Annotated in this window: 49 protein-coding genes, 1 tRNA gene, 1 other RNA gene and 1 pseudogene (1 of these 52 running past the window's edge); 28 read left to right on the top strand and 24 right to left on the bottom strand. The window is 38.3% G+C overall.

The genetic code is table 11. The features are described 5' to 3' along the window. Both P4L16_03935 and P4L16_03930 read right to left on the bottom strand, forming a co-directional pair. Positions 1-460: the 5' portion of an SDR family NAD(P)-dependent oxidoreductase gene (locus P4L16_03935; protein ID MDR3624274.1), read on the bottom strand. 317 nt of this gene lie to the left of the window's left edge; only the first 460 of its 777 coding nucleotides appear in the window; it begins with the start codon at positions 458-460; the stop codon falls past the left edge of the window. Then, positions 453-2,612: an HDIG domain-containing protein gene (locus P4L16_03930; GenBank protein MDR3624273.1), complete on the bottom strand. Its 2,160-nt coding sequence runs from the start codon at positions 2,610-2,612 to the stop codon at positions 453-455. The genes P4L16_03935 and P4L16_03930 overlap by 8 nt, the downstream gene beginning before the upstream one ends. Before the next feature lie 151 nt (positions 2,613-2,763). Here P4L16_03930 and P4L16_03925 point away from each other — a divergent pair, with 151 nt between their 5' ends. Then, on the top strand, positions 2,764-4,254 hold the full coding sequence (locus P4L16_03925; protein MDR3624272.1) for a hypothetical protein: 1,491 nt from the start codon (positions 2,764-2,766) through the stop codon (positions 4,252-4,254). A 14-nt stretch (positions 4,255-4,268) separates the two neighbouring features. Here P4L16_03925 and P4L16_03920 read toward each other — a convergent pair whose 3' ends face one another. Continuing rightward, on the bottom strand, positions 4,269-4,691 hold the full coding sequence (locus tag P4L16_03920) for a hypothetical protein (GenBank protein MDR3624271.1): 423 nt from the start codon (positions 4,689-4,691) through the stop codon (positions 4,269-4,271). A 226-nt stretch (positions 4,692-4,917) separates the two neighbouring features. Between P4L16_03920 and dnaX the strand changes: the two genes are divergently transcribed. Both dnaX and P4L16_03910 read left to right on the top strand, forming a co-directional pair. Next, positions 4,918-6,300, top strand: a complete 1,383-nt coding sequence (gene dnaX / locus P4L16_03915) for a DNA polymerase III subunit gamma/tau (protein MDR3624270.1) — start codon at positions 4,918-4,920, stop codon at positions 6,298-6,300. A gap of 13 nt (positions 6,301-6,313) precedes the next feature. Next, positions 6,314-6,631 carry a YbaB/EbfC family nucleoid-associated protein gene (locus P4L16_03910; GenBank protein MDR3624269.1) on the top strand — a complete coding sequence of 106 codons (318 nt, stop codon included), beginning with the start codon at positions 6,314-6,316 and terminating at the stop codon, positions 6,629-6,631. On the opposite strand, the gene ptsP is transcribed toward P4L16_03910, so the two are convergent. From ptsP to hprK, 3 genes are read right to left on the bottom strand one after another with little or no spacing between them, the layout of a single operon-like run. After that, the gene (gene ptsP / locus P4L16_03905) at positions 6,582-8,396 is read right to left on the bottom strand and encodes a phosphoenolpyruvate--protein phosphotransferase (protein MDR3624268.1); all 1,815 of its coding nucleotides are present in this window, start codon (positions 8,394-8,396) and stop codon (positions 6,582-6,584) included. The two genes, P4L16_03910 and ptsP, sit on opposite strands and share 50 nt — an antisense overlap. A gap of 5 nt (positions 8,397-8,401) precedes the next feature. Continuing rightward, positions 8,402-8,668 carry an HPr family phosphocarrier protein gene (locus tag P4L16_03900; protein MDR3624267.1) on the bottom strand — a complete coding sequence of 89 codons (267 nt, stop codon included), beginning with the start codon at positions 8,666-8,668 and terminating at the stop codon, positions 8,402-8,404. Next, positions 8,669-9,610 (bottom strand): HPr(Ser) kinase/phosphatase, encoded by a 942-nt coding sequence (gene hprK / locus P4L16_03895; GenBank protein MDR3624266.1) that lies wholly within the window; start codon positions 9,608-9,610, stop codon positions 8,669-8,671. Positions 9,611-9,718: 108 nt separating this feature from the next. Between hprK and P4L16_03890 the strand changes: the two genes are divergently transcribed. The 4 genes from P4L16_03890 (at position 9,719) to P4L16_03875 (ending at position 13,033) form a co-directional block, all read left to right on the top strand. Beyond that, complete coding sequence (locus P4L16_03890) at positions 9,719-11,011, top strand: NAD(P)/FAD-dependent oxidoreductase (GenBank protein ID MDR3624265.1); 1,293 nt, start codon at positions 9,719-9,721, stop codon at positions 11,009-11,011. Continuing rightward, positions 11,002-12,519, top strand: coding sequence for a ComEC/Rec2 family competence protein (locus P4L16_03885; GenBank protein MDR3624264.1), 1,518 nt, complete (start codon positions 11,002-11,004; stop codon positions 12,517-12,519). The genes P4L16_03890 and P4L16_03885 overlap by 10 nt, the downstream gene beginning before the upstream one ends. Positions 12,520-12,566: 47 nt before the next feature. Then, positions 12,567-12,639: transfer RNA gene (locus tag P4L16_03880), tRNA-His, on the top strand. Between the two features lie 55 nt (positions 12,640-12,694). Next, positions 12,695-13,033, top strand: a complete 339-nt coding sequence (locus tag P4L16_03875; GenBank protein MDR3624263.1) for a hypothetical protein — start codon at positions 12,695-12,697, stop codon at positions 13,031-13,033. Here P4L16_03875 and P4L16_03870 read toward each other — a convergent pair. After that, complete coding sequence (locus tag P4L16_03870) at positions 13,021-14,049, bottom strand: hypothetical protein (protein MDR3624262.1); 1,029 nt, start codon at positions 14,047-14,049, stop codon at positions 13,021-13,023. The genes P4L16_03875 and P4L16_03870 overlap by 13 nt on opposite strands. Before the next feature lie 195 nt (positions 14,050-14,244). On the opposite strand from P4L16_03870, the gene P4L16_03865 reads away from it, so the two are divergent. Both P4L16_03865 and P4L16_03860 read left to right on the top strand, forming a co-directional pair. Then, positions 14,245-15,504, top strand: a complete 1,260-nt coding sequence (locus P4L16_03865) for an ATP-binding protein (GenBank protein MDR3624261.1) — start codon at positions 14,245-14,247, stop codon at positions 15,502-15,504. A 140-nt stretch (positions 15,505-15,644) separates the two neighbouring features. Continuing rightward, positions 15,645-16,802: an ATP-binding protein gene (locus tag P4L16_03860; GenBank protein MDR3624260.1), complete on the top strand. Its 1,158-nt coding sequence runs from the start codon at positions 15,645-15,647 to the stop codon at positions 16,800-16,802. Positions 16,803-16,839: 37 nt separating this feature from the next. On the opposite strand, the gene P4L16_03855 is transcribed toward P4L16_03860, so the two are convergent. The 3 genes from P4L16_03855 to P4L16_03845 form a co-directional block, all read right to left on the bottom strand. Next, positions 16,840-18,330, bottom strand: a complete 1,491-nt coding sequence (locus P4L16_03855) for a hypothetical protein (GenBank protein ID MDR3624259.1) — start codon at positions 18,328-18,330, stop codon at positions 16,840-16,842. Positions 18,331-18,520: 190 nt separating this feature from the next. Further along, entirely contained in the window at positions 18,521-21,124 is a 2,604-nt protein-coding gene (locus P4L16_03850) for a hypothetical protein (GenBank protein ID MDR3624258.1), read from the bottom strand. Positions 21,125-21,276: 152 nt separating this feature from the next. After that, positions 21,277-21,807, bottom strand: coding sequence for a hypothetical protein (locus tag P4L16_03845; protein ID MDR3624257.1), 531 nt, complete (start codon positions 21,805-21,807; stop codon positions 21,277-21,279). Between the two features lie 400 nt (positions 21,808-22,207). Between P4L16_03845 and P4L16_03840 the strand changes: the two genes are divergently transcribed. From P4L16_03840 to P4L16_03820, 5 genes are all read left to right on the top strand, one after another. After that, a complete protein-coding gene (locus tag P4L16_03840) occupies positions 22,208-23,002 on the top strand; it encodes an undecaprenyl-diphosphate phosphatase (GenBank protein MDR3624256.1) in 795 nt (264 codons plus the stop codon). Between the two features lies 1 nt (position 23,003). Continuing rightward, on the top strand, positions 23,004-25,436 hold the full coding sequence (locus P4L16_03835) for a DNA translocase FtsK 4TM domain-containing protein (GenBank protein ID MDR3624255.1): 2,433 nt from the start codon (positions 23,004-23,006) through the stop codon (positions 25,434-25,436). 62 nt (positions 25,437-25,498) lie between these two features. Continuing rightward, a complete protein-coding gene (locus tag P4L16_03830) occupies positions 25,499-26,914 on the top strand; it encodes a response regulator (protein ID MDR3624254.1) in 1,416 nt (471 codons plus the stop codon). A 14-nt stretch (positions 26,915-26,928) separates the two neighbouring features. Beyond that, complete coding sequence (locus P4L16_03825; GenBank protein MDR3624253.1) at positions 26,929-27,636, top strand: pyridoxal 5'-phosphate synthase; 708 nt, start codon at positions 26,929-26,931, stop codon at positions 27,634-27,636. Positions 27,637-27,679: 43 nt separating this feature from the next. Then, on the top strand, positions 27,680-28,450 hold the full coding sequence (locus tag P4L16_03820; protein ID MDR3624252.1) for an MBL fold metallo-hydrolase: 771 nt from the start codon (positions 27,680-27,682) through the stop codon (positions 28,448-28,450). Here P4L16_03820 and P4L16_03815 read toward each other — a convergent pair. From P4L16_03815 to P4L16_03770, 10 genes are all read right to left on the bottom strand, one after another. After that, complete coding sequence (locus tag P4L16_03815; protein ID MDR3624251.1) at positions 28,447-29,196, bottom strand: hypothetical protein; 750 nt, start codon at positions 29,194-29,196, stop codon at positions 28,447-28,449. The two genes, P4L16_03820 and P4L16_03815, sit on opposite strands and share 4 nt — an antisense overlap. Positions 29,197-29,278: 82 nt before the next feature. Continuing rightward, positions 29,279-31,297 (bottom strand): thiamine pyrophosphate-dependent enzyme, encoded by a 2,019-nt coding sequence (locus P4L16_03810; protein MDR3624250.1) that lies wholly within the window; start codon positions 31,295-31,297, stop codon positions 29,279-29,281. A 22-nt stretch (positions 31,298-31,319) separates the two neighbouring features. Then, a complete protein-coding gene (dnaJ, locus tag P4L16_03805) occupies positions 31,320-32,492 on the bottom strand; it encodes a molecular chaperone DnaJ (GenBank protein ID MDR3624249.1) in 1,173 nt (390 codons plus the stop codon). 61 nt (positions 32,493-32,553) lie between these two features. Next, positions 32,554-32,859: a hypothetical protein gene (locus tag P4L16_03800; GenBank protein MDR3624248.1), complete on the bottom strand. Its 306-nt coding sequence runs from the start codon at positions 32,857-32,859 to the stop codon at positions 32,554-32,556. Between the two features lie 152 nt (positions 32,860-33,011). Next, positions 33,012-33,185, bottom strand: a complete 174-nt coding sequence (gene rpsU, locus P4L16_03795; protein MDR3624247.1) for a 30S ribosomal protein S21 — start codon at positions 33,183-33,185, stop codon at positions 33,012-33,014. Positions 33,186-33,305: 120 nt separating this feature from the next. Continuing rightward, complete coding sequence (locus P4L16_03790; GenBank protein ID MDR3624246.1) at positions 33,306-34,274, bottom strand: hypothetical protein; 969 nt, start codon at positions 34,272-34,274, stop codon at positions 33,306-33,308. A 16-nt stretch (positions 34,275-34,290) separates the two neighbouring features. Next, on the bottom strand, positions 34,291-35,292 hold the full coding sequence (locus tag P4L16_03785) for a hypothetical protein (protein MDR3624245.1): 1,002 nt from the start codon (positions 35,290-35,292) through the stop codon (positions 34,291-34,293). 232 nt (positions 35,293-35,524) lie between these two features. Continuing rightward, positions 35,525-37,114, bottom strand: a complete 1,590-nt coding sequence (locus P4L16_03780; protein MDR3624244.1) for a DUF687 family protein — start codon at positions 37,112-37,114, stop codon at positions 35,525-35,527. A 119-nt stretch (positions 37,115-37,233) separates the two neighbouring features. Then, complete coding sequence (gene tsaB, locus P4L16_03775) at positions 37,234-37,887, bottom strand: tRNA (adenosine(37)-N6)-threonylcarbamoyltransferase complex dimerization subunit type 1 TsaB (protein ID MDR3624243.1); 654 nt, start codon at positions 37,885-37,887, stop codon at positions 37,234-37,236. Further along, complete coding sequence (locus P4L16_03770) at positions 37,887-39,035, bottom strand: HD domain-containing protein (protein ID MDR3624242.1); 1,149 nt, start codon at positions 39,033-39,035, stop codon at positions 37,887-37,889. The genes tsaB and P4L16_03770 overlap by 1 nt, the downstream gene beginning before the upstream one ends. Before the next feature lie 128 nt (positions 39,036-39,163). Here P4L16_03770 and lon point away from each other — a divergent pair, with 128 nt between their 5' ends. From lon to P4L16_03745, 5 genes are all read left to right on the top strand, one after another. Next, the gene (lon, locus tag P4L16_03765; GenBank protein MDR3624241.1) at positions 39,164-41,608 is read left to right on the top strand and encodes an endopeptidase La; all 2,445 of its coding nucleotides are present in this window, start codon (positions 39,164-39,166) and stop codon (positions 41,606-41,608) included. After that, the gene (locus P4L16_03760; protein MDR3624240.1) at positions 41,605-42,129 is read left to right on the top strand and encodes an adenylyltransferase/cytidyltransferase family protein; all 525 of its coding nucleotides are present in this window, start codon (positions 41,605-41,607) and stop codon (positions 42,127-42,129) included. The genes lon and P4L16_03760 overlap by 4 nt, the downstream gene beginning before the upstream one ends. Next, on the top strand, positions 42,120-43,256 hold the full coding sequence (locus P4L16_03755) for a rhomboid family intramembrane serine protease (protein MDR3624239.1): 1,137 nt from the start codon (positions 42,120-42,122) through the stop codon (positions 43,254-43,256). The genes P4L16_03760 and P4L16_03755 overlap by 10 nt, the downstream gene beginning before the upstream one ends. Before the next feature lie 66 nt (positions 43,257-43,322). Continuing rightward, positions 43,323-44,249, top strand: a complete 927-nt coding sequence (locus tag P4L16_03750; protein MDR3624238.1) for a hypothetical protein — start codon at positions 43,323-43,325, stop codon at positions 44,247-44,249. Between the two features lie 145 nt (positions 44,250-44,394). Further along, positions 44,395-45,303, top strand: a complete 909-nt coding sequence (locus tag P4L16_03745; GenBank protein MDR3624237.1) for a ribonuclease Z — start codon at positions 44,395-44,397, stop codon at positions 45,301-45,303. 9 nt (positions 45,304-45,312) lie between these two features. Here the strand turns inward: P4L16_03745 and P4L16_03740 are convergent, their stop codons facing one another. Then, positions 45,313-46,278 carry a tyrosine recombinase XerC gene (locus tag P4L16_03740; protein MDR3624236.1) on the bottom strand — a complete coding sequence of 322 codons (966 nt, stop codon included), beginning with the start codon at positions 46,276-46,278 and terminating at the stop codon, positions 45,313-45,315. A 66-nt stretch (positions 46,279-46,344) separates the two neighbouring features. Here P4L16_03740 and P4L16_03735 point away from each other — a divergent pair, with 66 nt between their 5' ends. Next, positions 46,345-47,922 carry an ABC-F family ATP-binding cassette domain-containing protein gene (locus P4L16_03735; protein MDR3624235.1) on the top strand — a complete coding sequence of 526 codons (1,578 nt, stop codon included), beginning with the start codon at positions 46,345-46,347 and terminating at the stop codon, positions 47,920-47,922. 59 nt (positions 47,923-47,981) lie between these two features. Continuing rightward, positions 47,982-48,332 (top strand): hypothetical protein, encoded by a 351-nt coding sequence (locus tag P4L16_03730; protein ID MDR3624234.1) that lies wholly within the window; start codon positions 47,982-47,984, stop codon positions 48,330-48,332. A gap of 74 nt (positions 48,333-48,406) precedes the next feature. Here the strand turns inward: P4L16_03730 and rnpB are convergent. Both rnpB and P4L16_03720 read right to left on the bottom strand, forming a co-directional pair. Then, positions 48,407-48,796, bottom strand: an RNA gene (rnpB, locus tag P4L16_03725) — RNase P RNA component class A. A 6-nt stretch (positions 48,797-48,802) separates the two neighbouring features. Then, on the bottom strand, positions 48,803-49,567 hold the full coding sequence (locus P4L16_03720; GenBank protein MDR3624233.1) for a C4-type zinc ribbon domain-containing protein: 765 nt from the start codon (positions 49,565-49,567) through the stop codon (positions 48,803-48,805). A gap of 128 nt (positions 49,568-49,695) precedes the next feature. Between P4L16_03720 and tsaD the strand changes: the two genes are divergently transcribed. From tsaD to P4L16_03685, 7 genes and pseudogenes are all read left to right on the top strand, one after another. Next, positions 49,696-50,721: a tRNA (adenosine(37)-N6)-threonylcarbamoyltransferase complex transferase subunit TsaD gene (gene tsaD, locus P4L16_03715; GenBank protein ID MDR3624232.1), complete on the top strand. Its 1,026-nt coding sequence runs from the start codon at positions 49,696-49,698 to the stop codon at positions 50,719-50,721. Between the two features lie 76 nt (positions 50,722-50,797). Continuing rightward, on the top strand, positions 50,798-51,169 hold the full coding sequence (locus P4L16_03710) for a hypothetical protein (GenBank protein ID MDR3624231.1): 372 nt from the start codon (positions 50,798-50,800) through the stop codon (positions 51,167-51,169). Then, on the top strand, positions 51,105-52,292 hold the full coding sequence (locus P4L16_03705) for a PfkB family carbohydrate kinase (protein MDR3624230.1): 1,188 nt from the start codon (positions 51,105-51,107) through the stop codon (positions 52,290-52,292). Before P4L16_03710 ends, P4L16_03705 begins: the two co-directional genes overlap by 65 nt. Before the next feature lie 101 nt (positions 52,293-52,393). After that, complete coding sequence (locus P4L16_03700; GenBank protein ID MDR3624229.1) at positions 52,394-53,875, top strand: glycine hydroxymethyltransferase; 1,482 nt, start codon at positions 52,394-52,396, stop codon at positions 53,873-53,875. A gap of 69 nt (positions 53,876-53,944) precedes the next feature. Beyond that, a complete protein-coding gene (locus P4L16_03695; protein ID MDR3624228.1) occupies positions 53,945-54,538 on the top strand; it encodes an ATP-dependent Clp protease proteolytic subunit in 594 nt (197 codons plus the stop codon). Further along, positions 54,507-55,343, top strand: coding sequence for a diaminopimelate epimerase (gene dapF, locus P4L16_03690; protein MDR3624227.1), 837 nt, complete (start codon positions 54,507-54,509; stop codon positions 55,341-55,343). The genes P4L16_03695 and dapF overlap by 32 nt, the downstream gene beginning before the upstream one ends. A 51-nt stretch (positions 55,344-55,394) precedes the next feature. Then, positions 55,395-56,354, top strand: a pseudogene (locus tag P4L16_03685) (UPF0158 family protein). A gap of 310 nt (positions 56,355-56,664) precedes the next feature. Here the strand turns inward: P4L16_03685 and P4L16_03680 are convergent. After that, positions 56,665-57,288, bottom strand: coding sequence for a hypothetical protein (locus P4L16_03680; GenBank protein ID MDR3624226.1), 624 nt, complete (start codon positions 57,286-57,288; stop codon positions 56,665-56,667). Between the last annotated feature and the right edge of the window lie 383 nt (positions 57,289-57,671).

Below are 57,671 nucleotides of genomic sequence, written 5' to 3'. Positions count from 1 at the left end.
TACTTGCAGCATATGTCACAAAGGAGGGAAAGGGCCGAAAATAGGCTGCAACAGAAGATACATTCAAAATAGTTCCTGTTCTTCTATCTTTTTTTAGGAGAATAATTGCCTCCAGAGTAATTTCAGCGACTGCTGCAATATTGACTTCTATCATAGAAAGCGTATCTTCTACAGCATACGAAATCGCCTCTCCATATAGACCAAAACCTGCATTATTAACTACAAGATCTGGTTTTAATAAACGCATCTCCTGAATAAGATGTGTACGATCTTCCTTTTTTGACAAATCACATACAACAATATGAACAGCAACATAGATTGTAAGTTCCTCTGCAAGAGCATGCAACGCTCTTTCATCTCTACCTGTAATTAAAAGGGGAATATGCCTTTTTGCAAGCAATTTGCACAATTCTTTTCCAATACCAGAACTTGCCCCTGTGACACAGGCTAAACTAAACACCAAGTACTCTTTTTCTTGGGTATTTGATGCGGGCATGCGCCGAAGCAACAAGTGTTTGAATGATTGTTTGCTTAACTATTTTTAGCTCCTCAAATGTCAATTGGCAATCATTAAACTGTCCATCTTCTGCTTTTTCTGAGACTAGGCGCTCTACCAAGCTTGTGATAGCCTCTACGGTAAATTCATCCAAAGAGCGCGCTGCAGCCTCTAAAGAGTCTGCTATCATAATAATTGCAGATTCTTTAGAACGTGGTTTTGGGCCCATATAACGATAGTCTTTCTCATCTACAAGACTTCCATCCCCGCCCATAAGGTCAATTTGTTTATGATAAAAATAGTAGACCAAAGTATTACCATGGTGCTCTTTAATGATAGAAATAAAGGACTCTGGAAGCCCTGCCTTTCTTGCCATAGCAACACCCTCACTCACATGAGAAATAATTACCTGAGATGACTCTATAGGCGTTAACAACTGATGCATGTTGATGCCACCTTGCTGGTTTTCTGTAAAATATTGAGGGGCGATCAACTTGCCTATATCATGATACTGAGTGGATACTCTACAGAAAAGACCATTTGCACCAATTGCAAGAGCTGCAGCTTCCGCCAAGTTTCCAACTACAATAGAGTGTTGATAGGTTCCTGGAGCCTCTATCATGAGCCTTCGAAGCAATTCATTAGTTGGATCCATGTATTCCATCAATGTAATATCTGTCATCATGCTAAAGAGATATTCAAAGATCGGCAAAAAGCCTACAACAAAAATACCTGTCGTTATCATAAAGATAAGTGTACTGAAAAGGTCTCCCAGCATTAAAACGCCAACACGCCCTCCTTCCGAAAAATCAAGACCTATCACAAGGACAATTGCAGAGAGCCACGCTTTTGAACAGACAATAAAAACTTCTTTTCTTCTGTGGATCGCAGTCATGCTAAGAACGGCTACAATTGCAGGGATTAAATTGACAAGAAAAAAGCCTGCCCTGTCAATTTGTAAGCCAAGCGTTAAGATAATAGCCAAAAAGGCACCTGAAAATATTGCAATGCGTGCATTCATCAAGCTACAAATTAAAATAGCAGCAAAGGGAACAAATATAGGATAGCGCACAAAATCTATGAGATGGCTTGTATTCTTTAGCAAAAAATATTCAGCGATTTTTGCAAGCAACAAAGTGATCACGATAATTGTAGAAAGTAAAAATAGCTTTTTATTTGAGGCGTAGATTTCACCATGAGAAACTCTCACATAAAATGCCCCTACAAGTACTGTAACAAGTGATATAAGAAGAGATCCAATAACTGTCAATGGATGCCACAGATTTCTTTCTTGCCCAAGCTCCTCTTTCATGGCCTGTAACATAGCAATATGCCTACTTGTAACTTTTTCTCCTTGGTCTATAATACGACTTCCTGCAGAGATATGCGTGTATTTTTCTGGAATTGTTGCTCGAAGCTGCTTTTTCAAAAGACGGGAGGCATTAATGTCTTCTGACAAATGCCAGGTTTTTTCTTTAAAATAGTCAAAAATGTAGTCAATGGTACCACGTGGAAGCGGATTTTTTAAAAACGTTACTGCTTTTACCCTCATCCAAAAATCTTGTGGTAAATCAATTGGTATCTGTGAGTCAAGCAAGGGAATAAAAAGATAGTAGTTTGCATCTGAAATATGCATCTCTTTAATTTTTTGAATCGTTCTTGCATCAGTAAAGCGACTTTGTAAAAGAGCTGTTGCTAGCATGTCTACTGCGGCATAAACCTCTTCAAAAGTAGTAAGATCTGAAAAGTGCCTCCAGCTCTGGTTATGAATCAACTCTTTTTCTAGCTCTAGCCTGCGCTCTTGCACTTCTTTTTCTTGAATTTTATAAATTTTCCCAACATCTCTTATGGCCTCTTGGCGTAAAATAAGAGTCTCCTCGTCATCTGGAAATTCAAAGTCGACTTGACTGACTACATACTTTTGAGCGATACTGTTGAGCTCTAAAACGTCTACCCTTACTTCTTTCATATGTAGAAATATAAAAATAGAAGCGACCAAAAAAAGTGCAATTAACCCTCTAACATAAGGGTTTTTATCAAAAAACCCTGGTTCCTTGCCTACCTCTTGAAACTCATCTTCCCTTTCATCCGGTACAACATCTTTGTGTGGCGTCATAAGATTTATTCTCGTATATGCAAACGCTCCTTATACCATACAAAATGATTTATACACAAAAAAACTATTGCGTTAAATTTCGATAAATCTACTATAAAGAAATTGCAGTAATCCCATACAATCTGTGTTTTTTTTACCCATGAGCTCGTCTATGTCTACTTCTGCTGTTCAATATCCCTCCGAATTCAGCTATATCCTCTACAATCACATTATAGAGACTTTTCAGCCCTTAGAAAGAAATCACTCACAACTATTGAGTAACGCTACTATTCTCCAAGCGGAAATGGACACTCTTACAAATGATTATAGAGATCTAATGTCTCAGCGTATATCCAGCAAATTTAAATACTCTACTGTACATCAAGATCAGCAACGCATTACTAAGCAATATGATAAATTAAAACAATCATTTAATACCTATTCCCTATTTGAAAGTTCCTTTGAACGTAAGTTTCAGCTCATAACTCAATATGACCTATTGATATCTCATGCTCCACATTTATGTGAAGAAACAGTCATAAAAAAACTCTTTGAAAGCACTAAAAGCATAACTCAATATGTTTTAACAAAACTTGCAAAACTATCTTTAAAAATGGTTCATATTAATGAAACTTTAAAATCTGGTTTACATAAGTTAAAAAGTGCGTATGAAGGATCTTTTGGAGTAAATGACACAAGCTTTATAGGTGTATCTAATTTATTACTAAACAAGCTACCACAACACAACCATCAAGGGGCTAGCTCTTCAACATCTAGCTCCACAGAATCTTCGCAAGAGATTACAGCCGCAACTCCAAGTGAACCCAACGGTGAGCTTCTTTCAGAAAATCAATATCCTGATATTGCTTACTGCCTTCATATTCGCATTCAAAAACAGCTTCAATCGTACAACAAGGCTCCATCTATAGAACTTTACCAATATCTACAAAAAGCAATTCCTGAAGGCATTACTCTACTTCAATCTTATCAGAGGCTAATCCAACCTCTTCAAACTATACAAGACTCTCCCTTCCAACAAAAGCTTTCTGCTATAAATACAATTGCTCAAAATGCCATTACTACTTTCACTACCTGCCTAGGACAATTGCAATCTCCAGAAGGACTACAAACGAGAACTTTCCCACCCATAACCCCCCTAACTCCAGTAATTTCTGATCTATACTCTGCAGAAGAAAGCCCAACTACTCCCATACAAACAGCAAATCCTCCAAGCCCTACAGAAACTTCTAAGGCTACACCATCTCTAACAGAGCTACAGCAATCCCAAATTCAAGAATATCAACTTCTCAGTATGCACCTTCGTCAAAACTTGCAGGAACTTCAAGCCCAAAATACAGTATTACAATTAAGAAATACAGAGCTTGAACAATGTAATACTGAAATAGCAGAAAGGACAATGCGCATACAAGCTGCAGCCTCTCGAGAAGAAATTGAAGAACTACAACGAAAAATACAAGAACTTGAAGCGGAAAATCGCACTCTTCTAATGAGTAACAGCGAAAAAGATGAGACAATTGAGCAGCTTACAATAGAAAAAACACAACTTGAAGAGCAGCTTAAAGCATTAAGAGATAAACCTATCCTTCCTTCAAACGGATCTACAAGTGCTAATAACAATAAAAAGTCCGGGAAAAAAAAATAACTGTAACTCACACCTCATTCACATGAAACGGGAAAGAGATAAGGTCGCAAATCAATAAAATTACCCTGACCATCATAGGAAGTAATGTACACATAAGCGCACTTCTTGGGATCTACAAGCATAAGCCACAATGCAGAGCTACCAGGGCTCTTGCCACACATTAGGGGAGCAACACTTAACTCATATGCCCTTCTGGTTTTTGGATTATGAACAAATAGAGCTGTTGTATTATCGAAGAGGATCTCTGGTTTTTTTGCGTTGATAATCACAGTTCTTGCAAGAATACCGCACTCCCTTAACTTTTCTACAAGAAAATAAGCAGTCTCACCAATATCCTTGATAAAATAAACACCGCCCTGGCAAGGCTGTGCCTCTTGATTTGCCAATGCTGACTGTAAAAAAGCTAAAGTAATAATTACAACAAGAAGGTATTTCATTTAAAAAATCTATAACCTGAGTTTTTTTTCCAAACTCTATCACTCCCAATCATTTTTCACTACTATTTCTCCCATTAGCCGGATTTTCCCCCAGTATTATTTTAATAACTCGTACATACACAAACAAGTTTAAGAATTGATTTTTGAACTTGTTTGCGTATATAGATAGACAAGCAAAGCGCTTTTTCTTAAACTTAGATCACGTTTATTACTATTGGAATGCTTTATGCAAAAGTATCAGGTTTTAGCAAGAAAATACAGACCTCAACAATTTTGCGATGTTGTTGGGCAAGAAGCACTTGTTACAACGCTTGTCAATGCCATCAAGTTTGAAAGATTAGCTCATGCTTATCTTTTTTGTGGCTCTCGAGGCTGCGGGAAAACTAGTATTGCAAGAATTTTTGCTAAAGCACTTAACTGCAGCAATTTAAGCAAAGATTTCGAACCTTGTAACGCATGCCCTTCATGTAAAGAAATTACTGCAGGCTGCTCTTTAGATGTTTTAGAAATTGATGGCGCATCTAACAGAGGAATTGACGATATCCGCAGCATTAATGAAACAGTAAGCTATAGCCCCTCTTCTGGGAAATACAAGATTTATCTCATCGACGAAGTGCACATGCTCACAAAAGAGGCTTTTAACGCCCTTCTCAAAACACTTGAAGAGCCCCCTGCCACTGTTAAATTCTTTTTTGCAACAACAGAGCCTCACAAGATTCCCTCTACCATCTTAAGTCGCTGTCAACGCTTTCAACTCCTACGCATCTCTTTAGACAAAATCGTAGAAAAATTACGTAAAATTGCAAAAGATGTAAAAGTAGATGTAGACACAGAAGCCCTCCTTCTTATAGCAAAAAATGCAGAGGGAAGTCTTCGAGATGCAGAATCTCTCTTTGATCAAATTATTTCATTCGAAAAAGAAAAAATTACTACCGAATCCATCATCCATGTCTTTGGATTAATGCCAACAGAAACCTTTTTTAAGCTAGATCTTGCTGGGAAAAAAGGTGATTTGGCCTGCGCTTTTGATATTGCACACCAAGTTTTTCTAGAAGGGAAAAACATCTTTCACTTTTTAGATGGGCTTATCGAGCATTTTAGAAATTTACTACTCGTAAAAGTAAGCCCCTTAACTATTGCTCATCAAGTTTTTTCACCAGCTGACAGAGAAACCTATCAAAAACATGGGGCATTTTATTCTCAAGAACAGTGTTTAGACCTATTGAATTATTTGATAGAAACAAGACAAGAGATGAAGAATACAAACCTCTCACAAATCGCTTTAGAAGCAATTCTCTTGCACATTTTACGCAGCCATGGACGCATTTCTGTAGAAGTCCTTACAAAAAAGTTATCAGAAATAGAGCAAACTATTCAATCACTAGTAATAACAGAGCCTTCAAAGAACACACCTATACCCCCTTCTGTTCTACTAGAAGAAAAGCCTTCTTGGACTCCTTCTGCTCCAAACGTAGATATATCAGAAAAAAAACCCTCTTCTCAGAGGGCAACGCTTCCTAAAGACTCTATTGCAAAAGGAAGAGATGATACCATCATGCGCTTTGCTGCAATAGAGCTTGAGGGCACTCTTAAAAAAATATTGTCTTAAAGGATTAATAATCATGGGTAGTGGATTTGCAAAACAGAAAAAACAAGCACGCGCTCTTCAAGAACAGTTTAGCAAGATGCAAGAGCAAGCAAAAGCAACAGAAGTTACAGGTCTTGCTGGAAATGGCCTTGTAGCTATCACCTTAAATGGTGAGCATGAAATGCTAAAAATTTCTATCAAAAAAGAGTGTGTCGATCCTGATGATCTTGAAGGGCTAGAAGATCTTATTAAAGAAGCTTATAAAAGCGCCTTCAAACAACTACAGAGCGCGGCGTCTTCCTCTATGCCTCAACTTCCAGGCCTTCCAGACCTAAGCGCTTTTGGACTTTAAAATCCGCGCCTCTGTGTTTCGACTTTTCGAGAAAAGAGTGAACTTCTGCAGACGAGGAGAGCAAGAGAACCTTGTCTGCAAGTTTTACTGCCTGTACAATACTTAGTTGTCGAATTGTCTCTTTGATAATGGGGATGGCTCTTGGTATTACCGAGAGCTCATGAATACCAAGTCCTAAAAGCAGCTCTGTGAAACGAGGATCCGCTGCCATTTCACCACATACAGTCACAGGTATTTTATGTAAAAGTGCCTGATTTACAACCAGCTTAATCATGCGAAGAACACTTGGATGTAATGGAGAATATAAATAGCTCATCGCTTGATTTCCCCTATCCACTGCTATACAATACTGCACTAAATCGTTTGTTCCAATGGATAAAAAATCACACTCTTTTGCAAGAAAATCAGCAGTCATTGCAGCAGAGGGCACTTCAATCATACAACCGACCTTTAGAGAGTCATTAAAACAGATCTTTTGCTGTTTTAATTCTTCTTTTGCCTCATTTAAGCATGCTTTTGCACTATGCAATTCACTTGGACAAGATATCATCGGAAATAATATGCTCAAATTACCAAAAGCACTTGCTCGCAATATAGCCTTAAGCTGCGCTTTAAACTCTTCTTTTTCTTTAAGCATCAAACGAATAGCTCTACAGCCAAGAAAGGGATTATCTTCTCTTTTTGAAACATAAAAACGTCCAAACTTGTCACCACCAATATCAAACGTGCGAAAAACAATAGGTAGCCCCTTCATGCTTTCTACCATCTGCTTATAAACCACAAATTGTTCTTCTTCTGTTGGAAATTTCCCTTCCGTCATCAGCAAAGACTCTGAGCGAAATAGTCCTACACCATGCCCACCATGTTCATGAAGCAATTCAAGCTCACTACATACCTCTACATTTGCTGTAAGGCTTACTTGATAGCCATCTATTGTTTCAGCAGGAAGCATGTTGCTTTTTCCTTGAGATTTGCTTTTTTCCCATTCCCTCTTCTTTTCTATATAAAAATCGAGTGTACTTTTCTGAGGATTAATAATTACATTACCTGCAAATGCATCTACAATGATAACAGCATCTTTAAGAACAGATTTTATAGATTCAAACTGAACATTTGCAACATAGGGTATCCCTTGCGCTTTTGCCATAATCGCTGTATGCGATGTCTGTCCTCCTTTTTCCGTAACAAAGGCAATAGACCTCGTATTTTGTGCTTCTGCCGTATCGGAAGGGGATAGTTCCTCTGAAAAAACAATGGAGTTAACGGGAAGATCTGCAAGAGAATTGTGCACGTTGTCTTGTAAATGCCTAATGATTCTCTTAGAGACATCTTGAACGTCTTTAAAACGTTCTTTGAAAAACTTACTAGTAATTTTATTGAAGCGATCTTGATATTCAGCAACAGTTGCTTGTACAATAGCCTCAGTATTTTTTCTTAGTGATCTAATCTGTGCTTCTACATCAATTGTGAGTGTTGGATCTTGTAACATAACAAGATGACCATCAAGAATTGCAACACCTTCCCAAGCTCTTTCTCTCTCTAGACGGGCCTTAAGCTTTTGCACCTCTTGTTTACTGCGTTGCAATGCATTTCTATACCTGACAATTTCACCATCGATATGTTTCTCTTCAATATTAAATTCCGTTACCTCTTCATCTACAGGTGTGAAAATAACAGCCTTTCCAATTGCAATTCCAACACAAATAGGAAGCCCTTGCAGTATGATCTCTCCTCTTTTTTTTATCTTTTTGTTTACAGCCATCATACATGTTACTCTCCAAAGCTTGTATCAAATGCATCTACAAGTTTACCAATAATTTCATCAGCATCACTACCCTCAGCCGTAATAGTAATCTTAGAATTCTTTCTAGCTGCCAGTATCAATATGCTCATAATGCTCTTTGCGTTGATTGTATCCTTTTTATATGTAAAAGACACTTGACTTTTACAATCTTGCAAAAGCTTTACAATTGCCGTTGCTGGCCTTGTATGAAGACCCAAAGCGTTTTTTACTTTGACCTGGCGCACATATTTCATTTAGCGCCCCTTTCTTTGTTTTCTTGAAATCGTCTCTAAAAGCTTTGTATTAAACTCTTTTGCGGAATTATACCCCATTTTTTTCAGCCTATGATTAAGAGCGATTGTTTCCAATAAAAGCACTACATCCCTTCCTGGCTTAACTGGTAATACATGAAAAGGCACTTTAACACCAAGCAAGTCACAATACTTCTCCTCTAAGCCAACTCTATCATAAAAATTGTGATTATCCCATACTTCTAACTTTACCACAAGATCTACACTTTTCTTTTCTCTTACACAAACAGCTCCATAAAGATGAGCTACATTAATAATTCCAAGCCCTCGAATTTCCATATGGTGACGTGTTAACTCTGCACCAGAGCCTTCCAAATACCCCCCTTCTCTACGCCTTACTTTTACAATATCATCAGAGATAAGTCTATGTCCCCTTTCTATAAGTCCAAGGCCTGCCTCGCTTTTTCCTACAGAAGACTCTCCTTGAATCATAACGCCTACACCAAAAACTTCTACAAGGGTGCCATGACAATTTAAACTTGGAGAAAACTCTTCTGTCAAAAGAAGCGTAAGTTTACTCAAGAGATTCATCGTCGTCATGCTAGCTCTAAAAAGAGGTATGCTCCTCTCTTCACAAAGCCGTACAAGCTCCTTAAGTGGCCGATAGCGCCTTGCAACCATGATGGCAGGTGTTGGCATCGACAAAATATCTTCAAGTCGCTGAATGCGAACTTCTGGAGCTAAATCACGCAAGTATTCTATTTCGACCTTACCAAAAATCAAAATTCTCTTACTAGCGTGACTTTTAAGATAGCCAGAAAGAGAAAGACCTGGCCTATGAGCTTCTGGTACGTTAATACGCCTTCTCATGCCTGATTTTCCAGCAATACATTCCAGGCCAAGAGACGAGCCATGCTGTCTATAAAGATCTTCTACTAAATACATTTAATACTTTTTTGCAAATTAAGATCTTATTCTAATTTTACTACTTTCATAAGAAAAAATCTGCTATCTTGTCAACTTGATTCCATTAGGTTTAAGGATGAGTGCTTTATGAATAAACGCCCTAAAGTAGTTATTATAGGTGCCGGCTTTGGAGGCTTAAATGCCGCTCTTAAGCTAAGATGCGAGCCTATTGACATCGTAATTATTGACAAAACAAACCATCATCTCTTTCAACCTCTTCTTTACCAGGTTGCAAGCGCAGCTCTCTCCGGTGCTGACATCGCAACACCCATTCGTGAGATTTTTCATTCTTATAATAATGTTTCAGTAATTATGAGTGAAGTTGTCTCTATCGATAAAAGTGCAAACCTCATCCACTTAACGCACACAGACCCCATACATTTTGATTATCTCATCGTGGCAGTGGGTGCAAGACACTCCTATTTTGGCAACAAACATTGGGAAGAGGCCGCTCCTGGAATTAAAACACTACAAGAAGCGCTAAGCCTTCGAGAAGAGATTCTCATGTCTTTTGAAATCGCTGAAAGAAGCTCTAAATTGTCTGAAATAGAGCGCTATCTAAATTTCGTCATCGTTGGAGGTGGCCCTACAGGAGTTGAACTTGCAGGTGCCATAGCTGAAATTGCCTATAAAACAATGATCAAAGACTTTAATAGAATCGATATCACAAAGACAAAAGTCTTTCTCATAGAAGCAGCTCCTCAAATTCTGCCAGGGTTTCATCCAAAACTGTGCGCTGTTGCAAAAAAAGATTTAGAAAAGCTTGGGGTCATCGTACTTACGAGCACCAAGGTTTTAGAAGTCACTGATGAGGGTGTAGAAGCAGAGGGCCTTTGTATTCCAACAAAAAATGTCATCTGGGCCGCTGGAAACCAAGCATCTCCTCTATTAAAAACTCTCGATGTTCCCCTAGATCGTCAAGGACGTGTACTTGTAGAAAAAGATCTTTCCATTCCAGGACACTCTAATATTTTTGTCATCGGAGATGCTGCTGGAGTAATTGGAAAACATGGAAAACCCATTCCTGCAGTTGCACCAGCTGCAGTCCAAGAGGGAAAATATGTAGCCAAAATCATCAAGAAAAACTTTTCAAAAGAAAAACGCCCTCCTTTTGCCTACTTTGACAAAGGGACAATGGCAACCATTGGCCTCTATAAAGCCATCGCATCTATTGGTCCCTTTACATTCTCTGGCTTCTTTGCATGGCTTGCCTGGGGAGGCATTCATATAGCCTATCTCATAAGCTATAGAAACCGTTTTATTGTGACTTTAAGATGGCTCATGTGGCTAATCACCGGCAAGCGGGCATCAAGACTCATTACTGGCCCTCTGCATGAGTCTGAAAGTGTTAAAGTACACTCTCCTACAAAATGGAATTAACTCTAAAAAAATATATAGACTTTTGGAAAGAGCACCCTGGACTCATCTATGGCCTTGGAATTTGTATAGGATTTGCTCATGCCTATACAAAAGACTATACCCTCTTATTCCCTCTTTTACTGCTGCTTTTTCCAGCATTTTTTGTACATGCATTTTTACCAAGAAGCATAGCAACCCTCTTTTTAAGCCTATCTGCTTTAGTTTGCGGTCTCTATCCTTTTTCCTTTTCTGATATCCCCAAAGAGGGCATAAAAGGAACAGCTCTTTTTCAAATTGACTCAATTTCTAGAGTAAAAAACTCTTTCTCCTCATCCTACCTCTACAAAGGCTCCATCAAAAATTTCTCCACGCTTGCATCAACAAAGCTTCCTTGCACGCTAAGAATAAAAGAGAGCCTCAATAGACCAAAGGGACATACATACCTTATAGAGGGCACACTTTTTAGCAAAAGCAGAGGTAATTATCATTTAAAAATAGATGAAAAGGCTTCTTGGAGGAGAGTAAGAGACTACTTCAACTTTTCAGAATGGCGCTTTCTTGCAAAAGAATCTGTCAAAAAACATATCTCTTCAAAAGTCAAAAATATGCATGTTTCAGAGCTTTTATCTGGATTATTTACAGGAGAAATAACATCAAATATACTTAAACATAACTTAAAAGCACTTGGTATGCAACATGTCCTTGCCATATCTGGTTTTCATTTTTCTCTACTGGCATGGCTCCTTTCTTTACTTATAAAACCTCTTTTGAGCCCAAAACTTGCAACCTATTCGCTCATCTTGTTACTTACACTCTACTTTCTTTTTGTAGGCCCCTCTCCTTCTGTACAAAGAGCCTGGATCAGCATCCTCATCTTTCTTGTAGGTCAGCTAATAGGTAGAGAAAGCTTGCCACTTAACCGCCTTGGATTATCTCTTATCATCATACTCCTTATCAACCCACTATCCTGCCTTCAAATGGGATTTCAGCTAAGTTTTTTTGCAACTTTTGGAATTCTTCTTTTCTACCCCATTATTGAAGAATATTTTTCTAGAATTTGGAAAAAAAGACCTTTGAGTCAGGCTCTAAAATTTAATCTCATCAATAAATTGGGGCTTATCCTGCTCACCTTTTTTAAAAGAACACTTGCACTCAACATTTCTGTCTTTCTTGTAACTTTTCTTCTTCTTCTCACACTTTTTCAAGAGTTTCCACTTCTTTCACTGGTCTACAATCTATTTTTCCCCTTCCTTCTAAGCCTATCTTTCATCTTTCTTATTTTATCTCTCATCTTGGATGTGATTATGCCCTTTATGGGCACTTATTTACACATGCTCAACGAACTATATACTACATTTATCTTGCGCTTCATAACACACGTCCCAACGCCACTCACAAATTCCATTCATACCGAGGCCATTTCACAAAAAAGTTTAATTTACTACTTTTCACTTCTTCTCATGGTTGGCATATTTCTCAATCGACACACAAAGGAAAAACAGCAAAGCAAATTATTTAACTATCTCTAACATTGACAAAAAACATAAATTGACTGTAAATTTGGAACTCCTTCATGGCGGTCGTAGCTCAGTTGGCAGAGCGTTGGATTGTGGTTCCAAATGTCGCGGGTTCAAGCCCCGTCGATCGCCCTTTTCTTTTTAAAAACCTCAGAAATCACGTTATAAAATAAACGTTATAAAATAAATGTCTTCTAAACAAAGATTTATAAGAGATTACTATCAGCAAAAACGCGGAACACCAAAGATGCTGCTCATCCAATGTTCCCACTGCAATAACTATCTCATGCATTACCAAAAAGATGGACCAGGTCCGCTTTTACGCTGTTATATAGACCGCATCTATCATCCAAAATCCACTTCTACAGACACCTCACTTACCTGCTCTTCTTGCCATACTATTATTGGCGACCCTATAATCTATGAAAAAGAACAACGCTCTGCTTACAATCTTGTACCAGACAGCTTTATCATTAAAAAAACCACTCTAAGAAATGCAAAAGCTTATTCAAGTCAATCTTCTTGAAAATAAGGCCCTTCTGATGGCGGTGAAGATGGATTATAACGCGGTGGAGATAGCTTAAGAAATTCTTGTGCAGCCTCAATTTGAGGTCTTAATTCATTTTGAAAACCTCTATCTTTTATAGCATCTATTACATTTCCAAAAGTCTGTAACAATACATTACTTGCATCATTAACATTTGGAGATTCAATCCATTTATAAACAAGACCTCGATCATTTCGTGGTCCTTCGCCATAAACAACTGCTACGGTAAATTCCAGTTTTTTAAATTTTTCTTGATCGCTTAATCCAGACATAGGTTTCCATGAAATACTCACCTTAAAACTATGGCGAAACTGCTGGTATTCAGTCCCTCCTGTAACACTCTCTGTAACGCCCCCTTTCGTTATCTCTAATCCCTTCCTTTTACACTCTTCTACTAGCTTATTGTAATATGTTACAAGTGGAGGCGCTAAACCACTTGAAAAATCTTGATTACTTTTTTTACCAAAAAGCGGAACAGTAGCTGCAAATGGATAGCTATCAGCTTCTAAACCAAAGTTAATTTTCTTCACTAATTTAGATCTAAACTCTTCAGCTGAAGATTCTTTTATTCTAGATAATAGTGTTTGGACCGCACAAGTCACGCGAATAACCTCGCTATCTTTCTGTTCAGCTGCAAAAATCGCCACCTTCTCTATCACACTATTAATTTTTTTCATAATAGTGCCATCATTACATATCAATTTCTTTTGGACACTCTCATCTTTTTTAAGATCACATATGCGATGGCGAATATCTTCTTCAAACTGTTCTAATTTATCAGCACCCATCTGATCAAGATTTAAAATAACAGCTTTTTCAAACACATCATTGTACGAAAGGCGCAAAATATAATGCCCAATCCTTCCACAAATACGCCCCAACCAAGAGCGCTCTTGTAATTTACCTGCGTCATCCACATAGTGTAAAAATAAGCTTCCTTCCTCTTTTCCCTTAATTGCTTTTTCTAGATTTGCAATCCCTACATCTATTGACATCAAACACCTTACCTAAAAAACCAAATTATATTTATTTCCATATACTTGTAATCATCAAATTTGACAATCTTTTTCAAAATCTAAATCACACACTGGATAGATTTAGCGTGCACTAAGAGCGCACGGTTTTATATTTAACCGTGCATTGACAACGCACGGTTTTATTGATATAATAAAAAATAACAGGTAGGGAAAATGGAACGAGAGTTACTTAAACAAGTTATAGCGGATCAACGAGAATATAAATCCCCCAAGAATTTTTTTAGTCGCACATTAACCAAAAACATACTACGTTTTGTAGATGATCCAAGCATAATGATTCTAAGCGGAATCAGAAGGTCTGGAAAATCAACGATTCAACGCCTTTTACAACTAGAGTTGGTAAAATCAGACTATTATTTAAATTTCGATGATGAGCGCTTAATTCGCTTCCAAGTGGAAGACTTTCAAGTGTTATTAGAGACCCTAATAGAGCTATTCGGTGAGCAGTCCACATTCTACTTTGATGAGATTCAAAATATTGAAGGGTGGGAACGCTTTGTGCGACGACTCTATGAACAGGGAAAAAAGATTTATATTACCGGATCTAATGCAAAACTTTTAAGTAAGGAACTAGGCACTCATTTAACAGGTAGATACATTCAGTTCGAGGTATACCCCCTCTCTTTCCAAGAAATCATCTATCATAATCACCCTGAACTGTTTTCTAAAAAAGTCTTATCTACAAGTGACACTGGCATGATGCAACGTCATTTTTCAAACTACTTAAAAAATGGTGGCATTCCAGAATATGTAAAGTTTGAAAAACCTGAATACCTGCAAGATCTATTTGAAGGCATTCTCTATCGCGATATCATCGCTCGCTATAAAGTCATGGATGAAAAACCTTTGCAAGAAGTGGCTTACTATTTAGCAAGCAATATTGGAAAAGAGTTTAGCTATACAAAACTTGGTAAAATTGTAGGCCTCAGCAGTCCTCATACAATCGCGAACTATTGCAACTACTTGGAACAATGTTACCTCTACTTCTTTATAAGCCGCTATAGCCACTCTCTAAAAAAACAAATTCAATACAATAAAAAATGTTATATGATCGATCCTGCTCTTATTCGCACAATTGGATTTCGTGTGAGCGAGGACAAGGGGCGTCTTTTAGAAAATGTTGTATTTCTTCAGCTAAAAATGCAGAAAAAAGAAGTCTATTTTCATAAAGACAAAAAAGAATGTGATTTTATCCTTAAGGAAGGCAACCAAATTGTTCAAGCCATTCAAGTTGCAACAAATCTCTCTAATGAAGATATAAAAAATCGAGAAATTAGCGGACTTATTGAAGCGATGAGCACCTATAACTTACAAGAGGGACTAATCCTTACGGAAAGCGAGCAAGATAAAATAGAAGTAGATGGATTTCTAATTACTATTATCCCCATTTGGAAATGGTTGATATCTCTCTGATTATATACATCGTTATTCCTGGGCGCATTCCGAAGATTTTTGCGTGTTTTCCATGAAAATTAATACTTATTGCTTCAAATTTTCATGGACAATTTACCTATATTATGCACAATTTATAGGAAAGATATGTGGTAATATGTATGGAAAAAATTCGAAACTTCTTTCTAGATCAAATTTCGCAAGATCTTGACATTACACCTATTTGTGCGTTACTTGGCCCCAGGCAATGTGGAAAAACAACGATCGCACGACAGTTCGCTAAAACATATCCTGAACAGGTCCATTACTTTGATTTAGAAGACTATACCGATCTTGCCAAACTTAACCATCCAAAACTTGCTCTGGGATCCTTAAAAGGCCTTGTTATTATCGATGAAATTCAACGCAGACCTGACCTATTTCCCTATTTGCGCGTAATTGTTGACAGGAGCAATCTAAAGTTTTTGATTTTGGGAAGTGCTTCCAGAGAACTTATAAAACAGAGCTCAGAAACACTAGCTGGCCGCATTATCTACATTAATGTTACTCCTTTTCAACTCTCTGAAGCCAATGACCAAAATAAATTATGGACACGTGGCGGTTTCCCAAAATCTTATCTTGCTCATTCTGATGTTGCAAGCGTTCGATGGCGAGAGGCATACATGCAAACGTATTTTGAAAGAGATCTTATAGAATTGGGATTAGCATTACCTCCTCAGCGTATTTTACGCCTTTGGTCCATGCTTGCGCAATACCATGGTAATGTAATTAACTACTCGAACATGGCTCAATTTCTAGAAATATCTGTACCAACACTCAAAAACTACCTTGCCTTATTAGAAGGTACATTTATGATCAGGATACTTTCTCCATGGTATGAAAATAGAGGCAAGAGATTGGTTAAAACACCTAAGCTTTATATTCGCGATACAGGCATACTACACCAGCTGTTAAGCATCAAAAATTATGAAGAATTAATCCTTGATGTTCGAAAAGGTGGCTCCTGGGAAGGCTTTGCTCTTGAAGAAATTACAAAAGCCCTTTCTTTGCGCCCAGAAGAGTGCTATTTTTGGGCTACGCACCAACTTGCAGAACTAGACCTATTTATTAACTACAAGGGCCGCAAATTAGGTTTTGAATTTAAGTGCACAGATCAGCCAAAAATTACCAAATCTATGATGAGTGCAAAAGAATCTCTATCTTTAGACCATTTATTCATCATTACACCCATAGAAGAAACCTTTTCATTAAATGAATATACCACAGTTCTTGCCCTTAAGGAGTGTAAAGACACTATCCAAAAACTTGCTCTTTCATAAACTCTACTTTATACATATCGTTAATAACAAATTTCTTTTAAGCTGCCAAGACAAGTGCATTCAACCTTTGATGTAAGTTTTCAATTACAATAAAGTCCTTATCTGCAGCATCTAAACCAGGGCATTTCAAGAGCTCTTCTATTTGCTCTTTTGAGAGCGCCTCAAGCACACGCTTTCTACCATGTTCCCATGTTTTGGGAACTTCTGCAACAGATCCCACAAAAGCTACATTGTTTGCAAGCAGTGCAAAACGCTCCGAATCTTGGATAATGCTAATTAGCTGTTCTTCAGACCAATAAGAGCGAGCATCTTGCTTACCTATATGTCCACGCTCAGATGTACCTGCATTGAATAGATCTACAAAGGACTGTATCGGTACGCTCGTCATATTGATTGCATGAAAAAATAAAAATAAATTTTCCCTACTGATGGGACTACAATAAAACTCAGTCACAAGCTTTTTTACCACAGCAGTATCTAACTCTCCAGTTCCAAATAAAAAGTCATTAGTAGCACCCGCATCCACTATTGCATTAACAATTTTTGATCGATGATAAGAAGAGAGATCGTCACTCATTAAATCTTTCCAAAGAAACAAACCTTTTTTACCAAATAAAATTTCTTTACCCTTAGGCTGACTGCAAAGCGCTTTAATAAAGTTAGGATTTGTCAACTTATCTAAAAGCACTTTTTTAGAGATAGCTTCCCTATGAGGAGAAGACAACTTAGCTATCAATTCTGGGGTTAATAACACATGATTTGACAAGACTTGCTTCTCAATATCCCAAAATAAATATTCGCTAAAACCACATTTTGCAAAGTAAACAGCTCTTCGCTCGATGCTCAAATAACCAACAACGTCCATTTTTTCTAATTTCTTCTTTTCTGTGTCTCTTTTGAACGATTGCTCCGGTGTAATTAATGTCTTTAAAGTTTTTGCAAAGTAAACAGCTCTTTGCTCGATGTTCAAATAACCAACAAAGTCCATTTTTTCTAATTTCTTCTTTTCTGTGTCTCTTTTGAACGATTGCTTTATTTGCTCCGGGGTAATTAATGTCTTTAAAGTTTCTGCATCTAGTGCTTCGAGTGTCTTTATAGGAATATTATTAATTATAATACGCTTTTTCTGCTCTGGGCTTAGCTTAAGTATCAATTCCGGTGTTAACATCTTGAAATCAGCTAAAATCCGAGGCGCATTGTGTGCAAATCGAGCACTGATCCCGCATTTTGCAAAATAGACCGCTTGTTGCTCTCGAGTAAAGGATTCCATAACCTGTTCAGTAGTAAAATGCTCTAAAAACACGGCATCTACTTTTTGAAACGTAGACAATGTAACATTCTCAATTTGACTCGCTGTCAACCACTGAATATTTCTTTGTGATAGTTGAGTAAAACAGGCTTCAATCGTCTCATTTCTTCTTAAGTATTGAAATAATAAAAGTAACGGCTTAAACAATACTCTTTCAACCCACGTATCTTCTTTCTTAAAAATCCAACAAGGGCTTGAACTATTTGTAATTGCATTCATTATTTTATCTCCATAAATCTGTATTACTATAAAAGATAGTAGCATATTCTTTAATTATATGCAATTATAATCATTACTGTTCCTAATAGGGCGCACTCCGAAGATTTTTGCGTCTTTCCATGAAAATTGATACTTGTTACTTCAAATTTTCATAGGCAATTTATAGAAAAAATATATACATAAAATAAAGCTACTGACTACTGCTTGAAGTTGAAGTCTGCTTTGCAAGCACAGGATTAACCAAAATATTCCAATACTCTTCAGCTTCCCTCTGTACTCCTTCAAGTTGCTTTGCATAAACAGGATTTTCTACAATCAAGTCAGACCAATATTTATTAACAATAAGTTTTATGCCCATTATCGCCTCTGTAGTTCCGCTCAGGTATGAGTCCAAATCCTCTTGATACTCTTCAACTCTCTCTAATTTATCTTGTAAATTGTTTTTCACAAGTACTTCCTGCAACTTTGTTAGATAACGCCTACAAGCATTCTCCACTTGCGATACATCTCGACTTTTTATTTTTGGAGGATCCCAAATCTTTACCCATTGATTTTCTACTTTACGTTTAAGCCTATCTTCAACCAAAGGTCCTTCCAAGACCTCCCTCAAAATATCTCTAACACTACAATATATTGTGTTCACTTCTGATACCTCTAAGAGTCGATTCTTATCTAAATAGATTCCATGCTCATCAAATGTAGCTTTCTGTACCTTTGATGCACAAGAGCTATATCGTTCACTTCGAAATATTTCACGCAACCAATTTATATAGTTAAGACAGTTACCATTTGCAGTACTCTTCAGAGCATACTGATTAAGATGTGTCATCTCACGCAAATAATGTCTCTGAACTTCAGAAGTTAAAGCAAGTGCGTTACTAACAACAGCGGTTTCTGTCGCTGGAACGGTATCTTGTAACTCACCCTGTTTTATTTGAACTTTCTCTGAAACATGACTTACAGACAATGAGCAAATAGTTACTTCTTGAGTACTTTGAGAGGATGTATTTTCTTGTGGCTGTATATATCGGTTAGAAAAACTCTGTTGACTGCCACATAACATCGAATCTTCTAACCACCGCTTTGGCATTAAACAATGCGTGTTAGAAAATGGATTCTGAATCGCAACTAAATCGTCAGTCTGATTCTCTGAAGCTGTAAAAGCACCGCTTGTAGATATGGGATCAACCTGTTCAGGTTTTTCAACCGTGCTCTGTTGAGTTACACTAGTTTTAGATGCCCTTTTATCCTCACCTTCTTGAGAGCTTTGACTTTGTGAATAACTAACACTCTGAGCAGTAAATCCTGCTTTCTTCATGTTCGTATCCCACTTTTCTTGTACTTTTCTGTCAACCGTTTTTGGAAATTTGTGCTTATTCCTCTCAATAAATTCTCTTGCAAAAGCATGCACCTCAGACAATTTTGCGTCCAATTGAGCTATATTTTCATATCCATCAAATGCTTCCCAAGATTCCTTGGATATCAACTTTCCTGGTTCTTTGCTAAAAGGATCCTTCTCTAAAAGTAAACAATATATACTCTGTATATATTTCCCACAAAAGGTCTTACACCGATTAAAGAATTCTTCTGGAGATACTCCTTCAAGAGGTTGGATTCCTCCTGCTATGGTGCGCTCGCAAAAGATCTGTTGCTGCAGCTGCATAGGATTATTTTGCAACTCTATTAATTCCTCAATCCTTTTCTTTAAATATGCTAAGAGTGCTTTTTCTGCGTTGTCAGACAACCTACCGTTGTTATCAGCAAAGCAATATACAGACTCCTTAAGAATTTTGTCGTTTTCTTCTTGCATAGCTTCTGCCATATTTGACCCGTCAGCGTCCGAGTGATTCTTTTCGCCCCTGCTAGAAATAAGAATATCCGATAGCTGATCATAACTTTTCACATTCGAGAATTTAGAATAAAACGCATCTCGCAGAGTGGTGCTAATAAACACAATATTGATTGCATATTTTTGTCTTGCTAGCAGCTCCCTTGACACACCAAAAGCCTCCAAATTTAAACGCAATCTACCATTTCCCTCTTTGATTACTTTACTTCTGAAAAGACCACCCTGTACTACCTCTTCTACAGCTCCTGAGTAATACAAATAAGAAGGTTGTTCTTGCGCCGCGACTACCGCACTATTTACTGAACTTACAGGCTGACTTGCAGTAACCTGTGGTTGAGAATATGTTGTGGATAAAGCAGGCGCAGAAGATTGTGGTACACCCTGATTAGGATAAGAAGGTGGCATTGGAGGCTTATGAGGAGGCTTATGAGGAGGCTGAGTTACAAAAACAGCTTTTCGCACACTTGTAGATTGATTTTTCTCTACAAAAGACACTGCAGCAGCTATCGGTACTGAAACAGGTGCCACTGATATCTTAGCAGAAGCGGGGGCTGAGTGAGTTGCGACCTTAGCAGCAGTTGTAAGCACATTTGCAGGCAGGATCGGCATAGGTGGCTCGATAACAACTTTCGATGAAGAAGCCAGAGGCACAACTGATCTTGGAGAAGTTGAAGTAGATACACTTGATACCTTAGGTGGGTATAAAGGAAGTGAAGGATCTATTGGAGCAGGCTGCTGAAAATTATGGTTATGCGTTCCTGAGGACCAATTAAAAATATAGGCAGCTATGCGCATAATAGCAGCCAAAAAACTTTTTATAACAAAAGATACAAAACCCAATAGACCCTTATTGCTTGATGTATTGCTTGATGTATTGCTTGACGAGTCTTGCACTATTGTAGGTTTTGAATGCTCAGAAGTAGGGGATTTAATCGGGCCCACCATAAAATACATCCTTACTTAATAAATATATTAGAAATTATGTCTTCCACTATAACCTTTTAGTGTAAAGATCTTATAAATTTCAATCTGGACTTATACACAAACAGAGAATGTAAGTAATTCTTCATTAACGACGCGCATAAAAAACCAATTTTTCAATTCAATTCAGTAATAGATACGGCCAAGCTATTAAAAATAATCTGTTTAAGTTCTTCTTCAAGTTCTCCAAAAATGCGAATATAATAGCCCCTCTGTTTGGTTGCAACAAAGCGAACATGACAATGCTTAGAAGAAGAATCAAGATAGCTATACTCTACACAGTAGGGTACGCCTGGAACATTATTGAGTATTTGGCATATTGTAAAGCCATCATCACTTTCTGCCTGAAGAGAAAACTCACGAATACAATCTTCTACGGTTGCTGGCGGTTTATATCCCTGGTTGAATGTAGAAATATAACAAAGAATGTCTTTAGAATAACTATACACATACCAACACCCATTTTTGAAAAGAGTGCTAGGATTTTTGGGCAATAAAATAGAAACTCTTTCAGAGCCATCGTCCATATAGATCTTTTGCATCTCAAACCCATCATGTACGCAAACTCCTGCGTCCCTTCCAGCAGTAAAACTAAACAGTAATGAACTTACAAAAACTAACAATAAAGCACAGGACTTATGCATCATAAAGCTCTCCAAAAATGTAAAGGTAAGGTGTATGAGCAGAGGAGCATAGAAAATTCAAGAAATTTAGTCTATCAGAATCGTTAAACATAAAACTATATTTGTAATACACACAAACAAGTTCAAGAATTGGTTTGTGTATAACTATTCTTTTTTTTCCCATCTCAGCATGTACCTTTTGCTTTAAAAGCTCTGGATGCATAGAAAACATACGCTCTTGAGCTGGATCTAGAAGATTAATCCACAAGGCATTAGGAAAATGATTTTTTAACCAAGTTGTTTTACCAACTTCTCTTGGTCCAAAGAGGAAAAAACTTTCTCTCTCAGGAGCTTGAAAAATTCTTTTCCTTTGTGGATAATTGCCTAAGTATTCTACTCTGCTTACAAAAACAGAGTTTATTTCATGTCTATCATAGAAGCACTTATCTTGGGTATTGTGCAAGGCATTACAGAGTTCTTGCCCGTGAGCTCCTCTGGACACTTGAAGCTCGGTGAGCTATTTCTTGGGATCAAAGAACTCAATAAGTACGTAACATTTGACCTCGTCTGCCATCTTGGCACGCTTTTTGCCATTTTTCTTGTCTTTTACAAAGAAATCTGGAAAGTGCTCACACAGGATCGAAAAACATTCTGGATGATTGTCATTGCAACACTTCCTTTAGCTCCTCTCTACTTTCTTTTAAGTGGTATAAAAGCGCTTTATGGCCTTCCAAGCTATCTTGGCTTTTTCTTCCTGTTGACAGCTCTCTTTCTTTATATTGGAGAAAAATATTCCAAACCTGTTCCAGAGACCATATCAGCAAAAAGAAACATATTCGAAGCCCTTTTTATTGGGTGCGCACAAGCAGTTGCCATATTGCCTGCTGTATCAAGGAGCGGATCTACTATGGCCGCTGCCAGGTTTCTTGGATGGGAAAGAGAAAAAGCTGCACGCTTTTCCTTTTTTTTAGCTATACCCACCATACTAGGAGGTATCTTAGTAGAAACTATAGAAATCATAAGACATAAAGAACAAATTGCCGATATTTCTTTTTTTGTTTATTTAACTGGCTTTACCGTTTCCTTTCTTGTTGGTTGGATGGCACTTAAATTACTTTTAAAACTACTTCAACACTTTACATTTAAACCCTTTGCTTATTATTGTTTTATTGTTGGAATAACAACTCTTCTCTACGTAAATTTCTTTTATCAAGATTAACATGCCTAAAAAAAGTACTTCTAATAAAACTACAATCCCTATGGAAATACAAGGTCTTGCCCTCTTGCTTTTCATTGCCTTACTCTTTTTAAGCCAGATTAGCTTTCGAAGCACAAGTCCCGATGCAAACTGGCTTGGCCTTGTAGGATATGGAATAGGATGGTTTTTACAATACATCTTTGGCCTTACAAGTTATTGTGTACTTCTTTTCTTTGGATGGACGGGATGCCGTCTTCTCTTGCATAAAGAGATCCACCACTATTTTTTACGTCTTATTTACTTCTGTATCGCTCTTTTATCGCTATGCTTACTTTTGTCTGTAGTAGCAGAGGCTTTTCCCTCCTTTGCAGCCCTCTTTAAGCCTTTTGTTTATTCAGAAAGTGTCGTTGTACAAGCATCGCTCGTCTATAAAAAAGTTCGCTACAATCTAGGCGGTGTTCCAGCTTATTTTATCTACAGAGATTTTCCCCTAATCAACTTGCAAAAAATTTTAAGTCCTCTTGGCACAACGATTGTAACTTCCATGCTCTTTCTTATCTCCTTTTTGCAACTTACAAAATGGCGCTTTGCCTATATGCTGGACTTACTTAAAAAGTTAACCACACCTAAAACAACTACAGAAAATAAAAAAGAAAAAAGACAAGAAAAAGGCTTTTTAAGCTTTTTATGGGGCAAAAATAATAAAAAAGCTTTATTTGAAAGGGCTATCAATATTCCCACAACTCCTTTTGAAGAAAATCCTGTCCGCTTCAATGCTTTGCAAAAATCTCTTCTAGAACTTAAACAGTTTTCTTCCTCTTCAAAAGAAACTCTCTTAAAAGCGGATACCAAGGAATTAGATGTATACAAAGCTATCAAGAAAGAACTTCCTAAAAAATCAAAGCGAGAAGATGCTTTAAATGCACAGAGACGAGTAAACGGTGATCTTTCAACCTATGAATTACCTCCTCTTTCTCTACTTACCGACGTCAAAAAATTTGACACCTCTATTCTGAAAAAAGACCTCGCAAAGCAAGCGGAAGTACTAGAAGAGACACTCTTAAGCTTTGGAATTGAAGCAAAAGTTGGACAAATTCATTGCGGTCCGACCATTACATCCTTTGAAGTACATCCAGCAATTGGTGTCAAAGTACAAAAAATTAAATCGCTCGAAAATGATATCGCTCTCAATTTGCAAGCAAAATCTATTCGCATCATAGCTCCTATTCCTGGAAAAGCAGCTGTCGGTATAGAAGTTCCCAACCCCAAACCGCAGGAAGTTAGCTTTAAAGAGCTCATCGCAAACTATCAGCAATCTACTCGTAAATTTCAAATCCCTGTATTTCTTGGAAAAACTGTCAGCGGTGAAGACGTTGCTGCAGACCTAGCCAAAATGCCCCACTGTATCATTGCAGGAGCTACAGGCTCTGGAAAGTCTGTGTGTATTAACACAATCATCATGTCTATACTACTCACTGCAAGACCCGATGAAATCAAGCTACTCATGGTCGATCCTAAAAAAGTAGAGCTCAATGCGTACACAGAACTGCCACACCTTATCGCCCCTGTCATTACCGAGGCAAGAGGAGCTGCTGCAGCTCTTAACTTTCTTGTTAAAGAAATGGAAAAACGCTACGAAATCTTAAAAAAAGTAGGCGCTCGCAACATTATCTCTTTCAATGAGCGAGAAAACAAAATAGCTTTAGTAGATGAGGGATCTTCTTTAGAAATCCCTGAAAAACTGCCCTACATTGTAGCTATCATCGATGAGCTTGCAGACCTTATGATGGTCTCTGCTGAAGATATCGAAACACCTATTGCCCGGATTGCTCAAATGGCAAGAGCTGTTGGTATCCATCTTATTTTGGCAACTCAACGCCCATCCAGAGAGGTCATTACAGGACTTATTAAAGCAAATTTCCCAACGCGTATAGCCTTTAAAGTTGCAAGCCGCATCAATAGTCAAATCATATTGGATGAAACGGGTGCAGAATCTTTGCTTGGCAATGGTGATATGTTATTTTTGCCACCTGCATCTTCTCTTCTTATTCGCACACAAGGAGCATTCATTCGAGATGAAGACATTAACAAGGTCATATCCTTTATCCAAGAGCAAGCACCCCCTGCCTATCTGATTAAATCTTTTGATACTATGGCTCCAGAAGAGCTGGTAATAAAAAAAGAGGATTCCTCACTCGATGCCCTTTATGGCCAAGCTCTTGGCATCATTCAAGAAACAGGAAATGCATCCACCACCTTTTTGCAGCGAAAATTAAAAATTGGCTACGCCAGAGCTGCAAGTTTAATGGACCAATTAGAAGCACAAGGCGTTATTAGTGAACAAGAGGGTAGTAAACCAAGAAAAGTTCTGCTCTTTAAAGGAGTTCTTAAGCAACCTACAATAAATGACTTACCTCTTGATGATTGCGAAGAACAGTGTTCAACAGAATTTTAATTTGAACTTTTAATCTTAATCGTTACAATCCAATTTGTAGAAATAATGAAAAAATTGGAAAAATGAAAGCAAGCAGTATTCGCCGCATTTTAGTTGCAGATTCCTCCACCGTTATAGCTGATACAATACGAAATGCGCTGCTCTCCCCCTTGCTAACAGCTCAAAACCTTATAGCAAGTGCGGAGCCTAAAGAAGCAAGTAAAGCTCATCTCGATGAAAATGGCATCACATACGAAATCCTTGTAGCCACAAACGGCAAGGATTGCCTCGACCTTGCCGTTTCCTATCATCCAGATCTTATCATCCTCGACTTAACACTTCCCTTAATGCATGGCATTGAGATCCTCAAACGGTTAAAGTCTAATCCTCATCTGGCAACCATTGGTGTTATCATCTCCACATGGAGAGCACTCATTCAGGATTATCAAACAGTCATTGAGTGCGGTGCTGACTACTATCTTCTCAAACCCTTTTCTCAAGCAACCATTCAAAAGCTCGTTGAAAGCTATTTTGCAGACACGCTTAAACCAGCTGATTTTCCTTTAGTTGGCATTAAAGGCCTTTCAGAACAAGATTATTACTCTCCAACACATACTTCGGCATCCTCTTATATTAAATTTTGGGGAACAAGAGGATCTACACCAGTATCTGGGCTAGAATACCTTATCTATGGAGGTAATACTCCCTGCTTAGAAATTGCAGGCCAAGAGTCCCTTATCATCATTGATGCAGGTGTTGGCATACGCCCCTTAGGGCAAGAAGTACTCAAATCAAGATATAAGGAAATACACTTAATTATTGGGCATACACATTGGGACCACATTCTTGGTTTTCCCTTCTTTAATCCTGTTTATTCACCCAAATATACCATCCATATCTATTCTGCAAGAGGTTTTGGAAAGACTATCGAGGACCTATTTAAAGGCATGCTTGATCGAGATTATTTTCCTGTCAAACTCGATGAAATGCAGGCAAAGTTTGTCTTTCATGAGCTTCAAGATAATAAACCCCTTGAAATTGAAAATGTCAAGATCCACTACACTTATGCATCTCATCCAGGAGCAACCCTTTGCTTCAAAATAGCATCAAAAAATACAACCATCGGCTATGCTTCAGACAACGAGGTGCTTGTAGGCTACCATGGACATCCCAACAATATCGACAGTGGACATCCCCTCTTATTCCCCTACAGAGACATGCTCGACTTTTTTACAGGCTGTGACACCCTTATCCATGAAGCGCAATACTTCCCTCTTGAGTATCGATATAAAGTAGGTTGGGGCCACTCATCTATTTCAAACGCAGCTGTGCTCGTTAAGCACTGCAAGATACAAAACTGGATTGTTACGCACCATGACCCTAGCCATACCGACGAAGTTCTTAGAAAAAAACTACAAATGCACCATAACATTCTTCTTGATTGTAATCATACCTGTTCTGTAGAAATGGCATACGATGGATTATCCATTCCATTTTAAACTGAGGAGTTCTTATGATGTCAAAACTTTTTACAACCTTTATGCTAAGCATAGGATTAAGTGCAAGCACACTGTTTGCCATGAATATTGCAGAAAAAGATATTGTCAATCCACCACTTACTATAGAGCAATTAGATAGAAATCCTATGAATGAGCTCAAAAAGTGGGTAAAGGAAGCAAGTGAACAGCCGCCTACTTTTGCCCTTGCAACGGCCTCAAAAGAGGGTATTCCTTCTATACGTATGATGATTGTCAAAGAGATTACTGATGAAGGTGTTGTTTTTGTTGGCGATAGAAACAGCCTAAAAGCACAAAACCTAAAAGAAAATCCTTATGCAGCTGTAGACTTTTATTTTCCAAAAGAACAAAGACAACTTATTGTAGCAGGAAAAGTGCGACCCTTAACACAAAAAGAGGCTCAAAACTACTTCAAACAAAGAGAAAGATCCAGCCAAATAGCATCCTTAGTCTCTCATCAAGATGAAACTATCCACGATAAAAAAGAACTTCTCGATGCCTATAAAGAAATGGAAGAGCAGTATGAAGATAAGGATATTTCAGCTCCAGAAAGCTGGGGAGGATTTGTGTTAATTCCCTCTAAGATTACCTTTTGGCAGGCAGGAGCGCACCTTCTTCATGACAATATAACATTCACTACCGATGAAACTGTTAGTTATCAAGATAAAAATAAAAAATGGACAGCAAAAATCCTTGCACCATAAAGAGCATCTAATCTAAGCTTTCCCCAAAATTATAGGAAGCGTAATGAAAGGATTCTGCCCTCTTGCATCTGGTTCAAAAGGTAACTCTATCTTTTTTGGGACAGAAAATACAAAGATCTTAATTGATGCAGGGCTAAGTGCAAAAGCAATAAAAGCAAGACTCAGCGAAATACGCGTCGATATTGCAGACATCGACGCTATTTTGATAAGCCACGAGCATGGAGATCACATCCAAGGGCTACGAGTGTTGGCTTTTCAGCTGGGTATTCCCGTCTTTACAAATAGTGAGACCGCAAGAGGTATTCATGCCTATTTCAATGACTCACCCAAGCTTAAACTCTTTTCTACTGGAGAAAGCTTTGAATTTAAAGATATAGAGATACATCCCTTTAGCATACAACACGATACACTCGATCCAGTAGCCTTTACTCTTCGTACAAAAGAGACAAAGATTGGAGTGTGTACCGATCTTGGATTTGTAACATCTCTTGTTGAACATCACTTACAAAACTGCGATTACCTCTACGTAGAAGCAAACCATGAGCCGTCTATGGTTCATGCAAGCTCCCGCCCTATGGTCTACAAGCAGCGTGTGCTTGGAAGAAATGGTCACCTCTCCAATGAAGCATGTGGCAAGCTCTTACAACGCGTTATCCACCCAAAACTCAAGCACGTTTATCTAGCTCACCTCTCCAGCGAATGCAACAGCCCAGAGAAGGCTCTGATGGTTGTAAAAAGCCACTTACCAGAAAATACTTCTTTTGAAATAAGTATAGCCCCCCAAGCAACTCTTGCAAGGGCTATAGCCTTTTAATTCGAGCATCCTATAGAGACAAACTTTCTTAAATAGAACTGAAGGTATGACTTATAATCTTCAAAGCCGTGGCATGCTATGCCCGTCGTGCAATGAGCATTATTAATTACCGTTCTATGTTCAGTAGATTTATACATGTGTCTCTGAGCAAACTTAGATAGAAAATCTGATTGATTTTGAAGGTTAACCACGTTGGCAACAAGAGTTGGTGGGATTGTAACAACGCCTCCAATAGTACATACATTAATACGCATTCTAAGATCTTCAGAAAGCCTGTAAAGTGCACGCCTTCCAATATCCGCACCTTGACTATGTAAAACAAGATTAGCCTGGCTACAAGGATTATCTCTTAAATATTTCTGTATTTTATTTTTTAATATCTCTGCAGAGTCTGTTTTTCCATTCCCAATATTAGCACAATCATAAAGGCCAGAAACTATACATCCACCACCCACTACACCTGCAGCTGTACTTATAACTTTTTTTGTTGTTGTATCTTTTTTTGAAAAGATGGCATACATAATTCCAACAAATCCAGCAAAAAACTTTAAAGCAATACTATTCACATTTTTTGAAGTAGTTGTCCCATTATAGTGTAGCTCTACACCTACAAATTCTAGATCTTCAACCATCTTGCCAATTATGCTGCAATGCCCCTTAGCCTCTTCTTTAAGAGTCCTTATCCCATTGCAATAGAAGACCTTAGTAGGCAGGCAATTTGCTGCACTATATATTAAATTACTCATATCATACCTCAACCATTAAGATTTTATAAGGAAATACCTGATCCTAATCGAATATCAATAATTAAGCAATAATTAAGCGAAATTAAAAAGAGGCAAGCTTGTGCATTACTTTTTCAATATCTTCTGGCTGTGGAAGAACTTCATTTTCCAGTGTCTTACAATAGGGAACTGGAGTATCCATAGCGCAAACACGCTCGATAGGTGCATCTAAATAAGCAAATGCTTTTTCTACAACTTGCGCTGCTATTTCTGCACCAAAACCACAATTTCTTGCAGCCTCATGAACAATCAAGAGCTTTCCTGTCTTTTTGACAGATTCAAGAATGGTATCTATATCTAATGGCACAATAGAGCGTAAATCAATAACCTCTACTGAAATACCCTTTGCGCTAAGTTTTTCGGCGGCATCAAGCGCCATCAAAACCATAAGCCCCCAAGCAACAACTGTTAAGTCACTACCCTCTCTTACAACACTAGCCTTGCCAAAGGGTACAAGATAGTCAGCAGAAGGCTCCCTTCTTGCGGCAAACTTTTGCTGCCTATATAAGGCCTTGTGCTCCAAAAAGATTACAGGATTAGGGCTTCTAATAGCACTCTTCATAAGACCCTTAGCATCAGATGCATTACTTGGAATAACAACTACAAGCCCCGGACAGTGAGACAAGAACCCTTCGATGCTTTGAGAATGGTAGGGACCTCCCTGTATATAACCACCACAAGGCATGCGAATAACAACAGGACAATTCCACTCACCATTTGAACGATAATGGATACTTGAGAGCTCATTAAATAATTGATTAATACCCGTCCACAGATAATCTGCAAACTGTATTTCAGCAACAGGCTTATGAATTCCATCTAAAGATACTCCAAGAGCAACACCTATGATTGTTGACTCTGCTAGAGGCGTATTAAAACAGCGCATCTTACCATACTTATCTGTAAGCTTTTTGGTTACACCAAAGACGCCACCTTTTCCATGAGCTACATCCTGACCAAATACAATTACACCAGTATCTCTTTGCATCTCTTCATCAAGCGCATGGTTAATTGCGTCCATAATGACAATCTTATCTTCAGAAATCGGATTTTCTAAAAGGCTTGTCTTCGCAATCACAGGCTCTTTTGCAAAAACGTGTTTTGATGAAGAGCCTTTTTCAGGTACGGGTAACTCTTCAGCTTCATTTGCAGAAAGCTCCACAAAATGAAAAGCCTCTTTTTTTATACTAGCGATCTCTTCTTCTGTTGCAAGATGATTTACAATTAAAAACTGCTCATAAATAGGAATAGGATCACGCGCCTTTTCTTCTTCAACATGCTCTAAAGACTTATATTTTTGTGGGTCATCGCTGCTACTATGTGCTGCAAGCCTTGGAACTTTTGCTATAATCACACTTGGCCCAAAACCACTTCTTGCCCTGCTTACAGCCCTCTGCATTGCAGAAGAAACCTCTTCATAGCTGCAACCATCCACCTCCGATGTTTCTACCCCTTGATGCCCCCTTGCAACGTGCGCAATACTGCCACCTGCCGTTTGCTCTGTCACAGGAACAGAAATGGCCCAGCCATTGTCTTGAACCATAAAAATGACTGGTAATTGATGCAACCCAGAATAATTAAGAGCCTCGTGAAAATCACCTTGAGAGGTCGCCCCATCTCCAGAAGATACATAGACAACTTCATCCTCTCCCCTCAGTTTTACTCCTTGAGCTACCCCCACAGCATGTAAAAATTGTGAACCTACAACGCTAGACTGGCAAGGTATGCGAAGATCTTTATGAGAAAAATGCCCCGGCATCATACGGCCTGCTGAATGATTTTTTACATCTCGAGATAAAAATGCTCCAAAGATCTCCTTTAAACTACAACCAAGACCAATTGCAAAGGGTTGATCTCTGTAATAGGGAAGCCCCCAATCTTTACCAGGCATCAAATGCTTTGCAGCAACAACACCAACAAGCTCATGACCTGCTGCTGACAGCTGAAATGTTGCACCTTTATTCTGCCTTACAAGTTTTGCCATCTTATCATCTGTAAAACGCGATAGCAGCATATCTCTCAAAACTTCAAGACACTTCTCTTTAGAAAAACATTTATTCACAACAAAACCCTTAATTCAAACTTTATGACTGAGAAAATTCTGAAAAAAAAGATTTTATCTTCTCCATAAAACTCTTTTTATTCGGATGATTATGTATACCTTCCAACTTTCCAAATTCCTCAAGCAGCTCTTTTTGCTTATCACTCAACTTTGTAGGTGTTTCCACAATAATTGTTAAAAGAAGATCACCTTTTCCCTGTCCATGCACATTTGGAAAACCCTCTCCACGAACACGCAAAACTTTTCCACTTTGTGTGCCTTCTGGAATGGTGATGCGGCAGCTAGCAAAAAGCGTGGGGATTTCTTTTTTACAACCAAGGGCTGCTTCACTAAATCCAATGGGCAATTCCAATGTCAAATCATCTCCATGACGCTTAAATACATCGTGTGCATCTACTTGAATAAACACGTACAAGTCACCAGGAGGCCCACCACCCTCACCTGCATCCCCATAACCGCTCAGCTTAAGCCGCATACCCGTATCGACACCTGCAGGGATTTGCGCCTTAACTTTACGTTTTTCTTTTGTACGACCAGCTCCCTGACATTCTTTACAAGGGTCTGTAATAATTTTTCCTTCTCCATGACATTGAGGACATGTTGTAGACATATTAAAGAAGCCACGATTTTGTACGACCTGTCCAGAACCATGACATTTAGTACATTGCTTAACGGCAGAAGGACTAGAAGCACCACTTCCATCGCAGGTACTGCATGAAACGTAATTTGTGATCGCAAGCTCTTTTTCTACACCCTTTGCAGCCTCTTCAAAAGAAAGTCTAATATTTACCTTCTTACTTGCCCCCTGATGCATAGGGGATCCACCAAAGGGATGGCCACCGGCACCTCCACCACCAAAGAAGCTGTCAAAAATAGAATCCGCGCCAGATCCACCAAACGCTCCCATAAATGTACGAAGAGCCTCATCCATAGAAGCAAACCCACGCTGACCAGCACCTGCTCCCGCACCTGCGCCTTTTAAGGCCTCTTTTCCATAGCGATCGTAAATCTCACGTTTTTTCTCGTCACTTAACACCTCATAAGCCTCAGAAACCTCCTTAAAACGACCCTCAGCACTTGCATCTCCAGGATTCTTGTCCGGATGATACTGCAGAGCCTTTTTACGATAAGCTTTTTTTATTTCTTCTTGAGTTGCGCTTTTTGTAACGCCTAAAATTTCATAGTACCCAGACATAACTTACCCATTACCTATAAAACATTATTAAAAACTGAAAAGATATTAGCAAATTTACGACTTAATTGCTAACTTTTGATGAATCTAAGTGAATAGCACCGCAATGTTTACACTCTACTGGATAATCAAGAGCTTTTTGCATCACATCTTCCAGAGAAAAAAGACCTGCATCAGCTGCTTTAGAACTCTCTAAAATAACATAGCGAAGCACGTAAGCCAAACTATCTATTTGATCTTTAGCGGGGGTTGCAGAGCTACTAACTTCTGGGGTACTAGCTTCTGGAGAAAGTGTAAAATCTTTTTGCAGAGCAACGCGTAAATCAGCAAATCCCGTATGAAGGCGGGCATTACAATCATTTTCTTCCATAAACCACTCCTGAAAGCAATAACGCAGGCCTTCAGCCTGCAATTGCCCCTTGGGCTTACCTAGGGCGATGCCCCAGGCTTTTATAACGCAGGCCTTCAGCCTGCAATTACCCCTTGGGCTTACCTAGGTGCACAAGCACGTAATGTATAAATCTAGCGCTTATATTTGAGAGCGGCCTTTGATTTAGCCCGACTTCTAACAGAAGGCTTATCATAAAAACGATGTGCTTTTGCTGATTTCATGATCCCTTCTTTATCCAACTTTTTTTTCAAGGCACGAAGAGCTTTATCTAACGGTTCACCAATACGAATTTTTACACTGGGCATTGACCTCAATTCCTAACTTAAATTGTAATTATTTATTTTCATTTATCACAAACAACACTTGCATGTATACAAACAAGAACACCCATACTACATGATTTCTTCATATATCGGCAATTTAATTCACATCAATACTGACTGCCACATCTCAGAAGGCTCCTCTTCTTCAGAGTCTTCAGTTTGCTCGGCAATCTCTTCTTGCTCTTTCCCATCACAACCAACACTATCTTGATCTGATAACTTTTCCTGAGAAGCTGTTAAGCTGGATAAAGAAAGGGAAGGATGAGGGTTTTCATCCTTTTTAATCATATAATTAACCCTTATTGAATTAAAATCTCTCTTTTTTTGCCTTAATTCCTTTAAAGAAGTGTCAGCTTCTATCAACAATAACTCTTTTGCAAGTTTTATCAACTTTCCAACGACATCTCTTGCCTTCTCTTGCTCTTCTTCTTTTTCAAGGCGGGGAAAATAACCCTTGTAAATAGTGTTTATAAAATCTCCAATTCCATTCAATACTTCTTCTCTTATTTGCTCTGCCTCTTCTACTGTAAGTTTAAATGTTGCCTCGTTACTAATTTCGAGCAATCTCTCAGCCAATTCTTGTTCTAAAGCTTTACGTAATTGCTGACGCCCAACTAACTGATTACTAGATAAATTAGGTGCAGACGAGGTCATTAATACATTATCAGCAAGATTACTCACCCTTGAAATAATAGCACTTTTTGAAATCCCATCATCTTTTGCATCCAAGGAATCAAATATAGCTGATGGAAAATCATCTAATGGTGAAGCATAATCTTGTTCATTTTCACCCGAAGAGACCGTATCAGGCACAATTGTATCTATATTCAACGACGGTATAGTCCCCACATTAACCCTAACTTCTTTTTTTGAAAAAAGACTAAAAACCTTAGCAAAACCCTTCAAAATATAATTAACTATTTTATTAACAATACCTCTAATACCATCCATAATAGAATCAACAAACAAAGAAAACCTTCCCTTATTCGAAGATTTTTGCGCTGCTACTTCCTCGGGTATCAACACTCCAACAGCATTTTGAGGCAATAAGTTAATATTAAACTCTACCATAACTACTCATTAACCCTTATTTTCCTTCTTTATCAGGATGCTTTAGAAAGAGAGAAGAGCCCTTAGGAGGAGAAGTAACAACTACTGGCTTTTTATCAGGAGTAAAATAATCTCTCTCCACCTGTAGGTGCTGAGCAAATTCTGAATATATGACAGCCTTAGCCTCTTCTGGTTTCTTTAAGGATATCGAAGGCTTAACTGAAGAAGGAGATGGAGGAACACTCTTTCCTGACATATGTAGCCTTTTAATGTCTTTTAACTGCCCTTCCTTCTCACTGAGACCCCCTGTAAACTTATCTGCTCGAAGCTTTTCAGCTATAGAGACATCTGGCTTCATTACCAAAAGATTATTTGTAAGGTCCACTAATTGTGAAACTACCCCGTGCCCATTCTGTAGATTATCTGAACTGCTAGTACCTATTCCACAAATGTCTATTACTACAGCATAAATCTCTTGCAATAAAACTTTCCTTTGAAAAGACAAACAATCATTGTTTAAAACAACTATTGGCGCTTTCTCAACGCTCAATAAACATGTCTTAAGCTCCGAATTAATCAACTTACGGATCTCCTCTACTACAACAAATAGTTCTTGTAACTGTACATGCAAGGGGGGGGATTCTTGAATAACACTGTTAAAAAATGAAGCTTCCATGGTATCAGCAGAATCAAATGACTCTAAAAGGCGAGCGTTAGGTTCAGTTTGTGGAGGCAGATCTTGAGCCTTTTCTGGATTTGGAGGGGGTAAAGCGGGTGTAACCAATGCATTTACTGAGGCAGATGGGCCCACTGGAGTTATTATAGACTCTATATGATTCTTAACTTGCTTTTTTGAAGAGAGGCCAAAAATTTTAGCAAGCCCATCCAAAATAGCATTGACGATTTGCATAATAATGGCCTTAATACTATTTAAAAAGCCTTCATTATTCGTATTTTGCTTGGCAGACTCTTTGGGCGTGGATACCAGTGAAGGAGTAGATCTATTTTGAACCGATGTAGCAATAGTATTGTGTGTCATAAACATCCCTAAGATCGATTATTTTATCACCGAAAAGAACATGCCTGCTTACAAGCGGCTGAAAGGGATAAAAATAATTCCAGATAAAAAAACCTATATCTTAGTGAATGGTATCACAATTTAATATTTAAAAATGCATAAATTTTAAGAAATGATGAAGAAAGCCCTTTTAGAAGAGAGCTAATATATACACAAACAAGTTCAAGAATTGTTTGTGTATAATGTACTCATGTTATGCTGAGACTTTCTCTACTAGGCCGATAATGCTCCACTCTTTATTTAGTTTTTCACTAAAAGCTTTATCTCTTAATGATTTAGGTAAATAATCTTCAATATGTTCTCTCAACTTGCTATAATAAGTTGGGCTTCTAAATCTGTGGTCTATTATTCCAGCATTTGGATGTGATTCTAAATAAGTAACCCTTTTTTTACATCTTTCCAGACCTTTACTATCAATTGCAGGAACTGGGTCTCTCAAAGCTTTTACTCTACAATGCTCTACCTTTGCACAGGTCTCTGGGTAAATATAAGCACCTGGTGCAATAGCTACAACGCGAATGCGTTTTCTTAAAGCTTTATCATAGTTAAGTAATGCATTTCTTACATGAATTGCCCCTTGACTATGACAAATCATAAGAAACTGAGCACTATTACCCTTATTTTTTTCAAAAAATGCATTCCACATCTTGTGTAATTCACCTACAGGCTCTGTAGCATTATACATTAAGCCTTGCCTGCACTCTAAAAGGTCTGCAATTTTTCCATGCGTTGCATTATAAACACCGTGCACATTATAACCATTGGCCATTCTTGAAAGATACTGCGCACTACTTTTAGCACCCTCTTCAGGGTTCCAAACACCATTGATAAATCCAATTTGATATTCCGATTCTTCAAAACACTCCAGATCATAAATTTTAGATGGTTTATTATTTGAACAATATTTTTCAAAAGACTTCATCATCACATCTGGCAAAGACCATTGAGTTTGCCAATCCAGATCATTTTGCCATGCCTTTCGATATTTCTGGCGATTCAGCGTATCAAATATCTCAAAGTAAACACCCCTTTGATCCTCATCAAATACCTTTTTAATGACATCATGGTCAATACATTCAATACAGCCCAAATCCATTCTCATGATCGTAGTTGGCAAAAGCTCTTTATAATGATTGTCTGTAAATGCTTTTATGCGCTCTGGTGTTAAAGAAATGATATTTATAACATCACTACCCAAAATTTCTGGCTCAAACTTCTGAAAATCTATCTCTGTTGGATGTGTATTAAAATATGCCTGAACAAAATTGATTTTTTGAGAATCGGTAAAATGCATACGTAACTTAGGATGAAATGCTTCTAGGCACTCTGCGCTTAAACTTTCAAAGGCTTCAGACTTCAATAAAGAAAGAGTCTTTTGAGTAAATGTTGCAATATGTTTTGGCAAAATTTCACAAAGCTCTCCATTAATTAACCTCTTTTGAAAAATAGAAGAATATCTATCTAAATTACCAAATCCGCATACTTCAAAATAAGCACCCTTTTGCGCTTTAGATAAATTCCTTACATATATTGGATTAAGCACCTCTAAAACCGTACTAGCAGCAAGTCTTATTTTATCTGCGGAAACCTTTTTCATTTGCTCAAAAGTTAAAGACTGGATATTTCTTTCAGAAAGGTAAGGAAAATACTCTTCCATTTCTCGATATCCTTGGAAAACCAAAAGAATATACTTACAAATTAGGTCATACCAAGCATCATTTTTTTGAAAGATAAAGTAGGGAAGATTTCTGGGAGAATTCTCACTTGCTGAAACTGATGACATTTGAATCCTAAATAATTTTTATTATTAATTTGTATCATTATTATACAAAAACAATATTAATTGATTATTCAGAACAAATTAATATGACATAAAGATATGTAATTACGTAAGGAGTCTAATCAAGAGTTTGCTGTCCACTCTTTCAAATAGAGCAGATCTAAAGAGCCGTCCAGGCTAAAGCACTTTTTTTCAAATTGCACTTTTGCAAGGCGCAGCATCTGTAAAATATCTGGCCCAAGCTCACTCCAAAGAGATGAATTTAAGCCAATGGCTTCTAATTTAGATTTTATTGGCTCGATACAAGGCGTAACTATGTGTTCAACCTCTTGCAAAAGAGAGATTGCATCAACTAATGGCAAAACCTTAGCAGAGGTACTAATTTCTACTTCCCCCCCTGTTTTTTTGCCTATTGCGATATAAGCACCGCCCATTCTTGCATCGATAAGAGATGCAAACATCCCATCCTCTTTAGGAATCAATGCTTCCAAGCCACAAACACCTATCAAAGGGATTTGAAGGGCATATGAGAGCGTTTTTGCAACCATTGCCCCCACTCGCAGGCCTGTATAGGAGCCAGGACCTCTTCCAACAACGATAGCTTGCAATTCTTTTGCAGAAAGCAAAACATCCCTCAAACCTTGATGAATGATTGATACTAAATATTGTGATGCCGGCTGCCCAAGGGAGAGTTCTTTTTTAAAAAGAACATTATCACCCTCACAAATGGCTACAATACCCCGCTCACAACTTGTATCAATAAGAAGTGTGCGCATCACAACATCTCAATTTTTTTGGGCAAAATAAGACTCTCTAGTGTGCGCAAGAAAAATCGATCTGTCATACCGGCTATATAATCTACAACCATCTGTACAGGACTTGTAGAGGCAAGATAAGATTCTGTTTTATGAAGCAAATATTGGGAAAAAAGAAGACTTGCTTCTTTTTTCTCCGTAAAGTTTTGCAGTATTTCTTCAAAAAGAAAACTATAAGCTCTCTTAATGCGTTTTGACTCTACTTTTAGTTTGGGATGATTGTAAATCCTTTCAAAATTAAATTTCCGCATGATCTTTAATGCATCATAAACCTCATCAGAAATAACGATTTCATCTTTACCATAACTCATGCACTGTACATCTTTAGCAACAACATGTAAAATCTCTCGATTTGTATTACCAAGGCAAGTTTTAGGGATCTCTTGCCGCTCAATTAAGCCCAAGCGATGCGCATCTTCCAAGTCTCTTCCAATATAACTAATTTTATCACAAAGCTTTACAAGACACCCTTCCAAAGTCATTGGCCAAATATTTTGAGAAGGATCTTTTTTTCTTTGTTCTAGCTCATTAAAGTGATCAGGCCAGGTTTTGATAGGCACAGGCTTAAGCCTTGAGGCAACAAGTCCTCCTGAATGGCATAAAAAACCATCATATACAGCAAGGCCTAGGTTGAGAGGCTCAATTTCTCTCAGAAGGCGGCAAGAATGCTCATTATGAACAAAAAAACCGTTTCCAGCTGCAAAGGAAAGCTCACTTAAATACCCCTCACCTTCGTGACCAAATGGAGGATGCCCTACATCGTGTCCAAGAGCTATTACCTCCACAAGCTCCTCATTTAAGTGTAGCCTTTTGGCAACGCCCCTTGCAAAATTACTAACAAGTTGAACGTGTAACGAACGGTGAGTAATGTGATCATCTGCTACAAGATAGACGACTTGCGTCTTGTCAATGTAGCGTGAATAAGCTTTTGAGTTAACAAGGCGGTCTACATCTCTTTGATAGGGCAATCTATGATCTTCTTCTTCTTTAAGGTAGCGACTATGGTCTCTTGAAAACGCCGCTTTTTCAAAAAAAGTCTGTTCTTCGACTCTCAAGGCATCTTCCTTATAAGAGGAAAGAACTCTATTTTGCTCATCTTTTTGCATCATTACACAACAGCTAGATTGAATATTTTAATGGGGATATGCTAGACTGTTGTTCTTTTTAGAGTCAAATTGTATCTGTTTTTATATAAGGATTTATTTTGGACAATCAACTACCAGACGACGAAAATTCTATGGATATAAGCAGTTTAGAAGAAGCTGTTCTCGATGCCATTGAAGAGACACATCAACATGGATCAAAATCTTCTCTTCCTCCAAACAAGCTTTATGTCGTATCTCTCAGTAAACGCCCCTTTTTTCCAGGGATGGCAGCTCCCATCGTCATAGAACCTGGCCCCTATTACGAAGTCTTAAAACTTGTAGCTAATTCAGAGCATAAATACATAGGACTGATGCTCACAAAAAAAGAAGACATAAGTGCCTTTAACCTCACTTTTGATGACCTTCACAAAGTAGGTGTAGTGGCAAGAATTTTACGTATCATCCCTATGGAGCAGGGAGGCGCTCAGGTTATTGTCAACGTTGAAAAGCGCTTTACTGTAGCAAAACCTGTCAAAAAATCTAAATATCTCATGGCAGTACCCATCTACCATGAAGACAAAGCTGTAAGCTCGGAAGAGCTTAAAGCCTACAGTATCAGTATTGTTACAACCATTAAAGAACTTTTAAAATTAAACCCTCTCTTTAAAGAAGAGCTTCAAATATTTCTTGGACACTCTGATTTTACAGAACCTGGAAAGCTTGCAGACTTTGCAGTGGCCCTAACTACTGCAAGTAGAGAAGAGTTACAGGACGTGCTTGAAACTTTCGATGTAGAAAAACGCATCGATAAAGCACTTCTTTTACTCAAAAAAGAGCTAGACTTAAGTAGACTACAAAATAGCATCAATCAAAAAATTGAAGGGATGATCTCTAAAACACAAAAAGAGTTCTTTTTAAGAGAGCAGCTCAAAACAATCAAAAAAGAACTTGGCATTGAGAAAGACGATAAAGCATGTGACTTAGAGAAATTTGAAGAGCGCCTTAAAGTAAGAACCATTCCTCCAGATGTTCTTAAAACCATCAAAGAGGAAATGGAAAAGCTCAATGCTTTAGAAACCATCTCTCCTGAATACTCTGTCTGCAGGAACTATTTAGACTGGCTTACAATAGTGCCTTGGGGCGTTTTTAGCAAAGAATGCCACGACTTAAAAAAAGCAGAACATATCCTTGCAGAAGATCATTATGGCTTAGAAGATATTAAAGAGCGTATATTAGAGTTTATCAGCGTAGGAAAACTCTCTGGCGGCGTTAAAGGAAGCATCATTTGTTTAGTCGGACCTCCAGGTGTTGGTAAGACAAGCATTGGAAAAAGCATTGCAAGAGCACTGGATAGAAAATTTTATAGATTTTCTGTTGGTGGAATGCGTGATGAAGCTGAAATCAAGGGTCACAGAAGAACCTATATAGGTGCCATGCCTGGTAAACTCATTCAAGCGCTCAAGTTCACAGAGACATCCAATCCTGTCATCATGCTCGACGAAGTCGACAAAATAGGCTCGAGCTACCAAGGAGATCCTGCTTCTGCTCTTTTAGAAGTTTTAGATCCAGAACAAAACAAAGAGTTTTTAGACCACTATCTAGACGTACGCTGTGATCTTTCCAATGTATTATTTATCGTTACAGCAAACGTGCTAGATACAATACCAGAGCCCTTAAAAGACCGTATGGATATACTACGCCTTTCTGGATACATACTCGAAGAAAAAATCCAAATTGCCAACCGCTATCTCATCCCAAGAAATAGAAAAAGCATGGGGCTAAAGGCAAATCAGGTGTCTTTTACAAAGGAAGCAACAGCTGCAATCATCAATGGTTATGCAAGAGAAGCGGGCGTTAGAAGCCTCGAAAATTACATTAAAAAAATCTTGCGAAAAGTAGCCCTTAAAATTGTACGTCAAGAAGAAGACAAAAAAGAAAAAGAGCTCTATAAGCTAACTCCCGACAATTTAGCAAAATACATAGGCAAGCCTGTATTCACATCGGATCGCTTCTATAAAACAAACCCCGTTGGCGTATGCAACGGTCTTGCATGGACATCTATGGGAGGAGCAACTCTTTATATTGAAGCTATATGTGTTCCCTCAGATAAAACGGAGATGAAGCTTACTGGACAAGCAGGTGATGTCATGAAGGAGTCTTCACAAATTGCTTGGAGCTACCTTTTTAGCAAATCAGAAAAATATGCACCTGGCACTGCTTTTTTCAAAAAAACCTCCGTACACATCCATATTCCAGAAGGTGCAACTCCAAAAGATGGGCCTTCTGCAGGTGTTACCATGGTTACAGCGCTTCTCTCACTATTGCGTCAAGAGCCTGTTACCGAAGAGCTTGGTATGACAGGTGAAATCACGCTTACGGGAAAGGTGTTGCCAGTTGGTGGAATCAAAGAAAAATTAATCGCAGCAAGAAGATCTCGCCTCAAAACCCTTATTTTTCCAAAAGAAAACCTAAGAGACTACGAAGAGCTTCCCGATTACATCAAACGCGATATTAAAGTACATTTTGTTGAAGAATATGATGAAGTCTTTGCTCTGGCCTTTACAGCAAAGAAAAAAAAGTATAAAAATGTTTTATGACAAAAGAAAATCTAACACCTTTTCGTGATACTTTTACAGCGTTCTTTCGCACTAAATTGATTGACCCTGCAATTATTGAAGCAAAAGTTCAAGAACTGCGCGCGCAAAAAAAAACTATTGGCACGCTCAATGGCTCTTTTGACCTACTGCATGCAGGTCACCTGCAAATTATCTATGAAGCATCCACTGTTGCAGATGTTCTCATTGTTGCTCTCAATACAGATAGCTCCATCAAAAAATACAAAAGCTCTCATAGACCCATTATCCCTCTTGATTATAGACTTCAGATGATGAGCGCTCTACAATTTGTTGATTATGTCACATGGTTTGATGAAACAGATCCAAGAGCTCTTCTTAAAAAAATCCGCCCAGATATCCATGTCAATGGGGCTGACTGGGGAAAAGATTGTATTGAAGCAGAAACTGTAGCTTCCTTTGGAGGCAAAATACATATCGTCCAACTTGTTCCAGGACTTTCCACCTCTATTATCCTTAAAAAAATCAGAGCATCATGCGATTAATTGGCCCTCTTGAAACTTTAGAACATGCAGAAAAATTCTCTTCATTTCTTCAAAGAGAAAATATCGCAAATGAGATAGAAAAAAATAGTGAACAAGAAAAGTTTCTAATTTGGGTACACAATGAGGACCAAGTAGACGTTGCAAAAAAATGGCATCAAGAATTTACCACTAACCCAAAAAATACTTTCTTTGATCCACCAGAACAGCTTGTTGTTACCAACACAGATCCTCTTCTCATAAAAAAACAACCCCCAATCAAAAGACAGTTTGCAACGCCGCTCACAACACTACTCATCGTGCTTTCTGCTTTTATTTTCCTCTATGAAGAATGGACAACACCTACTCCTCCCAAAGAGATAGAAAAGCAACTTTTTCCTATGGCCTATGCCCCCCCTATCATGAAAGATCTACTTTATGATTATCCCAAAGCCTATGAAATCGGCGATGAAATTACTAAGCTCTATACTCCAGAAGAGATCCAAAGCAAAAAAACAACAGATCCTAAATTGCAAGAACTAATAAAACAATTCCAAACAACACCTTATTGGAAAGGCCTCTATGATGAATTTATTATAAGTTCTCAGCAAAAAGAAATAAGTCTTGCCTATCATGGCCCTTGGTTTGAAAAAATTCAACAAGGCGAATGGTGGCGCGCCTTTACCCCCTGTTTATTACATGGCAATTTACTCCATATTCTATTCAATGTAATGTGGATTGTTATACTGGGCTATCAAATAGAAAAAAAAATCAATGCCATTAAAACAGGCATTTTTATTCTCCTTTCGGGAATATTTTCAAATACATGTGAATATTTTATAAGCGGCCCAAATTTCTTAGGTCTTTCTGGCATTGTATGTGCTATGGCAGGATTTATCTGGATGCGAAGAAAAAAAGCTCCCTGGGAAGGCTATCTGTTACACTCCTCTACCTTTCTTTTTCTTGCCATCTATGTGCTTGGAATGTTTAGTTTAGAGCTTGTCTCTTTCTTTCTACAATTATTTGGAAAATCCTCCATCTCTCCAGGGATTGCCAATACTGCTCATATCACAGGCGGACTTTTTGGCATGTTTCTTGGATCCTTTAAGTTTTTTGCAAAACATATTCCCCATCGCAATCATCAATTATAAAATTTTAAGTTGACATAAGTAAAATAATTTCTATACAATGAATAAAACTTGTAAGGGAAAACACTTATGCGCTCATCTAACAAAGAAACTACTTTTTTAAGCCTTAAGCAAAGCAACCCCCTTTCTGTATCCGAGCTTAATGAAATATTAAAAAACATTTTATATCTCAAGACATTCTGTGCTCTTAACTGTTCTTGGATAAATGATGAACATATCTCTCTTTTAAAAGGTTTGATTTATCTCAAAAAAGTAGATTTGTTTGGATGCGACTCGATCACAGACACAAGCCTTTATCACCTAAAAGGTTTAAATATTCGAAAATTAGACCTGTCTGGGTGTAAAAATATTACAGACGATGCACTTATCGCACTTAGCAGTCTACCCCTTCGCTATCTTACTCTTACAAATTGTAAACAAATTACAAACAAGGGTCTTTATCATCTAAGACACATTCCTTTTAGACAGCTCTCTTTAACGGGATGCGAAGAAATCAGTGATGAGGGTATTGCTTATCTAAAAACAGAACATCTGCATGAATTACATCTTAGCGGATGCAAGAAAATCACCAACCAAACACTCTTTCACCTAAGAAATGCCATAAACCTTCAAAAGCTCAATTGTGCAGAATGTCGCCATCTGTCCAATGAAGGCCTTATTTACTTAAAACAATTCAACAAACTAACGCATCTTACTCTTACAAAATGTGATCGCATCTCCGATAATGGCTTAGAACACCTCAAAAACTTGCCCCTAGAGCATTTATCACTAATCGAATGCCATACGATTACTTTTCAAGGCCTCTCTCATTTACACACAATTCCTTTTATCTCCCTAAATTTATCAGGCTGTCCAGAAGTTACAGACGTTGCCCTTCTACCGCTCAATGCAGCACGCCTTGAACAACTCCACCTTATTGGCTGTACTCATGTTACAGAAGCAAGCCTTGAAAAATTTAGAGAAAAAAATGTCCGCATCACTATGGACATTCATTAGACAAGATCCATAAAATCGGCTACAATGGCGAACCTCTTCATTTTTGCAAAGTCCATATTCAAAAACTACAAACCAGCAAAAAAGATTGAAAAGTTGCCAGAAGATCCCTAAGATTGAGCAATTTAAACCCAAAACTCAGGTTATTATGAGCGTTCGTGATTTAATCATCCTTGGATCTTCTAGTCAGCAACCAACACGCTTTCGCAATCATGGAGCTTACCTTGTCCGCTGGAACGATGAAGGGTTTCTTTTTGACCCAGGAGAAGGTACGCAGCGTCAATTTATTTTTGCAAACGTAGCACCTCCTGTTGTCAATCGCATTTTTATCTCCCATTTTCATGGCGATCATTGCTTGGGTCTTGGCTCTATGCTCATGCGTTTAAACCTAGATAAGGTCACTCATCCTATCCACTGTTACTATCCAGAGAGTGGAAAAAAATATTTCGATAGACTTCGCTATGGCACCATCTATCATGAAACCATCCACGTCATAGAACATCCTGTGTCCTCACCTGGGCTTGTACACGATGATGGCAACTTCAAAATAGAGGCTGCATTTTTGCAGCATGGTACTGACAATATTGGCTGGCGTATCACCGAAAAAGACACACGTAAATTTTCAGAAGAAGCTTTAAAAGAACAAGGCGTCTTTGGACCTAATATCAAGCAATTAGAAGCAAAAGGCCATCTAGAAATTGCTGGAAAAACAGTCCATATAGACGATGTCAGTCATATACGACCTGGTGACTCCATCGCAGTGGTCATTGATACCCGTTATTGCAAAAATGCAATTGAAATTGCAAAAAACGCAAAAATCCTTCTCTGTGAAAGCACCTATCTAGAAGAGCATAAAGAACTTGCGCATAAACACTTCCATCTAACCGCAAAGGAAGCAGCTCAAATAGCAAAAGAAGCACATGTCAACAAGCTTATCCTCACCCACTTTTCAGCGCGTTATCAATCACTAGAAGGCTTTTTAAATGAAGCAAGGGCTATCTTCCCAAACAGCGATGTTGCAAAAGATTTAAAAGTCTTCCTCTTCCCCAAAACTTAAAAAAGTTCTTTAGGCTCTGGGGTGCGCTTTATCATAAACGCTTTTTTTAAGATTTGTTGACACGTGAGTATAAATGGTTGTTGTTGCAAGAGAGCTGTGACCCAAAAGCGTTTGTATAGTTTTCAAGTCCATACCATTTTCTAACCAATGTGTTGCTATTGTATGGCGTATTGTGTGAGGTGTGATGGTGCCTACAAGCCCGCTTGCAATAAGGTACTTTGCAAATTTACGATCTACAGAACGCGTTGTAAGCCTTTTTCCGAGTCTATTTAAAAATACAGCTTTTGCATCGCTCTCTTCTAAATGTCCATCTATGTTTTTATTCCTCTCTGGATGTTTAAGGTAGTTTAGAATCCACTCTGCAGCGTTTTTTGTGATAGGAATCACTCTTTCTTTTTTTCCTTTTCCCTTCAAGCGCACAAGTAAATTTTGTGCATCAAAGTCCTCCCGGTTTAGTGCAACAAGTTCACTCACCCTAAGGCCAGAGCTATAAAAAAGTTCCATCATACATCTGTCTCGAAACCCTAAATATTCACTCAAATTAGGCTGTTCAAAGAGCCTTTCTACTTGATCATACGAGAGAAATAAAGGTATGCGCTTGTCCAGTCTTGGACTATCTATTTCCTCCATAGGGTTTTCTTCGATATACTTTTCTTTAAATGCATATTTAAAAAAAGTACGCAGCGAAGATATGCGCCGAACAACTGTCCTCTTGTTAGCGCTTGCTTCTACTAAACTTGCAAGAAATGAGCGCAAAACTCTTTTATTAATCTTCTTAAAATCAACACGATCTAAAGTCTTATCACGTATTTCATAAGAATGATCATAACGAATCTTTTCAGATTGCAGCTCTTTTGCCTCTAAGTAGTCTTTTAAAGAGTTGAGGTCGATTGCATAATTTCTAATCGTATGTATTGACCCATTTTTTACGACTTGCAAATATTCTAAAAATTTATACGCTGCCTGAATAAACATCCTTGAATCTCTCTCATTTTTATGGTATCCTTGCCCCCACTTCAATATTAACAAGTGTTTTAATTTATGATTACTCTCAACAGCATCTCCAAAAAATTTGCAAATCGCACCCTCTTTGATAACGTAACCATCACCTTTAGCGACGGCAATCGTTATGGCCTCACAGGACCAAATGGAGCTGGTAAGTCAACACTTCTTAAAATTATTATGGGTCTTGAAAGTGCAAGCGGTGGAACTGTGACACTACCTGCACGCGTTGGTATTCTCAAGCAAAACATAGAAGATTTCAAGGATATTTCTGTAATTGATGTTGTTATGATGGGTAACCAAAGACTTTGGAAAGCCTTTAAAGAAAGAGATAATTTATATGAAGCTGAAATGACAGATGCTGTTGGAATGCGCCTTGGTGAACTTGAAGAGATCATTGCTGAAGAAGATGGCTATTCTGCAGAATCTAACGCGGAAGTACTCCTTACAGGCATGGGAATTAATCTAGAAAAACATGCACTAAAAATGAGCGAAATACCCTCTGACGAACAGTTTAAAGTGCTTCTTTGCCAAGCTCTTTTTGGTGAACCACAAGCCCTACTTCTGGATGAGCCCACAAACCACCTCGACTTAGAATCAATCAGCTGGCTAGAAAAATTTTTACACAACTACAAAGGCGCTCTCATCGTTGTAAGCCACGATCGGCACTTCCTAAATTCTGTAACTACACATATTGCGGATATCGATTATGACACCATCATCATCTATCCTGGCAACTACGACGAAATGGTATGTACAAAAACGCAGGTGCGAGAAAGAGCTGCAGATGATGCTAAATCAAAAGAAAAGAAAATTGCGCAATTGCGTGAGTTTGTCGCTAAATTTGGAGCTGGAACCAGGGCAAGTCAAGTGCAGTCTCGTCTTCGTGAAATCACACGTCTACAACCTCAGGACCTCAAAAAATCTAATATTCAACGCCCCTATATCCGCTTTATTCCGTCTGATAAGGCTTCTGGAAAAATTGTTTTTAACGCCTCCCACCTATCTAAAAGCTATGGTTCCAACCACGTAATTAAAAACTTCTCTTTAGAGGTAGCTAAAGGTGATAAAATTGGTGTCATCGGAGCTAATGGAAGAGGAAAGTCTACGCTACTAAAAATGCTTGTCGGCGCATTGACACCAGACAGCGGAACTGTTGCCTTAGGACATCAAGCACAAATTTGCTACTTTCCACAAGAGCACTCTGATCTTATCGACAAAAAAGTTCTTATCACAAGCTTTGACTGGCTTCGTGAGCGAAAAAAGGGCATCTACGACCAAGACATTCGCTCAGCTATGGGAAAACTTCTCTTTGGTGGAGAAGATGCCTTTAAAAATGTATCTACCCTCTCTGGTGGGGAAACAGCAAGGCTTATCTTAGCTGGAATGATGCTCTCTGATCATAATACAATTGTTTTAGATGAGCCAAACAACCACCTGGACCTAGAGGCTGTCTCTGCACTTGCTTGGGGCCTAGAAGAATATAAGGGAACTGTTGTTGTAGCAAGTCACGACCGTGATCTTATTGGAACTGTTGCAACAAAAATTGTAGCCTTTGAAAATGATGGCATTCATGTTTTTGATGGACCTTTGGAAGAATATATGGCCAAAAAATGAGAGCTATGCCATAAAGAAAAATAAGTAAAAAAAATATTTTTCTTCATAAGGAGACTCTCATGAGCGATGTAACCCCTAGTTCACCAGATAATACCCCTCAACCCGTCTATACGCCTCCCTCCGCCACCTCTCCCAATTCGTCAAAAGTAACTTATAAGGTTCCAACAAAAGCTCCCCCTAACTTATCCCCTCAAGAGCAAACTACATTCAAAGCTCTCATGAAAATGGCCCTAGAAGCAGGACAAAGTGATGCAAATAATACTGATGTAAAGAACAAGGCCGAAGTACTCAAACATGCTATGGAAGAAGTAATCAACCATGCAGTTCATGAAGGACATATTGCAGAAGGCCCAGTTACTCAAGAAGTTGCCAACGCAGCATACCTAGAACTAAATAATTTGCCAGCTTAGCATATACACAAACAAGTTGAAGAATTGTACACAAACAATTCTTCAACTTGTTTGTGTATGCAAGAGTCTAATAAAAAATGGGAGGATTTTAAGCCGGATTCTGTAAAGTTGTACTTTAATTTAAAGCACAACCGGTCAGTCATTCGTCTAGGAGATACATCACTGCATCCCTCAAGCGACCTTGCCAAGGCATACTACGAAGAGTAGTTCTTTATCGCCCCTGTTTGGCCTTGCTTCGGATAGGGTTTATAACTTTAAAACCAGAAGTTACCCTCTGGTGGCTCAAACTCATAAAGCGAGCATTTTCAGCCTATCTGCTCATTAATAATAAACAGCGGTATGTTTTCTGTTATACTTTCCGTAGCCTTACGACCCCCAGCATTTCACTGGTATCCTCTTCTTCGAAGTCCGGACTTTCCTCTCTCCAAGCAAAACTTGGACAGCGACTAGACCCTCTCCTCCCAGAAACTTTACGCAGATGCTCTGCGTCTTCTCTTTTTAGTTGCAACAGTTGTATCTTCAACCATCTCACTATCTAGCCAATAGTGCAGGCGCGAGCAATGTTCACAAAAAACTGGACGCTCACCCCTTCTAACAAGGTTTTCATGCTGAGCAGTCAAAACAATGTGGCAACCACTGCATGTCCTATTTTCGATAGGAACCACAACTCTATCTTTTTTATTGCGAATAAGCCTTTCATACACTTTAAAAAGGTCTTCAGGAGCTCTTTCTTTAAGAACATCACGCTCTTTTTGAAGCCCTTGCCCCTCTTTATTAATTAAAGCAATACTCTCATTAATTTCTTTTTCTAAGGCCTTGCTACTTACATCCGTTGACTTCAAGCTCTCTTGAATCTGCTTCAACACTTCTTCTTCTTGAATTAAACGATCTGTTAAATCACTTAGTTGCTGCTCTTGTTGGGTGCGCTCTCTTTCTGCGGCCGTAATTTCATGGCTTACAGCACTAAATTCCTCTACTTTTTTCAAAGAATTTTGCTTTGTTTCAAGGCGCTCGATTTTTGCATTAGCTTCAGCAATTAAAGACTCTGCAACCCGAATCTCTTTTTTAATTTCTAAAACTTCTTTTTCTTTTAGCTCGGACTGCTGTAAAAAGTCTGCTTTGATAGCATTGATATGCTCTAATTCCTTCTGGCGTTCTTTTTTAACACGCATCAGACGGATCATTTTCATATCTAATTCTTGAATCTCCAGTATTACTTTGAGGGATTCTTGCATTTGTTGGTCCTTATAAGTATAGATCTGTAAATTAAGTTGAAAGATTACCCATTTCTTCGATAATTCTCAAGAAAAAATAAGCTCTCTAGTGTATACATATTACCTAATGTTTTTAAAATGAAATTTTTATGGTTCTTGTTTTAGGTATTGAAAGCACATGTGATGAAACTGCGGCTGCAGTTGTCGAAGATAGCGTGCATATCCTCTCTAATGAAATTGCAACACAAGAAGACCTCCATGCACTTTATGGCGGTGTTATTCCTGAACTTGCCTGTAGACGACATATTGACACTCTCATACCCATCATCCAAAAAGCCCTGACACAAGCAAAATGCACGCTTCAAGATATTGACCTAATCTCTGTTGCTAAGGGACCTGGATTAATTGGAGCATTACTTCTTGGAGTAAGCGCTGCAAAAAGTCTAAGCCTGGCCCTTAACATCCCCTTTATCGGTGTAAATCATGTAGAAGCACACCTTTATGCAGCCTACATGACAAGAATAAGCGAAGTCCTATTTCCTGCCTTAGGCCTTGTTATATCAGGGGGGCATACCTTTCTTATTCAAATTCAAGAGATTGGAAAATATACACTCATTGGTCAAACAGTAGATGATGCAATTGGTGAAGCGTTCGATAAAGTTGCAGCTATGCTCCGTCTTCCTTACCCAGGAGGCCCTGTTGTTGAACTTTTGGCTAAAACTGGCAATGAAAATGCCTATTCTTTTAAAGCAGGCTCTGTCAAAGGTAAACCCTTTGATTTTTCCTTTAGCGGACTCAAAACAAACGTTCTTTATGCCATCAAAGGACAAGGAGCCAAAAAAGATAGCCCACTTATCATTCAAGAATCTGACAAAAAAAATATCGCTGCCTCTTTTCAAAAATCAGCTCTCACAGACATCGTATCAAAATCTCTTCTTGCCGCTAAGACATTTAATTGCAAATGCTTACTCGTTGGCGGCGGCGTTAGCAATAATAACTATTTAAAAATGTTATTTACAAAAGAAAATAGAGATAATATCCCTCTATTTTTTCCAGAAAAAGCACTTAGCCTAGATAACGCCGCAATGATTGCAGGCCTTGGTTATCATCTTTACTCAAAGGGCAAACCTGCAGACTCCCTTGACCTGGAAGCTCTGACAAGAATACCTATCTAACTTTTTACTTGACTAAGATTCAAAATCGGCGCAAATAGTTGAGAATATACACAATTTGACACTTGGGAGGTATGTCATGGTAATCAATAAGAAAACAACTGCTCCTACTGGAAAAAGCAGTGCGGGAAGTAGCGCTCTTTTAGAAAAAGCTTTTGAGCCTACAGGCACATGTGGAGCTCCTTCCGGAAAGCAATGCATTACTAAAGTTATCATCGATTATGATGTTGGATTTGGAAATTCCCTCTACATTCGTGGTCAAGGAGCAGGTCTTACGTGGGAAAAAGGTGTTCAACTTAAAAACGTAAAGGCAAACGAATGGATTTGGGAAACTTGTGCTACCTGCACAGTTGCTGAATTTAAAATACTTATTAATGATCGTCAATATGAAACAGGACCCAACCATAGTATTAAATGTGGATCAACAACCCAATACAGTCCCAGATTTTAATTCAACACTCGCAAAAGCCCTTATAAAGGCCTCTTTAGAACTACACAAAAGCTCTAAAAAGCCCAGCGCTTTAGTTGGTTTTGATGGTTTTACTGACGACGTTGTTGCAGCAGTTGCTACACGAGAAAGTCCGAGCGAATATACTCGCATAGAAAAAATTTCTGACTTTGGACAGCGCATCATCGGATCTGCGGGAGTAAGTTGCAACATCGAATTCGTACCTCTAATGCGAAAAATTGGTGGTAATGCACCCATCCTTGCCAATGCTCTTTTAGAAAGCGGACATACTGTTTCATTCATCGGTGCCATTGGCAAAGAGGGTGCTATAGAGCCTTTATTTCATGAAATGGCAAGGCGTTGTAAAAGAGTTATTTCACTTGCAGCAAGCAGTCACTCCGACGCTGTAGAATTTAATGATGGCAAAGTTATCCTTGGAAAGCATGAATCTCTCATTCATGTCAATTATGAAACCTTATTGGAGCATGTTCACAAGACAGAACTCATCCAGCTTCTAGATAAGGCAGACCTCTTTGTCAGTGCAAACTGGACCATGCTACCTCTAATGAATACAATCTGGGAAAAACTACAAGAAGATATTCTTCCCTTTCTCTCCAAAAGAACAGAAGGTAATTCTCGTCATCTATTTATAGACCTTGCAGACCCTGCAAAACGCTTAAATTCAGATTTAAAAAAAGCACTTAGCTTACTCAGTCATTGGCCTTCTTCTCACTCGGTCATCCTAGGGCTTAATACTTCAGAATCTGTGCATGTAGCATCCATTCTTAACATTCATGCCACTTGTTCTACGCCAAAAGAAACATTAATAACAGCTGATACTTTAAGAAAACGTCTATCTTTACATGGTATACTCATTCACACCAAGCAGTTTGCAGTCATTTCAACAGAAAAAGAGAGTGCTACTCTAGCAAGTCCATTTTGCAAAAAACCTTTAATTACGACAGGGGCTGGTGACAATTTTAATGCTGGATTTTGCAGCGGCCTTCTCTACCAACTACCTCTCAAAGAATGCTTAGGTCTTGCTATTGCAACAGCCGGATTCTACATCAGAAACGGTAAAAGCCCAACAACAGAAGAGCTCATCACCTTTCTGAGCCATTCCTGACATAAATTTTCCAAGAGAATTGCTTTCTCTACAAAATCATACCCTATTAAATTAGGAAATTGGTAGACTTAAGCGACTAAAATGTTAGGAGCTTTACGTAGATGACCCCGTCCAATTTTCTTGATCACTACCTAAAAAATACTAAAGAACATGACCGAACAAAAGCTGCAATCGCTTATCTTGCGGCCCTAGACCACATAGAGTCCTCTTCTCCACTCATCTCTCACCAGATCATACAAGAGTTAAAAGACCAGCGCTCTTATTTAAAACTCATTGCCTCAGAAAATTTCTCTTCTCTTGCCGTGCAACTTGCCATGGGAAATTTACTCACCGACAAATACGCCGAGGGCTACACACATCACAGATTTTATGCAGGTTGCGCAAATGTCGATGCTATTGAAGATGAAGCTATCTCTCAGGTAAAAACTCTTTTCAATTGCGAACACGCCTACGTACAGCCACATTCTGGGGCAGATGCCAACTTGATTGCGTTTTGGGCCATACTTATCGAAAGAATACAAAATAAAGAGATTAAAAAGCTCTCCAAAAAGAACCTCGATGAACTTACACCAGAAGAATATGAACAAATAAGACAACTATTAATCAATCAAAAGCTAATGGGCATGAGCTTAAATTCTGGCGGTCACTTGACACATGGTTATAAACACAATATTTCTTCAAAATTCATGCAGGCAATAAGCTATGAAGTTGACCCCAAGACAGAGCTACTTGATTACGCAGCTATAAAAAAACAAGCACTGCAAGAAAAGCCCCTTATCCTGCTTGCAGGCTACTCTGCATATCCACGCAAGATTAATTTTGCTATCATGAGAGAAATTGCAGATGCAGCAGGTGCTGTCCTGATGGCCGATATGGCGCACTTTGCAGGGCTTGTTGCAGGAAAAGCTTTTACTCATGAATTTGATCCCATTCCACATGCACATATCATCACATCAACAACACATAAAACTCTCAGGGGACCACGTGGGGGCATTGTTCTCTCAAATCATGAATTTAGCGAAACTATCAACAAAGGCTGTCCTCTTGTTATGGGAGGGCCTCTTCCACATGTTCTTGCAGCTAAAGCAATTGCCTTTAAAGAAGCCAATCAAGAATCCTACCGCTACTATACAAAAAAGGTGCTTAGCAATGCAGCAACACTTGCAGAAAGTTTGATGGAGCAAGGCATTCGCATTACAACAAATGGCACCGAAAACCACCTTCTTATAGCAGACCTCTCCTCCTTTAATCTAACAGGAAGGCAAGCAGAAAGTGTTCTTCGAGAAGCTCATTTAACCCTAAACCGCAACGCAATTCCCTTTGATCCAAATGGTCCTTGGTATACATCTGGCATACGCATAGGCTCACCTGCCATGACAACACTTGGAATGGGACATGATGAGATGAAAGAAATTGCATCTATCATCGCCTTTGTCCTTAAAAATACAAAGGCCGCAATTCATAATGGCGTTGTAAGTCAAGCAAAGTACACAACTTCTTCAGAGGCAATTAATAAAGCCAAAACACGTGTTCAAGATCTTCTTACTCGATTTCCCGTCTATCCAGAAATCCAGCTATGCTAAAAATTTTAGACTGGAAATGTTAAATTAGAATATGCTATACCTCGCACAACATTTAATTTAGGAAATATTATGACTCTTCCAAATGGACCTGAAGACCACACTTTCAAAACACTTGATGATAAGATCGATCATGCTCTTCTTAGTGCAAGAAGAATTTTTTTCTCCGATGTAGTGGATAATGACACTGCACGCACTACCATTCGCAAACTTTGGTACTTAGAATTAAAAGATCCTGGCAAACCTATCCTATTTATTATCAATTCACCAGGTGGATCTGTTGATGCAGGTTTTGCTATATGGGATCAAATTAAAATGATCACATCACCAGTAACCACATTAGTTACAGGCTTAGCAGCCTCCATGGGCTCTATTCTCAGTCTGTGTGCAGCTCCAAAGCGTCGTTTTGCAACAAAGCATGCCAGAATCATGATTCATCAGCCCATCATTCAAGGGATTATTAAAGGACAGGCAACAGACCTTGAAATCCAGGCTAAAGAAATAAAAAAAACACACGATGCACTCATCAATATGTATGTGAAAGCAACGGGTAAAGATTTCAAGACCATCGAAAAAGCTCTCGATAGAGACACTTGGATGACTCCTGAAGAAGCATTAGCATTTGGACTTCTAGATGGCATCGTCGACTCTTTCAACGACTTGTAAAATTTTATTTTCAAAATACTCTGGAGCCGGCAATGACTTTATATTAGTTGATGATCGCTCCTCTCTTTTTCCAGCAGACGACAAAAATTTTATCAGACAAATATGCCACCGTCAACATGGTATCGGTGCTGATGGTCTCATCCTTTTACAAAACTCTACAAAAGCAAACTTTCGTTTTCGCATTTTTAATGCCGATGGCAGTGAGGCAGAAATGTGTGGTAACGGCGTGCGCTGCTTTGCAAAATTTACTCAAGAACTTGGGTTTAAAAATGATTCATTTATGCTAGAAACAATGCAACGAATACTTCAAGTATCTTTTATCGGATCAAAAGTTGCAGTCGACATGGGCACTGCGACAAATATTCACTGGGATATTAAACTTCAACTAAAAACAGGTGAGAAGCTGTTACATTTTCTAGATACAGGAGTTCCTCATGCTGTATTATTTGTAGAGAGTTTAAATACCTTCGATGTTGTAAATGCAGGAAAAGAAATACGCTTTCACCCTCTTTTTCAACCAAAGGGAACAAATGCAAACTTTGTTGAAATAACAAATCAAAATAAACTTCACATCAGAACTTACGAGCGTGGTGTGGAAGGCGAAACGCTTGCCTGCGGGACAGGAGTTACCGCTGCAGCGCTTACTGCAGCGCATATCTACAATCTTCCAAGCCCAATTAATGTACAAACCCACTCACAAGAAACTCTGACTATCTCATTTAAAAAAGAAAATAATGCTTTTTCACAAGTAATCATGACGGGTAATGCTCAACTCATTTTTCAAGGTAATATCCCTTGCAAATAAGGATTCTTTTTCGATAAACTCTACTTCTTTAGCTCCAAAGAGATGTAACTCATGAAAGACAATTCCAAAACACCACAATGTCCTCTTATTTTGCGCGCACACAGACTTATGGATGCTTTTGCCAAATCTGATGACGAGCGTGACTTCTATCTAGACAGACTAGAGGGCTTTATTATCTATGTAGATTTAATGAAATCAGAGCAAGAGCTTACAGCCCTAAAGGGAGAACTTTCTGAACATAAACAACGCTATGTGATGCTACCAAAGCTTACTTTTTATGAAACAAAAAAAATCATGGAAGGATTTGTTAATGAAAAAGTTTACGATATCGATACCAAAGAAAAACTTCTTGATGTCATTCAATCAAAAGATGCCAGAGACCACTTCTTAGACTTTATCTACGACCACTTAACTGAGTTGGAAAAATGGCAACAATACTATCAAGAACGCTCACGTATCCGCATCATTGAGTGGCTACGTAATAACCAATTCCAGTTTGTCTTCGAGGAGGATTTGGAAATAGAGCGCCCCATGATTGAAAAGCTCAAGCAATTTCTCTTCGACACAAAACCCTCGAAAGAGATTGCTCACGCAAGGGATATTCTTTTAGCCAAAGCTAAGACATATTATTCCACAGAGGCTCTCAACCCAAGACCTAAAAGAGGGCGTCCTCCCAAACAGACTGTCAAAGTAGAAGTGGAACAGCAAATGACAACAGACCTTTACGCAACTGTTGGACCACAAATTAGACCCTTTCTTTACATCCCAGATATTACAAGCACATCTGCAATTACCTTTTCTTCCAAATATGATACTGAAGAAGAATTCCTTGCAAGTCGCAATGCCTCTAAACAGAGTCCTCTTGAGAAGTGGGATAGCCTTTCCAAAAAACTTGCCTCTTTAAAAAGCCTTGGGAACCAACCTCATGCACCGGAGCAAGAGCTTACAGCCTTTTCAAAAATCGATTGGTCAAAAGAAGAAGAAGATGATGATGACCTAGATGAAGAAGATGCTCTTCCATCTGCTTCCACAAAAAAAGCACCTTCAAAAATTGAAAAAGCATCTAGCAAAAAAACAATTTCAGAAAAGCCATCTAAGCCCATACCCCCTCCCAAAGAGGACAAAAAACTTAATAATAAGAAACCCGTGAAGGAGATAAAAAAGAGCACAATAGATAAAAAACCTACACCAAAGATCGCACCTTCAAAAAAACCTCTTGGGAAAACCCTAGAAAAGACAAAAGGAAAGCCTTTGGGAAAACCTCTTAATAAAGCAAAGCCTATCGCTCCATCCAAAAAGCCCGTAATTAAAAAGAAGTAAGTTAAATTGTACGCTCAGCCTCTATTCTCATCTCTTCATACTGCTGAGCAATAAGGTCGGAATGCCCCAGAGCGATCTGCCATTTGAAATGCTCTTCAAAGCTCTTATAAATAGGTAAAAATGTATCTTTTGGAAAGTAGCCTAGCTTAATGCCTTTAGTAATTAACTGCTGTGTTTCTAGAGAATTCAAATATTCCTGCTTCTCAACACTTTCAACGTACTCATCTTTTGTAATTTTCCCCTCGTAAGCTAATTTATTCAACTGAATAAAATGCTCATCACTTGCGGCATTATGTAATTCAAAAATAATTGAAGAGATCTGCTTACCAAGAGTCCACTGCTTAGAAGAATTAAGAATAATTGCTCTTTTTTCTCCAATCCAACAAGCATCACACATATCTTTACCAAGCGGCGCCCAAGCCAGCGTAATACCACCCCTTTTCTCACAATGTTGAATGAATTGATGGCTATCTGGAAAATGAGACAATGTATTTACTGCCTTCTGCAATACAAGAGGCACTTGTTTAAAAGCTCTCTCTTGGAAAACGACTTTATTGTTTTCAATTACTCTGGAATAACAAAATGAATTTGATAATAAAAACAAAACAAAGAATATATAATACATTACAAACACCTAAAATTTAAGCGTCTAATTATCACTCTTTGCTTTAATTAAAAACAAACAAATTCTATATATAAATATCTTTTCTATGATCTATATCGACTATAATTAACGTCAGCTCGATTTTTAACTAGTTTATTGTTAACAACTTAAGCTATTGTTCATTAAAATTTAAAGCTGGTTTTTTGGAATGAAACACGGAGCCACAGAGACACGGAGAGTGCTTTTATACCTAACGATTTGTCTGGTCCAATTCACCCACATAGGTTACAGTTTGATTCACCAACATAGGTAACAGTTTTGTCTTTATGAGAGATAAAAATTCTAATCTTAAAGACATAAACTGATTCACCAACATAGGTAACACTCCTAAAATAAAGGTCATT

Source organism: Chlamydiales bacterium, from assembly GCA_031292375.1.
Taxonomy (GTDB): Bacteria; Chlamydiota; Chlamydiia; order Chlamydiales; family VFKH01; genus JARLHF01.
The sequence above is the reverse complement of the archived record's forward strand: the minus strand, read 5'-3'. Positions and strand labels throughout refer to the sequence as shown.

Excerpts from the sequence above, each read along its gene's own strand:
- P4L16_03700 (MDR3624229.1), top strand. The coding sequence starts at position 52,394 with ATGACCCCGTCCAATTTTCTTGATCACTACCTAAAAAATACTAAAGAA.
- P4L16_03855 (MDR3624259.1), bottom strand. The coding sequence starts at position 18,330 with ATGAATGCAATTACAAATAGTTCAAGCCCTTGTTGGATTTTTAAGAAA.
- lon (MDR3624241.1), top strand. The coding sequence starts at position 39,164 with ATGGATATAAGCAGTTTAGAAGAAGCTGTTCTCGATGCCATTGAAGAG.
- P4L16_03720 (MDR3624233.1), bottom strand. The coding sequence starts at position 49,567 with ATGCAAGAATCCCTCAAAGTAATACTGGAGATTCAAGAATTAGATATG.
- P4L16_03830 (MDR3624254.1), top strand. The coding sequence starts at position 25,499 with ATGAAAGCAAGCAGTATTCGCCGCATTTTAGTTGCAGATTCCTCCACC.
- P4L16_03740 (MDR3624236.1), bottom strand. The coding sequence starts at position 46,278 with ATGTTTATTCAGGCAGCGTATAAATTTTTAGAATATTTGCAAGTCGTA.
- P4L16_03800 (MDR3624248.1), bottom strand. The coding sequence starts at position 32,859 with ATGGAAGAAAATGATTGTAATGCCCGCCTTCATACGGGATTTGCTGAT.
- tsaB (MDR3624243.1), bottom strand. The coding sequence starts at position 37,887 with ATGCGCACACTTCTTATTGATACAAGTTGTGAGCGGGGTATTGTAGCC.
- tsaD (MDR3624232.1), top strand. The coding sequence starts at position 49,696 with ATGGTTCTTGTTTTAGGTATTGAAAGCACATGTGATGAAACTGCGGCT.
- P4L16_03865 (MDR3624261.1), top strand. The coding sequence starts at position 14,245 with ATGGAACGAGAGTTACTTAAACAAGTTATAGCGGATCAACGAGAATAT.
- dnaJ (MDR3624249.1), bottom strand. The coding sequence starts at position 32,492 with ATGTCTGGGTACTATGAAATTTTAGGCGTTACAAAAAGCGCAACTCAA.
- P4L16_03835 (MDR3624255.1), top strand. The coding sequence starts at position 23,004 with ATGCCTAAAAAAAGTACTTCTAATAAAACTACAATCCCTATGGAAATA.
- P4L16_03705 (MDR3624230.1), top strand. The coding sequence starts at position 51,105 with ATGAAACAGGACCCAACCATAGTATTAAATGTGGATCAACAACCCAAT.
- P4L16_03925 (MDR3624272.1), top strand. The coding sequence starts at position 2,764 with ATGTCTACTTCTGCTGTTCAATATCCCTCCGAATTCAGCTATATCCTC.
- P4L16_03710 (MDR3624231.1), top strand. The coding sequence starts at position 50,798 with ATGGTAATCAATAAGAAAACAACTGCTCCTACTGGAAAAAGCAGTGCG.
- P4L16_03910 (MDR3624269.1), top strand. The coding sequence starts at position 6,314 with ATGGGTAGTGGATTTGCAAAACAGAAAAAACAAGCACGCGCTCTTCAA.
- P4L16_03730 (MDR3624234.1), top strand. The coding sequence starts at position 47,982 with ATGAGCGATGTAACCCCTAGTTCACCAGATAATACCCCTCAACCCGTC.
- P4L16_03930 (MDR3624273.1), bottom strand. The coding sequence starts at position 2,612 with ATGACGCCACACAAAGATGTTGTACCGGATGAAAGGGAAGATGAGTTT.
- P4L16_03900 (MDR3624267.1), bottom strand. The coding sequence starts at position 8,668 with ATGAAATATGTGCGCCAGGTCAAAGTAAAAAACGCTTTGGGTCTTCAT.
- P4L16_03920 (MDR3624271.1), bottom strand. The coding sequence starts at position 4,691 with ATGAAATACCTTCTTGTTGTAATTATTACTTTAGCTTTTTTACAGTCA.
- P4L16_03820 (MDR3624252.1), top strand. The coding sequence starts at position 27,680 with ATGAAAGGATTCTGCCCTCTTGCATCTGGTTCAAAAGGTAACTCTATC.
- ptsP (MDR3624268.1), bottom strand. The coding sequence starts at position 8,396 with ATGATGGCTGTAAACAAAAAGATAAAAAAAAGAGGAGAGATCATACTG.
- P4L16_03885 (MDR3624264.1), top strand. The coding sequence starts at position 11,002 with ATGGAATTAACTCTAAAAAAATATATAGACTTTTGGAAAGAGCACCCT.
- P4L16_03860 (MDR3624260.1), top strand. The coding sequence starts at position 15,645 with ATGGAAAAAATTCGAAACTTCTTTCTAGATCAAATTTCGCAAGATCTT.
- hprK (MDR3624266.1), bottom strand. The coding sequence starts at position 9,610 with ATGTATTTAGTAGAAGATCTTTATAGACAGCATGGCTCGTCTCTTGGC.
- P4L16_03840 (MDR3624256.1), top strand. The coding sequence starts at position 22,208 with ATGTCTATCATAGAAGCACTTATCTTGGGTATTGTGCAAGGCATTACA.
- P4L16_03815 (MDR3624251.1), bottom strand. The coding sequence starts at position 29,196 with ATGAGTAATTTAATATATAGTGCAGCAAATTGCCTGCCTACTAAGGTC.
- P4L16_03750 (MDR3624238.1), top strand. The coding sequence starts at position 43,323 with ATGCGCTCATCTAACAAAGAAACTACTTTTTTAAGCCTTAAGCAAAGC.
- P4L16_03735 (MDR3624235.1), top strand. The coding sequence starts at position 46,345 with ATGATTACTCTCAACAGCATCTCCAAAAAATTTGCAAATCGCACCCTC.
- P4L16_03755 (MDR3624239.1), top strand. The coding sequence starts at position 42,120 with ATGCGATTAATTGGCCCTCTTGAAACTTTAGAACATGCAGAAAAATTC.
- P4L16_03890 (MDR3624265.1), top strand. The coding sequence starts at position 9,719 with ATGAATAAACGCCCTAAAGTAGTTATTATAGGTGCCGGCTTTGGAGGC.
- P4L16_03825 (MDR3624253.1), top strand. The coding sequence starts at position 26,929 with ATGATGTCAAAACTTTTTACAACCTTTATGCTAAGCATAGGATTAAGT.
- P4L16_03850 (MDR3624258.1), bottom strand. The coding sequence starts at position 21,124 with ATGGTGGGCCCGATTAAATCCCCTACTTCTGAGCATTCAAAACCTACA.
- P4L16_03845 (MDR3624257.1), bottom strand. The coding sequence starts at position 21,807 with ATGATGCATAAGTCCTGTGCTTTATTGTTAGTTTTTGTAAGTTCATTA.
- P4L16_03680 (MDR3624226.1), bottom strand. The coding sequence starts at position 57,288 with ATGTATTATATATTCTTTGTTTTGTTTTTATTATCAAATTCATTTTGT.
- dnaX (MDR3624270.1), top strand. The coding sequence starts at position 4,918 with ATGCAAAAGTATCAGGTTTTAGCAAGAAAATACAGACCTCAACAATTT.
- rpsU (MDR3624247.1), bottom strand. The coding sequence starts at position 33,185 with ATGCCCAGTGTAAAAATTCGTATTGGTGAACCGTTAGATAAAGCTCTT.
- P4L16_03785 (MDR3624245.1), bottom strand. The coding sequence starts at position 35,292 with ATGACACACAATACTATTGCTACATCGGTTCAAAATAGATCTACTCCT.
- P4L16_03770 (MDR3624242.1), bottom strand. The coding sequence starts at position 39,035 with ATGATGCAAAAAGATGAGCAAAATAGAGTTCTTTCCTCTTATAAGGAA.
- P4L16_03790 (MDR3624246.1), bottom strand. The coding sequence starts at position 34,274 with ATGGTAGAGTTTAATATTAACTTATTGCCTCAAAATGCTGTTGGAGTG.
- P4L16_03875 (MDR3624263.1), top strand. The coding sequence starts at position 12,695 with ATGTCTTCTAAACAAAGATTTATAAGAGATTACTATCAGCAAAAACGC.
- P4L16_03745 (MDR3624237.1), top strand. The coding sequence starts at position 44,395 with ATGAGCGTTCGTGATTTAATCATCCTTGGATCTTCTAGTCAGCAACCA.
- P4L16_03695 (MDR3624228.1), top strand. The coding sequence starts at position 53,945 with ATGACTCTTCCAAATGGACCTGAAGACCACACTTTCAAAACACTTGAT.
- P4L16_03780 (MDR3624244.1), bottom strand. The coding sequence starts at position 37,114 with ATGTCATCAGTTTCAGCAAGTGAGAATTCTCCCAGAAATCTTCCCTAC.
- P4L16_03760 (MDR3624240.1), top strand. The coding sequence starts at position 41,605 with ATGACAAAAGAAAATCTAACACCTTTTCGTGATACTTTTACAGCGTTC.
- P4L16_03870 (MDR3624262.1), bottom strand. The coding sequence starts at position 14,049 with ATGTCAATAGATGTAGGGATTGCAAATCTAGAAAAAGCAATTAAGGGA.
- dapF (MDR3624227.1), top strand. The coding sequence starts at position 54,507 with ATGGCATCGTCGACTCTTTCAACGACTTGTAAAATTTTATTTTCAAAA.